Annotated in this window: 51 protein-coding genes (1 of these 51 running past the window's edge); 31 read left to right on the forward strand and 20 right to left on the reverse strand. The window is 57.4% G+C overall.

Going from position 1 to position 57,671, the window contains the following annotated elements; genetic code table 11:
- Positions 1-97: 97 nt before the first annotated feature.
- The gene (gene cpdB / locus ABLV07_RS18480) at positions 98-2,041 is read right to left on the reverse strand and encodes a 2',3'-cyclic-nucleotide 2'-phosphodiesterase (protein WP_045364929.1); all 1,944 of its coding nucleotides are present in this window, start codon (positions 2,039-2,041) and stop codon (positions 98-100) included.
- A gap of 191 nt (positions 2,042-2,232) precedes the next feature.
- Here cpdB and cysQ point away from each other — a divergent pair, with 191 nt between their 5' ends.
- Positions 2,233-2,976, forward strand: coding sequence for a 3'(2'),5'-bisphosphate nucleotidase CysQ (cysQ, locus tag ABLV07_RS18485; RefSeq protein ID WP_015704189.1), 744 nt, complete (start codon positions 2,233-2,235; stop codon positions 2,974-2,976).
- Here cysQ and ABLV07_RS18490 read toward each other — a convergent pair.
- Entirely contained in the window at positions 2,966-3,523 is a 558-nt protein-coding gene (locus ABLV07_RS18490) for a YtfJ family protein (RefSeq protein WP_032709693.1), read from the reverse strand. The genes cysQ and ABLV07_RS18490 overlap by 11 nt on opposite strands.
- 319 nt (positions 3,524-3,842) lie before the next feature.
- Here ABLV07_RS18490 and ABLV07_RS18495 point away from each other — a divergent pair, with 319 nt between their 5' ends.
- Complete coding sequence (locus ABLV07_RS18495) at positions 3,843-4,049, forward strand: DUF1107 domain-containing protein (protein WP_015368594.1); 207 nt, start codon at positions 3,843-3,845, stop codon at positions 4,047-4,049.
- A gap of 63 nt (positions 4,050-4,112) precedes the next feature.
- Here the strand turns inward: ABLV07_RS18495 and ABLV07_RS18500 are convergent, their stop codons facing one another.
- Positions 4,113-5,465, reverse strand: coding sequence for a hemolysin family protein (locus ABLV07_RS18500; RefSeq protein ID WP_015368593.1), 1,353 nt, complete (start codon positions 5,463-5,465; stop codon positions 4,113-4,115).
- Positions 5,466-5,646: 181 nt separating this feature from the next.
- Positions 5,647-6,285, reverse strand: a complete 639-nt coding sequence (msrA, locus tag ABLV07_RS18505; protein ID WP_015368592.1) for a peptide-methionine (S)-S-oxide reductase MsrA — start codon at positions 6,283-6,285, stop codon at positions 5,647-5,649.
- A 202-nt stretch (positions 6,286-6,487) separates the two neighbouring features.
- Here msrA and tamA point away from each other — a divergent pair, with 202 nt between their 5' ends.
- Genes tamA through ABLV07_RS18520 form a run of 3 tightly spaced genes read left to right on the forward strand, consistent with a single transcriptional unit; the run spans position 6,488 to position 12,338 of the window.
- On the forward strand, positions 6,488-8,221 hold the full coding sequence (tamA, locus tag ABLV07_RS18510; protein ID WP_032706723.1) for an autotransporter assembly complex protein TamA: 1,734 nt from the start codon (positions 6,488-6,490) through the stop codon (positions 8,219-8,221).
- On the forward strand, positions 8,218-11,994 hold the full coding sequence (gene tamB / locus ABLV07_RS18515) for an autotransporter assembly complex protein TamB (RefSeq protein ID WP_047076916.1): 3,777 nt from the start codon (positions 8,218-8,220) through the stop codon (positions 11,992-11,994). The genes tamA and tamB overlap by 4 nt, the downstream gene beginning before the upstream one ends.
- 2 nt (positions 11,995-11,996) lie before the next feature.
- On the forward strand, positions 11,997-12,338 hold the full coding sequence (locus tag ABLV07_RS18520; RefSeq protein WP_015704194.1) for a gamma-glutamylcyclotransferase: 342 nt from the start codon (positions 11,997-11,999) through the stop codon (positions 12,336-12,338).
- Positions 12,339-12,453: 115 nt separating this feature from the next.
- Here ABLV07_RS18520 and ppa read toward each other — a convergent pair whose 3' ends face one another.
- Positions 12,454-12,984 (reverse strand): inorganic diphosphatase, encoded by a 531-nt coding sequence (ppa, locus tag ABLV07_RS18525; protein WP_015368588.1) that lies wholly within the window; start codon positions 12,982-12,984, stop codon positions 12,454-12,456.
- 404 nt (positions 12,985-13,388) lie between these two features.
- Here ppa and ytfQ point away from each other — a divergent pair, with 404 nt between their 5' ends.
- The 4 genes from ytfQ (at position 13,389) to yjfF (ending at position 17,972) form a co-directional block, all read left to right on the forward strand.
- Positions 13,389-14,345, forward strand: a complete 957-nt coding sequence (gene ytfQ, locus ABLV07_RS18530) for a galactofuranose ABC transporter, galactofuranose-binding protein YtfQ (protein ID WP_020079801.1) — start codon at positions 13,389-13,391, stop codon at positions 14,343-14,345.
- 103 nt (positions 14,346-14,448) lie between these two features.
- Positions 14,449-15,951 (forward strand): galactofuranose ABC transporter, ATP-binding protein YtfR, encoded by a 1,503-nt coding sequence (ytfR, locus tag ABLV07_RS18535; RefSeq protein WP_348853700.1) that lies wholly within the window; start codon positions 14,449-14,451, stop codon positions 15,949-15,951.
- A 10-nt stretch (positions 15,952-15,961) separates the two neighbouring features.
- The gene (ytfT, locus tag ABLV07_RS18540; protein WP_063443413.1) at positions 15,962-16,987 is read left to right on the forward strand and encodes a galactofuranose ABC transporter, ATP-binding protein YtfT; all 1,026 of its coding nucleotides are present in this window, start codon (positions 15,962-15,964) and stop codon (positions 16,985-16,987) included.
- On the forward strand, positions 16,974-17,972 hold the full coding sequence (yjfF, locus tag ABLV07_RS18545) for a galactofuranose ABC transporter, permease protein YjfF (protein WP_015704198.1): 999 nt from the start codon (positions 16,974-16,976) through the stop codon (positions 17,970-17,972). Before ytfT ends, yjfF begins: the two co-directional genes overlap by 14 nt.
- A gap of 42 nt (positions 17,973-18,014) precedes the next feature.
- On the opposite strand, the gene fbp is transcribed toward yjfF, so the two are convergent.
- Positions 18,015-19,013, reverse strand: a complete 999-nt coding sequence (gene fbp, locus ABLV07_RS18550) for a class 1 fructose-bisphosphatase (protein WP_015368583.1) — start codon at positions 19,011-19,013, stop codon at positions 18,015-18,017.
- 174 nt (positions 19,014-19,187) lie between these two features.
- On the opposite strand from fbp, the gene mpl reads away from it, so the two are divergent.
- The gene (mpl, locus tag ABLV07_RS18555) at positions 19,188-20,561 is read left to right on the forward strand and encodes a UDP-N-acetylmuramate:L-alanyl-gamma-D-glutamyl-meso-diaminopimelate ligase (protein ID WP_032709697.1); all 1,374 of its coding nucleotides are present in this window, start codon (positions 19,188-19,190) and stop codon (positions 20,559-20,561) included.
- A 68-nt stretch (positions 20,562-20,629) separates the two neighbouring features.
- Positions 20,630-21,151 carry a GNAT family N-acetyltransferase gene (locus ABLV07_RS18560; RefSeq protein ID WP_015368581.1) on the forward strand — a complete coding sequence of 174 codons (522 nt, stop codon included), beginning with the start codon at positions 20,630-20,632 and terminating at the stop codon, positions 21,149-21,151.
- A 53-nt stretch (positions 21,152-21,204) separates the two neighbouring features.
- Here ABLV07_RS18560 and yjgA read toward each other — a convergent pair whose 3' ends face one another.
- Positions 21,205-21,756 carry a ribosome biogenesis factor YjgA gene (yjgA, locus tag ABLV07_RS18565; protein WP_015368580.1) on the reverse strand — a complete coding sequence of 184 codons (552 nt, stop codon included), beginning with the start codon at positions 21,754-21,756 and terminating at the stop codon, positions 21,205-21,207.
- Between the two features lie 94 nt (positions 21,757-21,850).
- Here yjgA and pmbA point away from each other — a divergent pair, with 94 nt between their 5' ends.
- The 12 genes from pmbA (at position 21,851) to ABLV07_RS18625 (ending at position 32,648) form a co-directional block, all read left to right on the forward strand.
- A complete protein-coding gene (pmbA, locus tag ABLV07_RS18570; RefSeq protein ID WP_045360325.1) occupies positions 21,851-23,203 on the forward strand; it encodes a metalloprotease PmbA in 1,353 nt (450 codons plus the stop codon).
- Between the two features lie 64 nt (positions 23,204-23,267).
- Positions 23,268-23,654 carry a cytochrome b562 gene (gene cybC, locus ABLV07_RS18575; protein WP_045411086.1) on the forward strand — a complete coding sequence of 129 codons (387 nt, stop codon included), beginning with the start codon at positions 23,268-23,270 and terminating at the stop codon, positions 23,652-23,654.
- A gap of 289 nt (positions 23,655-23,943) precedes the next feature.
- Entirely contained in the window at positions 23,944-24,282 is a 339-nt protein-coding gene (locus tag ABLV07_RS18580) for a PRD domain-containing protein (RefSeq protein ID WP_015368577.1), read from the forward strand.
- Positions 24,283-24,292: 10 nt separating this feature from the next.
- Positions 24,293-24,655, forward strand: a complete 363-nt coding sequence (locus ABLV07_RS18585) for an SFCGS family glycine-rich protein (protein WP_020079798.1) — start codon at positions 24,293-24,295, stop codon at positions 24,653-24,655.
- Positions 24,656-24,657: 2 nt separating this feature from the next.
- Positions 24,658-24,957, forward strand: a complete 300-nt coding sequence (locus ABLV07_RS18590) for a DUF4312 family protein (RefSeq protein ID WP_015368575.1) — start codon at positions 24,658-24,660, stop codon at positions 24,955-24,957.
- A gap of 21 nt (positions 24,958-24,978) precedes the next feature.
- On the forward strand, positions 24,979-25,755 hold the full coding sequence (locus ABLV07_RS18595) for a DUF4311 domain-containing protein (protein ID WP_015368574.1): 777 nt from the start codon (positions 24,979-24,981) through the stop codon (positions 25,753-25,755).
- 13 nt (positions 25,756-25,768) lie between these two features.
- Complete coding sequence (locus tag ABLV07_RS18600) at positions 25,769-26,413, forward strand: DUF4310 family protein (protein WP_015368573.1); 645 nt, start codon at positions 25,769-25,771, stop codon at positions 26,411-26,413.
- Between the two features lie 112 nt (positions 26,414-26,525).
- A complete protein-coding gene (locus tag ABLV07_RS18605; RefSeq protein WP_157195100.1) occupies positions 26,526-27,659 on the forward strand; it encodes an amidohydrolase/deacetylase family metallohydrolase in 1,134 nt (377 codons plus the stop codon).
- A complete protein-coding gene (locus ABLV07_RS18610; protein ID WP_015704202.1) occupies positions 27,643-28,761 on the forward strand; it encodes a DgaE family pyridoxal phosphate-dependent ammonia lyase in 1,119 nt (372 codons plus the stop codon). Before ABLV07_RS18605 ends, ABLV07_RS18610 begins: the two co-directional genes overlap by 17 nt.
- On the forward strand, positions 28,758-29,498 hold the full coding sequence (locus tag ABLV07_RS18615; RefSeq protein ID WP_020079796.1) for a KDGP aldolase family protein: 741 nt from the start codon (positions 28,758-28,760) through the stop codon (positions 29,496-29,498). The genes ABLV07_RS18610 and ABLV07_RS18615 overlap by 4 nt, the downstream gene beginning before the upstream one ends.
- A gap of 65 nt (positions 29,499-29,563) precedes the next feature.
- Complete coding sequence (locus ABLV07_RS18620; protein ID WP_015368569.1) at positions 29,564-30,715, forward strand: lactonase family protein; 1,152 nt, start codon at positions 29,564-29,566, stop codon at positions 30,713-30,715.
- 22 nt (positions 30,716-30,737) lie between these two features.
- Complete coding sequence (locus ABLV07_RS18625) at positions 30,738-32,648, forward strand: PRD domain-containing protein (RefSeq protein ID WP_045360318.1); 1,911 nt, start codon at positions 30,738-30,740, stop codon at positions 32,646-32,648.
- Between the two features lie 19 nt (positions 32,649-32,667).
- On the opposite strand, the gene nrdG is transcribed toward ABLV07_RS18625, so the two are convergent.
- From nrdG to ABLV07_RS18640, 3 genes are all read right to left on the reverse strand, one after another.
- A complete protein-coding gene (nrdG, locus tag ABLV07_RS18630; protein ID WP_015704204.1) occupies positions 32,668-33,132 on the reverse strand; it encodes an anaerobic ribonucleoside-triphosphate reductase-activating protein in 465 nt (154 codons plus the stop codon).
- Between the two features lie 242 nt (positions 33,133-33,374).
- Positions 33,375-35,513 carry an anaerobic ribonucleoside-triphosphate reductase gene (gene nrdD, locus ABLV07_RS18635; RefSeq protein ID WP_015368566.1) on the reverse strand — a complete coding sequence of 713 codons (2,139 nt, stop codon included), beginning with the start codon at positions 35,511-35,513 and terminating at the stop codon, positions 33,375-33,377.
- Positions 35,514-35,870: 357 nt separating this feature from the next.
- Positions 35,871-36,614 (reverse strand): MurR/RpiR family transcriptional regulator, encoded by a 744-nt coding sequence (locus tag ABLV07_RS18640; protein ID WP_015704205.1) that lies wholly within the window; start codon positions 36,612-36,614, stop codon positions 35,871-35,873.
- Between the two features lie 261 nt (positions 36,615-36,875).
- Here ABLV07_RS18640 and ABLV07_RS18645 point away from each other — a divergent pair, with 261 nt between their 5' ends.
- The 3 genes from ABLV07_RS18645 (at position 36,876) to celB (ending at position 39,959) form a co-directional block, all read left to right on the forward strand.
- The gene (locus ABLV07_RS18645; RefSeq protein ID WP_020079792.1) at positions 36,876-37,184 is read left to right on the forward strand and encodes a PTS sugar transporter subunit IIB; all 309 of its coding nucleotides are present in this window, start codon (positions 36,876-36,878) and stop codon (positions 37,182-37,184) included.
- Between the two features lie 89 nt (positions 37,185-37,273).
- The gene (locus tag ABLV07_RS18650; protein ID WP_157195099.1) at positions 37,274-38,581 is read left to right on the forward strand and encodes a 6-phospho-beta-glucosidase; all 1,308 of its coding nucleotides are present in this window, start codon (positions 37,274-37,276) and stop codon (positions 38,579-38,581) included.
- Positions 38,582-38,606: 25 nt separating this feature from the next.
- Positions 38,607-39,959, forward strand: coding sequence for a PTS cellobiose transporter subunit IIC (gene celB / locus ABLV07_RS18655; RefSeq protein WP_015704207.1), 1,353 nt, complete (start codon positions 38,607-38,609; stop codon positions 39,957-39,959).
- A gap of 56 nt (positions 39,960-40,015) precedes the next feature.
- Here celB and treC read toward each other — a convergent pair whose 3' ends face one another.
- The 3 genes from treC to treR form a co-directional block, all read right to left on the reverse strand.
- The gene (gene treC / locus ABLV07_RS18660; protein WP_032713555.1) at positions 40,016-41,671 is read right to left on the reverse strand and encodes an alpha,alpha-phosphotrehalase; all 1,656 of its coding nucleotides are present in this window, start codon (positions 41,669-41,671) and stop codon (positions 40,016-40,018) included.
- Between the two features lie 51 nt (positions 41,672-41,722).
- Positions 41,723-43,141: a PTS trehalose transporter subunit IIBC gene (gene treB, locus ABLV07_RS18665; protein ID WP_015368560.1), complete on the reverse strand. Its 1,419-nt coding sequence runs from the start codon at positions 43,139-43,141 to the stop codon at positions 41,723-41,725.
- A 131-nt stretch (positions 43,142-43,272) separates the two neighbouring features.
- Entirely contained in the window at positions 43,273-44,220 is a 948-nt protein-coding gene (gene treR, locus ABLV07_RS18670; protein WP_015368559.1) for a trehalose operon repressor TreR, read from the reverse strand.
- Between the two features lie 381 nt (positions 44,221-44,601).
- On the opposite strand from treR, the gene mgtA reads away from it, so the two are divergent.
- Together mgtA and ABLV07_RS18680 are read left to right on the forward strand one after the other, a co-directional pair.
- A complete protein-coding gene (gene mgtA / locus ABLV07_RS18675) occupies positions 44,602-47,310 on the forward strand; it encodes a magnesium-translocating P-type ATPase (protein WP_047041061.1) in 2,709 nt (902 codons plus the stop codon).
- A gap of 158 nt (positions 47,311-47,468) precedes the next feature.
- Positions 47,469-49,862 (forward strand): beta-N-acetylhexosaminidase, encoded by a 2,394-nt coding sequence (locus ABLV07_RS18680; protein WP_348853698.1) that lies wholly within the window; start codon positions 47,469-47,471, stop codon positions 49,860-49,862.
- Positions 49,863-49,919: 57 nt separating this feature from the next.
- Here the strand turns inward: ABLV07_RS18680 and ridA are convergent, their stop codons facing one another.
- The 4 genes from ridA to ABLV07_RS18700 all read right to left on the reverse strand — a co-directional run bounded on the left by ridA (position 49,920) and on the right by ABLV07_RS18700 (position 51,934).
- The gene (gene ridA / locus ABLV07_RS18685; RefSeq protein ID WP_020079786.1) at positions 49,920-50,306 is read right to left on the reverse strand and encodes a 2-iminobutanoate/2-iminopropanoate deaminase; all 387 of its coding nucleotides are present in this window, start codon (positions 50,304-50,306) and stop codon (positions 49,920-49,922) included.
- A 73-nt stretch (positions 50,307-50,379) separates the two neighbouring features.
- Positions 50,380-50,841, reverse strand: a complete 462-nt coding sequence (gene pyrI, locus ABLV07_RS18690; RefSeq protein WP_015368555.1) for an aspartate carbamoyltransferase regulatory subunit — start codon at positions 50,839-50,841, stop codon at positions 50,380-50,382.
- Positions 50,842-50,854: 13 nt separating this feature from the next.
- On the reverse strand, positions 50,855-51,790 hold the full coding sequence (pyrB, locus tag ABLV07_RS18695) for an aspartate carbamoyltransferase (RefSeq protein ID WP_015704213.1): 936 nt from the start codon (positions 51,788-51,790) through the stop codon (positions 50,855-50,857).
- A 36-nt stretch (positions 51,791-51,826) separates the two neighbouring features.
- On the reverse strand, positions 51,827-51,934 hold the full coding sequence (locus tag ABLV07_RS18700; protein WP_020079785.1) for a pyrBI operon leader peptide: 108 nt from the start codon (positions 51,932-51,934) through the stop codon (positions 51,827-51,829).
- 191 nt (positions 51,935-52,125) lie between these two features.
- On the opposite strand from ABLV07_RS18700, the gene ABLV07_RS18705 reads away from it, so the two are divergent.
- Positions 52,126-52,578, forward strand: a complete 453-nt coding sequence (locus tag ABLV07_RS18705) for a YhcH/YjgK/YiaL family protein (RefSeq protein WP_015368552.1) — start codon at positions 52,126-52,128, stop codon at positions 52,576-52,578.
- A gap of 56 nt (positions 52,579-52,634) precedes the next feature.
- Here ABLV07_RS18705 and argF read toward each other — a convergent pair whose 3' ends face one another.
- Positions 52,635-53,639 carry an ornithine carbamoyltransferase gene (argF, locus tag ABLV07_RS18710; RefSeq protein WP_015368551.1) on the reverse strand — a complete coding sequence of 335 codons (1,005 nt, stop codon included), beginning with the start codon at positions 53,637-53,639 and terminating at the stop codon, positions 52,635-52,637.
- 163 nt (positions 53,640-53,802) lie between these two features.
- Between argF and rraB the strand changes: the two genes are divergently transcribed.
- Positions 53,803-54,228, forward strand: a complete 426-nt coding sequence (gene rraB, locus ABLV07_RS18715; protein ID WP_015368550.1) for a ribonuclease E inhibitor RraB — start codon at positions 53,803-53,805, stop codon at positions 54,226-54,228.
- 71 nt (positions 54,229-54,299) lie between these two features.
- On the forward strand, positions 54,300-55,064 hold the full coding sequence (gene miaE / locus ABLV07_RS18720; RefSeq protein ID WP_032713561.1) for a tRNA isopentenyl-2-thiomethyl-A-37 hydroxylase MiaE: 765 nt from the start codon (positions 54,300-54,302) through the stop codon (positions 55,062-55,064).
- A gap of 69 nt (positions 55,065-55,133) precedes the next feature.
- On the opposite strand, the gene ABLV07_RS18725 is transcribed toward miaE, so the two are convergent.
- Together ABLV07_RS18725 and ABLV07_RS18730 are read right to left on the reverse strand one after the other, a co-directional pair.
- Positions 55,134-55,637 (reverse strand): GNAT family N-acetyltransferase, encoded by a 504-nt coding sequence (locus ABLV07_RS18725; protein ID WP_015368548.1) that lies wholly within the window; start codon positions 55,635-55,637, stop codon positions 55,134-55,136.
- A 123-nt stretch (positions 55,638-55,760) separates the two neighbouring features.
- Positions 55,761-57,671 carry the 3' portion of a valine--tRNA ligase gene (locus ABLV07_RS18730; protein ID WP_047063866.1) on the reverse strand. The gene runs 945 nt beyond the window's last position, so the window shows 1,911 of its 2,856 coding nt (coding positions 946-2,856); its start codon lies off the right edge, out of view; the stop codon is at positions 55,761-55,763.

Below are 57,671 nucleotides of genomic sequence, written 5' to 3' on the forward strand. Positions count from 1 at the left end.
GGGAGATGTACCCGGATAGCGGCTGGCGCCTTATCCGGGCTACAGGCCAGCTTCGTTTTGTAGCCCCGGTAAGCGCAGCGCCACCGGGGAACAGGCATTACTGACTCAAATCCAGCTGATAAATAGCGAAACCGATATCATCAGTCGCCACCTGCCGCATCGGATACTGTGCTTTCTCTTTGATAAACGCCGCGGCTTTGTCGCCAGGCGAGGTCTCAAAGCGAATATCCAACGGCGTTTTGCTGTGGATCGGCGCCAGTCGCCAGTTGTTATCCGCCGCCGGATGGATCGCGCCATCTTTCTTCGACTGTGCGCCAATCCACGCCGCCAGCACCGAACGGTTTTCGTCCGGGGAGGCAAAAGCGATATGGCTGTCGCCGGTACCGGCGAATTTGCCGCCGTAGGCGCGATAGTTATTGGTGGCGACGAGGAAGGTGGCCTGCGGATCGATAGGCTTACCGTTAAAGGTCAGGTCTTTGATGCGTTCTGACTGCGGGTGAATCATCTGGCACTCGCCGTCGTAGCGCGCCGGTTGTCTGACGTCGATCTGGTAATTGACGCCGTCAATCACGTCGAAGTTATAGGTGCGGAACCCGTCCCAGTTAATCAGCGACTGTGGTTTGCTGCTGGCGGGGTCAATCTGGTTAAACTGCCCGGCGGAGCATTCGAGCCACTCCTTGACCTCTTTACCGCTTACCTTCATCACCACCAGCGTGTTCGGGTAGAGATAGAGGTCGGCGGCGTTACGGAAGGTGAGCTGGCCTTTTTCCACTTCGACAAAGCTTGCCGGATCGTTTTTACGCCCACCGACTTTAAACGGCGCGGCGGCGGAAAGCACCGGCAACTTCGCCAGATCCGGATCGCCCTGAATGTAGTGTTCGACATAGGCCTTTTGCGCCATGTTGACCACCTGCACCGTCGGGTCGTCCTGCACCAGCGCCAGGTAGCTGTACATGTTGTCGGCGGACTTGCCGATAGGCTTGCTGACGAATTCGCGAGTGGCGTCGTGATCGGCTTTCAGCACCGCCACCATTTTACTATCTTCCGCCGCCAGCGATTTTTTCGCTACCGCGTCGTAAATAGGTCGCGCTTCGGCTTTAGCCTGCGTCACTTGCCATTTACCGCTGTCGTTATTCAGCACCAAATCGACCACCCCGAGATGATCGCCCCACATTCCCGGCATTACCGCCGGAATACCATTCAGCGTACCTTTGGCGATATCCGCGCCTTTAATACTGGCGAAGTCTTTACCGGGGAACACCGCGTGGGCGTGGCCGAACATAATGGCGTCAACGCCCGGCACCTGGCTTAAGTAGTAGACCGAGTTTTCCGCCATTGCCTGATAGGGGTCGGCGGAGAGGCCGGAATGCGCAACCACGACTACCACATCAGCGCCTTTCGCGCGCATCTCCGGTACATACTTACGCGCGGTTTCAGTGATGTCGTTGACCTTCACCTTGCCGCTGAGGTTAGCTTTATCCCAGGTCATGATCTGCGGCGGCACAAAACCGATATAGCCGATGCGCAGGGTATGGGGTTGACCATCGCTATCCTGAACCTCGGTATCCTGAATCAGGTAGGGCGTAAACATCGGTTTGCCGGTTTTGAGATCGATAATGTTGGCGTTAACGTAGGGGAATTTCGCCCCGGCCAGCGCCTTGTGCAGGAAGTCGAGACCGTAGTTGAATTCATGGTTTCCCAGATTGCCGACGGCGTAATTCAGGGTGTTCATCGCCTTATAAACCGGATGCACATCCCCCTCTTTAAGTCCTTTTGCCGCCATATAGTCGCCCAGTGGGCTACCCTGAATAACATCGCCGTTATCCACCAGCACGCTGTTTTTCGCTTCCGCGCGGGCTTTTTCAATCAGGCTGGCGGTTCTGACCAGGCCGAATTTTTCCGTCGCGGCATCTTTGTAGTAATCGAAATCCATCATATTGCTGTGCAGATCGGTGGTTTCCATGATCCGCAGGTCGACCGTCGCCGCGTTGACGCTGGCCGCCACCAGCGTGGCCAGCAGCGTTGCGCTAAACTTAATCATCAGAGGCGTCCTTTTTTATGAGCAATGGCACAAAAGAAAATGTATTTACATTCTGTTGCTTACAGAATTGTGAATTCTGCCAGAAAAGCGTGAATGGAAACCGCTAGTGTTATCACAGATAGCGGAACTGGTGATGATGCGATATAAATAAAACAACGAGTTAACGCCACTGTAACCAGAAGAGGTGGAGAATGTTAGAACAAGTATGTCAGCTTGCACGGACCGCGGGCGATGCCATCATGGATGTCTACGATGGGAACCAGCCGATGGATGTGAGCAGCAAAAAGGATGATTCTCCGGTTACCGCGGCGGATATCGCCGCGCATAAAGTCATTGTCAGCGGCCTGCAGGCGCTGGATGCAGCAATCCCGATCCTCTCCGAAGAGGATCCGCCGGCGTGGGAAGTGCGGCAGCACTGGCAGCGCTACTGGCTGGTCGATCCGCTGGACGGCACCAAAGAGTTTATCAAGCGCAACGGCGAATTCACCGTTAATATCGCGCTGATTGAAAACGGCAAACCGACGCTGGGCGTGGTGTACGCGCCGGTGATGAAAGTGATGTACAGCGCGCAAAATGGCAAGGCGTGGAAAGAAGAGTGCGGCGTGCGCAAGCAGATTCAGGTTCGCGATGCTCGCCCGCCGCTGGTGGTGATTAGCCGCTCCCATGGTAACGATCCGGAGCTGCAGGAGTATCTGGAGCAACTGGGCGAGCACCAGACCACCTCAATCGGTTCGTCGCTGAAATTCTGCCTGGTGGCGGAAGGCCAGGCGCAGCTCTATCCGCGCTTCGGGCCGACCAGCACCTGGGACACTGCCGCCGGTCATGCGGTCGCGGTAGCCGCCGGGGCGCACGTTCACGACTGGCAGGGTAAAACCCTCGACTACACGCCGCGTGAATCCTTCCTCAACCCCGGCTTCCGCGTCTCTATTTATTAAGCAGCTTATGCAGCAGGCCGACAACCTGCTGTACCTCTTGCTGGGTCAGCGCGCCGTCTTTTGCCCACTGAACGCGTCCGTCTTTGTCTAACACCACAATCGCCGAACTGCCTTCATCGAGCTGCCAGGCTTTGCGTGCGAGACCGTTGCTGTCGACGATAAACTGCGACCACGGATAGAGCTGTTTATTGCTCTCAATGCTGCTGCGCACGAACATCCCGGAACCGGGGATCGCGTCATCGGTATTGACGATGGTGGTGGTCTGGTAGCGGTCGTGCGGCAGGCCAGCCGCCTTAATCGCCTCAATCAGATTGGCATTTTTCTCTTTTGCCGAGGTGCGCCCGGCAATATGCTGGATGACGCGCACTTTTCCCGCCAGCTGCGAGCTATTCCAGTTTTTGTAGCTAAACTTATCGTTACTCAGTACCAGTTCTCCGCGGTCGGCGATGCCTACCGGCGCGACGCGTTGACCGTCGACAAAATTATGTGCCGAAGCCATTAACGGCAACAGGAGGGCGGAAACCGCCAGCAACTTACGTAGGGTCATGAGATATCCTTTTTTATATGCAGGTGATCCGACCACTTGGTCTTGTTTAATGATAAGTGCGAATTGTCGCCATTACCCGCAAGCGTGATGCCAGTTTGCGTGCCAACGCACACATTCAATAAAAAACGGAAACTTATACTAACAACTACGTATGCCTGAAACGAAAATTCTGAATTATTGTCATCAAAGGGTAAAAAAACTTCTACAGACTGGGTGACTTCGGAAATCTGGACTATAGTTTTAGGGCATTAAAATTTGCGCTCCCGATACGCGGGCTAACTGTGGCACCGCAGGAGCGTAACCCTGGCAGGAGACAACAATGAAAATTTTCCAACGCTACAATCCGCTGCAAGTGGCGAAGTACGTGAAGATCCTGTTTCGTGGACGGTTGTACATCAAGGACGTTGGCGCTTTTGAATTTGATAAGGGCAAAATCCTTATCCCGAAGGTTAAGGACAAGCTGCACTTCTCAGTGATGTCCGAGGTCAATCGTCAGGTTATGCGTCTGCAAACAGAGACCGCATAACGTGGTATGACGGCACGAAAAAAAACGGCTCCCGATGGGAGCCGTTGATGTTTTCAGGGCCGCTTACGCCGCACCTTTCTCTTTTTTCGCCGCTTCTTCGATATCAGGCAGTTTCGGTACCAGCACCGTTGGTTTGTTATCGATACGGGTGACCAGCAGCTGGTCGATACGGTAGTTATCGATATCCACCACTTCAAACTTGTAACCGGAGAACTTCACCGCATCGGTGCGTTTCGGGATCTTACGCAGCATGAACATCATAAAGCCGCCGATGGTCTCGTAATTATCGGACTGCGGGAATTCATCGATATCCAGCACGCGCATCACGTCGTCGATCGGCGTCCCGCCGTCAATCAGCCAGGAGTTCTCATCGCGGGCGACGATTTGTTCTTCCAGCCCCTGGCCGACCAGGTCGCCCATCAGGGTAGTCATGACGTCGTTGAGGGTGATAATCCCCACCACCAGCGCGTATTCGTTCATGATCACCGCGAAGTCTTCGCCGGCGGTTTTAAAGCTTTCCAGCGCTTCAGAGAGGGTCAGGGTATCCGGCACGATCAGCGTATTGCGGATCTGCACGCCGCCGGTTAACACCAGACTCTGGTTTGCCAGTACGCGGTTCAGCAGGTCTTTGGAATCGACGTAGCCGATGATGTGATCGATATCCTCGTTACATACCAGGAACTTGGAGTGCGGATGTTCCGCCACTTTATTCTTCAGGCTCTGCTCGTCTTCGTGCAGATCGAACCAAATCACGTTTTCACGCGGAGTCATCGAAGAGGGGACGGTACGGGACTCCAGCTCAAAGACGTTTTCAATTAATTCGTGTTCCTGTTTACGCAGTACCCCGGCCAGCGCACCGGCTTCCACCACCGCGTAAATATCATCAGAGGTGATGTCGTCTTTACGCACCATTGGGATTTTAAACAGGCGGAAGATGTTGTTCGCCATGCCGTTAAACAGCCACACCAGCGGGCGGAAGACCAGTAAACAGAAGCGCATCGGGTTGATGATGCGCAAAGCCACGGCTTCTGGCGCAATCATACCGATGCGTTTCGGCGTCAGGTCAGCAAACAGGATGAACAGGCTGGTGACCAGGGTGAAGGAGAAAATAAAGCTCAGCTGCTCGGAAAGCTCCGGCGACATGTAGCGGCTCAGTACGCTGTGGAAAGCAGGCGAAAAGGCGGCATCGCCGACGATACCACCGAGAATGGCCACGGCGTTAAGGCCGATCTGCACGACGGTGAAGAAGGTGCCAGGATTTTCCTGCATTTTGAGAACGCGCTGCGCGTTCACATTGCCTTCATCAGCCAGCAATTTGAGTTTGATTTTACGTGATGCGGCCAGTGAGATTTCAGAGATCGAAAAAAATGCACTGACGGCAATAAGGAAAAGTATTACTAAAATACTGTTTAACATATCTTTTCTGACCGTTGAGGCCAGATCCTCGGAAGGGAAGTGGATAACTCTTTTAATGTGGAATACATAAAAAACCGGTCCGAAGGCGCTGGACCGGCTATGACACAGCGTAGTATAGCGTAAATGTCTGTAAAGCCACCAGAGCGATAATTATTCTCGCCAGCGGCCTTACTCTTCAGGATTACGCCTGCGGGGGGAGGCAAACGCCAATCCCGCCGATACCGCAGTAGCCGTACGGATTTTTGTGCAGATACTGCTGATGATCGTCCTCGGCATAGTAGAACGGTTTCGCCGTGGCGATTTCGGTGGTGATCTCGCGGGTGTCGTTGGCGTCGCGCATCGCTGCCTGGTAACGCAGCATGCTGGCCTGCGCCGCTTCAAGCTGCTCTGGCGTCAGCGGGTAGATAGCCGAACGGTACTGCGTGCCGTGGTCGTTACCCTGCTGCATCCCTTGCGCCGGATCGTGGTTCTCCCAGAAAACCTGCAGCAGTTGTTCATAGCTGATGACCTGCGGGTCATACACCACACGCACCGCTTCCGCGTGCCCGGTGTCGCCGCTGCAGACTTCGCGATAGGTTGGATTTGGCGTGTAGCCGCCGGTATAGCCCGCCGCGGTGCTGTAGACCCCCGGCAATTGCCAGAACAGACGCTCGACGCCCCAGAAGCAGCCCATCGCGAACAGCGCGACCTCCATTCCTTCAGGAACATTGGTCATTGAGTGGCCGTTAACGGCGTGGAGCGTTGCTACCGGCATCGGCGTGTTGCGCCCCGGTAGTGCATCCGCCTGGGCGACAAGATGCGTTTTATCAAATAGACTCACGGTTGGCCTCGCAATTTGTGGTTAAGGTTGTAACGTCGCGTATCTTTTTAGACAATAAACACGCTCAATACGTCTAAATTTAAACATAAGAATTATTTGGGTTACCGTCACTTTTTCAACCCTTAGTTGTTAGGGTTTTGTTAAGCCGTGGAGCGGCACTTGCGTTTCCTTCGGGGGGAAACAAGGATATTCAGGAGAACACGTGCAACAAATCCGCCAGATATGCGTTACCAGCCTTTTGCTGGTCAGCGGGGTCGCCAGCGCAGCGAATGTGCGTTTGCAGGTTGAGGGGTTATCCGGGGAACTGGAAAAAAACGTCCGCGCCCAACTATCCACGATCCAGAGCGATGAAGTCACGCCGGACCGTCGTTTTCGCGCGCGCGTCGATGACGCCATCCGCGAGGGGCTGAAAGCGCTGGGTTACTATGAACCCACCATCGATTTCGATCTACGTCCGCCGCCCAAAAAAGGGCGCCAGGTACTGATTGCCAAAGTAACTCCCGGCGAGCCGGTGCGCATTGGCGGTACCGAGGTGATCCTGCGCGGCGGCGCGCGCACCGACCACGATTATCTGGACCTGCTGAAAACGCGTCCGGCAATTGGCACGGTACTTAATCACAGCGATTATGACGGCTTCAAAAGCTCGCTCACCAAGGTGGCGCTGCGTAAAGGCTATTTCGATAGCGAGTTCAATAAAAGCCAGCTCGGCGTGTCGCTCGACCGCCATCAGGCTTTCTGGGATATCGATTACAACAGCGGCGAGCGCTACCGCTTTGGTCCGGTAAGTTTTACCGGTTCGCAGATCCGCGAAGAGTACCTGCAAAGTCTGGTGCCCTTTAAACAGGGGGATTATTACACCTCGCAGGATTTGGCGGAGCTGAACCGCCGCCTGGCGGCGACCGGCTGGTTTAACTCGGTGGTCGTCGCGCCGCAGTTTGATAAATCACGCAAAACCAAGGTGCTGCCTCTGCAGGGCGTCGTTTCGCCACGCAAAGAGAACACCGTGGAAACCGGGGTCGGCTATTCGACAGACGTCGGGCCGCGCGTGAAAGCGACGTGGAAAAAGCCGTGGATGAACTCCTACGGCCACAGCCTGAGCTCCAGCATCAGCCTCTCCGCGCCGGAGCAGCAGTTCGATTTCAGCTACAAAGTCCCGCTGTTAAAAAGCCCGCTTGAGCAGTATTACCTGATGCAGGGCGGTTTTAAGCGTACCGACCTTAACGATACCAAGGCCGACTCCACCACCCTGGCGCTGTCGCGCTATTGGGAGATGTCGAGTGGCTGGCAGCGCGCGATTAATCTGCGCTGGAGTCTGGACCACTTTACCCAGGCTAACGTCACCAATACCACCATGCTGCTTTATCCCGGCGTCTCGGTGAACCGGACCCGCTCCCGCGGCGGCCTGATGCCAACCTGGGGCGATTCCCAGCGCTATTCGGTGGACTACTCCAACACCATGTGGGGCTCGGACATTAACTTTATCGTCATGCAGGCGCAGGACGTGTGGATCCGCACCCTCTATGACCGCCACCGCTTCGTGGTGCGCGGCAACCTCGGCTGGATTGAAGCCGATGACTTCAGCAAAGTTCCGCCGGATCTGCGTTTCTTCGCCGGTGGCGACCGCAGCATTCGTGGTTATAAATACAAGTCGATCTCGCCGAAAGACGACGACGGCAAGCTGATCGGTGCGTCAAAGCTGGCGACAGGCTCGCTGGAGTATCAATACAACGTCACCGGAAAATGGTGGGGGGCGATGTTTATTGACAGCGGCGAAGCGGTGAGCGACATCCGTAAAAGCGATTTTAAAACCGGCGCGGGCGTCGGCGTGCGCTGGCAATCGCCGGTCGGGCCGATCAAGCTGGATATCGCCAGACCTATCGGCGACAAAGAAGAACACGGTTTACAGTTTTATATCGGTCTGGGGCCTGAATTATGAGTTTATGGAAGAAGATAAGCCTCGGCGTATTACTCTTTTTAGTGTTGCTGATTGGTGCGGTTGGCTTTTTAGTCGGCACTACTACCGGTTTGCATCTGGTACTGAAAGCGGCGGACCGCTGGGTGCCGGGGCTGGAGATCGGCAAGGTTACCGGCGGCTGGCGTGACCTGACCTTACAGAACGTGCGCTTCGAACAGCCGGGCGTAGCGGTGACGGCCGGCCAGTTCCATCTCGGCGTCAAGCTGCGCTGCCTGTGGGATAGCAGCCTGTGCGTTAACGATATCTCGCTGCGTGATATCTACGTCGCTATCGATACCAAAAAGATGCCTCCTTCGACGCCGGTAGAGGAAGAAGATTCCGGCCCGCTGAACCTGTCGACGCCATACCCCATTACCCTCAGCCGCGTGGCGCTGCATAACGTCAATGTCAAAATCGACGACACCGCCGTTTCGCTGCGCGATTTCTCCACCGGCCTGAACTGGCAGGAGAAAAACCTGACCCTGACGCCGACTTCGCTCCAGGGCTTGCTCATCGCCCTGCCGAAGGTAGCAAAAGTGGCGCAGGAGCAGGTGGTGGAGCCGAAAATTGACCATCCGAAACCGGAAGAGAAGCCGCTTGGCGAGACGATGAAAGATCTGTTCTCGCAGCCGGTGCTACCGGAGATGGTCGATGTGCATCTGCCGCTGAACCTTAATATTCAGGAGTTCCGCGGCGAACAGCTGCGCCTGACCGGCGACACCGATATGACCGTCTACAACCTGCTGCTGAAGGTGAGCAGCATCGACGGGCAGATGAAACTTGATGCGCTGGACGTCGATTCCGACCAGGGCAAGGTTACCGCTTCCGGCACCGCGCAACTGCAGGATAACTGGCCGGTCGACATCACCCTCGACAGTACGCTGAACATCGACCCGCTGAAAGGCGAGAAGGTAAAGCTGAAAGTTGGCGGCGAACTGCGTAAAAAACTGCAGGTCGGCGTTGATTTAGCCGGCTCGGTGGCCATGACCCTGCGCGCCGAAGCGCAGCTGGCGGAAGCCGGTCTGCCGCTGAATATGGAAGTGAAAAGTAAGCAGCTGTACTGGCCGTTTACCGGCGAGAAACAGTTCCAGGCGGATGATCTGCATCTGAAATTCAGCGGCAAAATGACCGACTACACCATGGCGTTTAGTACCGCGGTGAAAGGGCAGTCGCTGCCGCCGGCTAAAATTACCCTTAATGCTAAAGGCAATGAACAGCAGGTGAACCTGGATAAGCTGACCGTAGCGGCGCTGGAGGGGAAAACCGAACTGAAAGCGTTGCTCGACTGGCAGCAGGCGATCAGCTGGCGCGGCGAATTGACCCTCGATGGCATTAATACCGCCAAAGAGGTGCCGGACTGGCCGTCGAAGCTGAACGGGATTATCAAAACCCAGGGTAGCCTGTATGGCAGCAGTTGGCAGATGGCGGTTCCTGAGCTGAAAATTACCGGCAACGTGAAACAGAATAAAGTGGATGTCCACGGTTCGCTGCAGGGTAACAGCTATATGCAGTGGAAAGTGCCGGGACTGCATCTGGCGCTTGGCCCAAACAGCGCCGATGTGAAAGGCGAGCTGGGGGTGAAAGACCTCAATCTCGACGCCACCATCGATGCGCCGCATCTCGACAATGCGTTGCCGGGGCTGGGGGGTACGGCGAAAGGTCTGCTGAAGGTGCGCGGCACCATCGATGCGCCGCAGCTGCTGGCGGATATCACCGCTCGCGCTTTACGCTGGCAGGAACTGACGGTAGCCCAGGTCAACGTCAAAGGCGACGTCAAATCCAGCGACCAGATTGGCGGCAATCTTGACGTACGCGTCGATCGTATCAGCCAGCCGGGCGTTAACATCAGCCTGGTGCAGCTGAATGCCAAAGGTACCGAGAAGCAGCACGATTTACAGCTGCGCGTACAGGGCGAGCCGGTGTCGGGCCAGTTGACGCTGGCGGGCAGCTTCGATCGTAAAGAGGAGCGCTGGAAGGGCACCCTGAGCAATACCCGTTTCCAGACGCCGGTAGGGCCGGTGGCGCTGACGCGCAACATTGCGCTGGATTACCGTAATCAAGAACAGAAAATCAGCATCGGGCCGCACTGCTGGAGCAACCCGAATGCCGAGCTGTGCGTACCGCAGACCATCGATGCCGGCGCCAGCGGGCGCGCGGTGGTCAATCTCAACCGTTTCGATCTGGCGATGCTGAAGCCGTTTATGCCGGAGGCGACCCAGGCAAGCGGCGTGTTTAGCGGTAACGCCGATGTGAGCTGGGACACCACCAAAGAGGGGCTGCCGCAGGGCAAAGTCACCCTCAGCGGGCGCAACGTCAAAGTCACCCAGACGGTCAACGACGCACCGCTGCCGGTGGCTTTCGATACGCTTAACCTCAGCGCCGACCTGCATAACAACCGGGCGCAGTTGGGCTGGCTGATACGCCTGACCAACAACGGCCAGCTTGATGGCCAGGTGGAGGTGACCGACCCGCAGGGGCGGCGTAACCTGGGCGGCAACGTCAACATCAGCAACTTCTCGCTGGCGATGATTAACCCGATCTTCGCTCGCGGCGAGAAAGCGGAAGGCAAGCTTAATGCTCGTTTGCGTCTGGGCGGCAACTTACAGAGCCCGCAGCTGTTTGGTCAGATGCAGCTCAGCGGCGTTGATATCGACGGCAACTTTATGCCGTTTGATATGCAACCGAGCCAACTGGCGATGAACTTTAACGGAACGCGTTCGACCCTACAGGGGACGGTGAATACCAAACAGGGGCAGATTGCGCTGAGCGGTAACGCCGACTGGACGCAAATCGACAACTGGCGCGCGCAGATTGCGGCGAAGGGCAGCCGGGTGCGCATTACCGTGCCGCCGATGGTCCGCCTGGATGTTTCTCCGGACGTGGTGTTTACCGCCACGCCAAGCCTGTTTAACCTCGATGGCCGCGTTGACGTACCTTGGGCGCGTATTGTGGTGAACGAGGTGCCGGAGAGCGCGGTGGGCGTCTCTTCCGATGAGGTGATGCTGGATAAAGATCTGAAGCCGATTAAGCCGCAGAGCGCCGGTATTCCGATCAACAGCAACCTGACGATTCACGTCGGCAACAACGTGCGTCTGGACGCTTTCGGCCTGAAAGCGCGTCTGACCGGCGATCTGAAAGTGGCGCAGGATAAGCAGGGGCTGGGGCTCAATGGCCAGATCAATATTCCGGAAGGTCGTTTCCACGCTTATGGTCAGGATCTGATCGTGCGTAAAGGCGAGCTGCTGTTCTCCGGGCCGCCGGATCAGCCGCTGCTCAATATCGAAGCGATTCGTAACCCGGAAGCCACCGAAGACGACGTGATCGCCGGCGTTCGCGTCACCGGTTCTGCCGATCAGCCGAAGGCCGAGATCTTCTCCGACCCGGCAATGTCGCAGCAGGAAGCGCTTTCTTATCTGTTACGCGGTCAGGGTTTAGGCAGCGAACAGAGCGATAGTGCGGCAATGACCTCAATGCTTATTGGAATGGGGGTTGCACAAAGTGGTCAGGTTGTGGGTAAAATCGGCGAGACGTTTGGCGTAAGCAATTTGGCGCTGGATACCCAGGGGGTAGGCGACTCCTCCCAGGTGGTAGTCAGCGGCTATGTGCTGCCAGGTCTTCAGGTAAAATACGGCGTCGGCATCTTCGACTCTTTGGCGACGCTTACCCTGCGTTATCGCCTGATGCCTAAGCTATATATGGAAGCGGTGTCTGGCGTAGACCAGGCTCTCGATTTGCTCTATCAGTTTGAGTTTTAGCAATGCGAATATTTGTTTACGGCAGTTTACGACGCAAACAAGGCAACAGCCACTGGATGACCAACGCCCAGTTGCTGGGCGCTCATAGTGTCGACGATTATCAGCTGTACAGCCTGGGCCACTATCCAGGCGCGGTGCCGGGCGAGGGCACAGTACATGGTGAAGTGTATCGTATCGACGCATCGACGCTGGCCGAGCTGGATGCGCTGCGCACCAAGGGCGGTGAATACGCGCGCCATCTGATCCAAACGCCTTACGGCAGCGCGTGGATGTATGTCTACCAGCGCTCCGTCGAGGGGTTTGCGCAGATTGAGAGCGGAAACTGGTTGGACAGAGACCAGTAATTGAAAACGGCAACGCCACCTTCGGGTGGCGTTGTTTTTTGGCCGTCTGAAACCAGAACAGGCCCATACAAAAACACCGCCCGGAGGCGGTGTTTTTTATGCTGGATAAACAGAATTACTTCTGTTTAGCGCGCTCGAAGGAAGCAACGATTTCAGCTTTAGCCGCTTCAGCGTTGTCCCAACCGTCGACTTTAACCCACTTGCCTTTTTCCAGATCTTTGTAGTGCTCGAAGAAGTGAGTGATCTGGGCTTTCAGCAGTTCCGGCAGGTCGTTCACATCTTTGATGTGATCGTATTCTTTGCTCAGCTTGGTGTGCGGTACCGCAACCAGCTTGGCATCTTCACCGGATTCGTCGGTCATTTTCAGTACGCCAACCGGACGGCAGCGGATAACTGAGCCTGGTTGCAGCGGGTACGGAGTCGGGACCAGCACGTCAACCGGGTCGCCGTCCAGGGACAGGGTGTGGTTGATGTAGCCGTAGTTGCACGGATAGAACATCGCAGTGGACATGAAACGGTCAACGAACAGTGCGCCGCTCTCTTTGTCAACTTCGTATTTGATTGGGTCTGCGTTAGCTGGGATTTCGATAACGACGTAGATGTCTTCCGGCAGCTCTTTGCCCGCAGGTACGTTGAGTAAGCTCATGTCTGTTTCCTTTAAAAATGTTTGGCAAACAAGTGCCCGGTATTATAGCCAACTCACATCGAATGTCTTCGCTTCTTTTTGCCTGGCTATGGGGGGAAGCGTCTGAATTTCTCCTCATCAGATAACCCTAAAATCCATAAAGATAGCTACATTCTGAATAATTTTGTGTAACCGTTTTCAATGTTGCGAGCGGCGGTTATCCAGAAGGCAAATTTTCGTCATTAGCGCAGGGCATGCCGTTGGGCGGGAAGCCTTATCGCCGCTCAGCTCAGACAAATCGCACTAATTAACATTTTATTTACTTTTTCGAAGTGTGATGTAACGCATTCAGTTACATAACGGATTGTCTATAGTTTGTTCGCAGGTGAGCATTTAACCAACAATAACCCTACGAGGAACATCTTATGTGGAAGCGCTTACTTCTCGTCACCGCGGTTTCGGCAGCTATGTCGTCTATGGCGATGGCCGCCAACCTGACCGTAGGATTTTCGCAGGTCGGCTCTGAATCGGGCTGGCGCGCGGCCGAAACGAATGTTGCTAAGGAAGAAGCGGCGAAGCGTGGCATCACCCTGAAGATTGCCGATGGTCAGCAAAAACAGGAAAACCAGATTAAAGCCGTGCGCTCATTCATTGCCCAGGGCGTGGACGCGATCTTTATCGCGCCGGTGGTGGCGACCGGCTGGGAGCCGGTGCTAAAAGAAGCGAAAGAGGCCAATATCCCGGTGTTCCTCCTCGACCGTTCGATCGACGTTAAAGATAAGTCGCTGTATATGACCACCGTCACCGCCAACAACGTGCTGGAAGGCCAACTGATTGGCGACTGGTTGGTGAAAACCGTTGATGGCAAGCCGTGTAACGTCGTGGAGCTCCAGGGCACCGTGGGCGCCAGCGTCGCTATCGATCGTAAGAAAGGCTTCGCCGAGGCGATTGCCAAAGCGTCCAACATCAAGATTATCCGCTCGCAGTCCGGCGACTTCACCCGCAGTAAGGGGAAAGAGGTGATGGAGAGCTTTATCAAAGCGGAGAATAACGGCAAGAACATCTGCATGGTCTACGCCCATAACGATGACATGGTCATCGGCGCGATTCAGGCCATCAAAGAGGCCGGGCTGAAGCCGGGCAAAGATATCCTCACCGGTTCTATCGACGGCGTGCCGGATATTTATAAAGCGATGATTGCCGGCGAGGCGAATGCCAGCGTCGAGCTGACGCCGAATATGGCCGGTCCGGCGTTTGATGCGCTGGAAAAATACAAAAAAGACGGCACCCTGCCTGAGAAGCTGACCATCACCAAATCGACCCTCTACCTGCCGGATACGGCAAAAGAAGAGTTAGAGAAGAAGAAAAATATGGGCTACTAAGCCTTCATGAAAATGCCGGGGGCTTTACGCTTGCCCGGCCTACATTGCGCTCTTTTGTAGGCCGGATAAGCGTAGCGCCATCCGGCGTGATGCAGGGGGAATCATGACCACCGACCAACATCAGGAAATCCTCCGCACCGAAGGATTAAGCAAATTCTTTCCCGGCGTCAAAGCGCTGGATAACGTTAATTTCAGCCTACGGCGCGGCGAAATCATGGCCCTGTTGGGCGAAAACGGCGCGGGAAAATCGACGCTGATTAAAGCGCTCACCGGCGTGTACCATGCCGAACGCGGGGCGATTTGGCTGGAAGGGCAGCAAATATCGCCGAAAAACACCGCCCACGCTCAGCAGTTGGGTATCGGCACCGTTTACCAGGAAGTTAACCTGCTGCCGAATATGTCGGTGGCGGATAACCTGTTTATTGGCCGCGAGCCGAAGCGCTTTGGTCTGCTGCGGCGCAAAGAGATGGAAAAACGCGCTACCGCGCTGATGGCCTCTTACGGCTTCTCGCTCGACGTGCGCGAACCGCTGAACCGTTTTTCGGTGGCGATGCAGCAAATCGTCGCCATCTGCCGGGCCATCGACCTGTCGGCGAAAGTATTAATCCTCGATGAACCGACCGCCAGCCTGGACACTCAGGAAGTGGAGATGCTGTTCACCCTGATGCGTCAGCTGCGCGATAACGGCGTCAGCCTGATTTTCGTGACCCACTTTCTCGACCAGGTCTATGCCGTCAGCGACCGTATTACCGTGCTGCGCAATGGCAGTTTCGTCGGCTGTCGGGAGACCCGCGAGCTGCCGCAAATCGACCTGGTCAAAATGATGCTGGGGCGCGAGCTGGACCATCAGGCGCTGCAGCGCGCCGGGCGCACGCTGCTTAGCGATAAGCCGGTGGCGGCGTTTGAAGATTTTGGCAAGAAGGGCACGATTGCGCCGTTTACTCTGCAGGTGCGGCCGGGCGAGATCGTCGGACTGGCCGGGCTGTTGGGATCCGGGCGCACCGAAACGGCGGAGGTCATTTTTGGCATCAAGCCCGCCGACAACGGTAAAGCGTGGATCAAGGGCAAGCCGCAAACGCTGCGCTCGCCGCATCAGGCTTCCTGCCTCGGCATTGGCTTCTGTCCGGAAGATCGTAAAACCGACGGCATCATCGCCGCCGCCTCGGTACGGGAAAATATTGTGCTGGCGCTACAGGCGCAGCGCGGCTGGCTGCGGCCGATCCCGCGCCGTGAACAGCATGAGATCGCCGAACGCTTTATTCGCCAGCTAGGCATTCGCACTCCCAGCGCTGAACAACCGATCGAATTTCTCTCCGGCGGCAACCAACAGAAGGTATTGCTGTCGCGCTGGCTGCTGACCAAACCCCAGTTCCTGATCCTCGATGAGCCGACGCGCGGTATCGACGTCGGCGCCCACGCCGAGATTATTCGCCTGATAGAAACCCTCTGCGCCGATGGCCTGGCGCTGCTGGTTATCTCCTCCGAACTGGAAGAGCTGGTGGGCTACGCCGACCGGGTGATCATCATGCGCGATCGCCAGCAGGTGGCGGAAATCCCGCTTGCCGAGCTATCGGTCCCGGCGATCATGAACGCGATTGCGGCATAAGGAGCCTAGCATGATGCCCAGAACCGTATCACAAAGCGGACAGCCAAAACGGCGCTTTAGCTGGCCGAAAGGGATGCCGCAAATTATCGCTCTCCTGCTGGTATTAGCGGTGGATAGCCTGGTGGCGCCGCATTTCTTCCAGGTGCTGCTGCAGGATGGGCGGCTGTTTGGCAGCCCGATTGACATTCTCAACCGCGCGGCGCCGGTGGCGCTGCTGGCGATTGGCATGACGCTGGTCATCGCCACCGGCGGCATCGATCTGTCGGTCGGTGCGGTAATGGCTATCGCCGGAGCGACCGCCGCCTCAATGACCGTCGCCGGGCACAGCCTGCCGGTGGTGCTGCTCGCCGCATTGGGCGCAGGCGCGCTGGCCGGCCTGTGGAACGGCATTCTGGTGGCCGTGCTGAAGATCCAGCCTTTTGTGGCCACGCTTATCCTGATGGTCGCCGGGCGCGGCGTCGCGCAGCTGATTACCTCCGGGCAGATAGTCACCTTTGATTCACCGGCGCTTTCCTGGCTCGGCAGCGGCTCCCTGTTGCTGCTGCCGACGCCGGTGATTATTGCCGTCGCAACGCTACTGTTGTTCTGGCTGTTTACCCGCCGGACCGCGCTCGGCATGTTTATTGAGGCGGTGGGGATCAATATCCGTGCGGCAAAGAATGCCGGGGTGAATACCCGCATCGTGGTGATGCTGGCCTATGTACTAAGCGGTATTTGCGCGGCGATTGCCGGCATTATCGTGGCGGCGGATATCCGCGGCGCCGACGCCAACAACGCCGGATTGTGGCTGGAACTGGACGCCATCCTGGCGGTGGTGATCGGCGGCGGTTCGCTGATGGGCGGGCGCTTCAATCTGCTGCTGTCGGTGGTGGGGGCGTTGATTATCCAGGGAATGAACACCGGGATTTTACTCTCCGGTTTCCCGCCGGAGCTCAACCAGGTGGTGAAAGCGGTGGTGGTGCTGTGCGTACTGATCGTTCAGTCGCCGCGCTTTATCGGTCTACTGAAAGGGGTACGCGGCCGTGATAAAACGTAATTTACCTTTGATGATCACCCTCGCGGTATTCGTGCTGGGCTATCTCTACTGCCTGACCCAGTTTCCGGGTTTTGCTTCGACGCGGGTGATTTGCAATATCCTGACCGATAACGCTTTCCTTGGGATCATCGCCGTCGGCATGACCTTCGTGATCCTCAGCGGCGGTATCGATCTGTCGGTCGGGTCGGTGATTGCCTTCACCGGCGTGTTTCTTGCCAAAGCGATCGGCTTTTGGGGGATCTCGCCGCTGCTGGCCTTTCCGCTGGTACTGGCCATGGGCTGCGCCTTCGGCGCGTTTATGGGATTGCTGATCGATGCGCTGAAAATTCCGGCATTTATCATCACCCTCGCCGGTATGTTTTTCCTGCGCGGCGTGAGCTATCTGGTCTCGGAAGAGTCGATTCCTATTAACCATCCGCTGTATGACACTCTGTCCGGGCTGGCGTGGACCATCCCCGGCGGCGGCCGCCTGAGCGCGATGGGGCTGCTGATGCTGCTGGTGGTGGTGCTGGGAATTTTCCTCGCCCATCGTACCCGCTTTGGCAACCAGGTTTATGCTATCGGCGGCAACGCCACGTCGGCCAATTTGATGGGCATTTCGACGCGTAGCACCACCATTCGCATCTATATGTTGTCGACCGGGCTGGCGACGCTTGCCGGCATCGTCTTCTCTATCTATACCCAGGCGGGCTACGCGCTGGCGGGCGTCGGCGTGGAACTGGATGCTATCGCTTCGGTGGTGATAGGCGGCACGCTGCTTAGCGGTGGCGTGGGAACGGTTCTGGGGACGCTGTTCGGCGTGGCGATTCAGGGGCTTATTCAGACCTACATCAACTTTGACGGTACGCTCAGTTCATGGTGGACGAAGATTGCCATCGGCATCCTGCTGTTTATCTTCATTGCGCTGCAGCGCGGGCTGACGGTGCTGTGGGAAAATCGCCAGAATGCGGCGGTGACTCGCGTGGGCGGGGCGATGAATCGCTAACAGGGAACTCCCTTCCCGCAGGGCGGGAAGGGAAGGTAGAAATTAAGCGTCCGGGAACTCTTTAATGAAGTTCTCGACGTCTTCTACCATGTGGTCGTTGCCGACGAAGAACGAACGGCGCTGGTGCAGGCTTTCCGGGATGATATCGAGAATACGCTCTTTACCATCGCTGGCTTTGCCGCCAGCCTGTTCCGCCAGCATCGCCATCGGGTTGCATTCGTACAGCAAACGCAGTTTCCCTTGCGGGTGGCTGGCGGTGCTCGGATACAGGTAGATGCCGCCTTTCAGCAGGTTACGGTGGAAGTCGGCCACCAGAGAACCGATATAGCGCGAGGTGTACGGGCGCTGGGTCTCTTTATCTTCTTCCTGACAGTACTTGATGTATTTCTTCACGCCCATCGGGAACTTGATGTAGTTACCTTCGTTGATGGAGTAGGTTTTGCCTTTCTCCGGGAAGCGCATCCGCTCCTGGCTCAGGCAGAAGACGCCGAGTGACGGGTCGTAGGTAAAGGCGTGCACGCCGCAGCCGGTGGTGTAGACCAGCATGGTGGAGGAGCCGTAAACCACATAACCCGCGGCAACCTGTTTGTTACCCGGCTGCAGGAAGTCTTCTTCGGTGACCGGCGTACCGACCGGCGTGACGCGGCGGTAGATAGAGAAGATAGTCCCCACGGAGACGTTAACGTCAATGTTGGAGGAGCCATCCAGCGGATCCATCAGCACAACGTATTTGGCGTGTTCGCACCCTTCGAAGACCACGATTTCATCTTCTTCTTCCGAGGCGATACCGGCGACGATATCACGTGCGCGCAGTGCAGCTTTTAATTTTTCATTCGCGAACAGGTCCAGCTTCTGCTGAACTTCACCCTGAACGTTTTCCGCACCGCTGGCACCCAGGATATCGACCAGACCGGCCTTATTGATATCGCGGTGGATGATCTTGGCGCCCAATTTTATTGCCGACAACAAAGCAGTCAGCTCACCGGTAGCGTGGGAGAACTCGTGCTGCTTTTCGACAATAAATTCACCTAACGTTTTCATAACTCGTTCCCTGCATTTTTATGTTGAGTAAAACGAACGCAACAATCTTAACAAATAATAAAAAAACTGCGCACAGGTGAATCGCGCCAGCAAATGCAGATTTGCCTGAAATGCATTTCTCAGGGGGCCTACATATGGGTAAAATGCGGGTCAGATTAATGAGGGAAGTAACGAATGCGCATTCATATTTTAGGAATCTGTGGCACGTTTATGGGGGGGCTGGCAATGCTGGCACGTTCCCTCGGGCATCAAGTAACCGGCTCGGATGCTAACGTTTATCCGCCAATGAGCACCCTGCTGGAAAACCAGGGCATCGATCTGATTCAGGGCTATGACGCCAGCCAACTGGACCCGCAGCCGGACCTGGTGATTATCGGCAACGCTATGACCCGCGGTAATCCGTGCGTCGAAGCGGTACTGGAAAACAACATTCCGTACATGTCCGGCCCGCAGTGGCTGCACGACTTCGTTCTGCGCGACCGCTGGGTGCTGGCCGTCGCCGGTACTCACGGTAAAACCACCACCGCCGGCATGGCGACGTGGATCCTCGAAGCCTGCGGCTATAAGCCGGGCTTCGTTATCGGCGGCGTACCGGGGAACTTCGATGTTTCCGCACGCCTGGGCGACAGCCCGTTCTTCGTGATTGAAGCCGACGAATATGACTGCGCCTTCTTCGACAAGCGTTCCAAGTTCGTTCACTACTGCCCGCGCACGCTGATCCTCAATAACCTTGAGTTTGACCATGCGGATATCTTTGACGACCTGAAAGCGATTCAGAAACAGTTCCACCACCTGGTGCGCATCGTGCCGGGCAAAGGCAAAATTATTCTGCCGGAGAGCGACATCAACCTGAAGCAGGTGATGGCGATGGGCTGCTGGAGCGAACAGGAGCTGGTGGGCGAACAGGGGCACTGGCAGGCGAAGAAACTCAACGCCGATGCCTCGCAGTGGGAAGTCCTGCTCGACGGCGAAAAAGTCGGCGAAGTGAACTGGGCGCTGGTCGGCGAACATAATATGCACAACGGCCTGATGGCGATTGCCGCGGCGCGTCATGTCGGCGTGGTGCCGGCGGATGCCGCTAACGCGCTGGGCAGCTTTATCAACGCCCGCCGCCGCCTTGAGCTACGCGGCGAAGCCAACGGCGTGACCGTCTACGACGATTTTGCCCACCATCCGACGGCCATTCTCGCGACGCTGCAGGCGCTGCGCGGCAAAGTCGGCGGCACCGCGCGTATTCTGGCGGTGCTGGAGCCGCGTTCCAACACCATGAAAATGGGCGTCTGCAAAGACGATCTGGCGCCGTCTCTCGGCCGCGCCGATGAAGTCTTCCTGCTACAGCCGCAGCATATCCCGTGGCAGGTGGCGGAAGTGGCGGAAGCCTGCGTACAGCCGGCGCACTGGAGCGCCGACGTCGATACGCTGGTGGACATGATCGTGAAAACCGCGCATCCGGGTGACCATATTCTGGTGATGAGCAACGGCGGCTTCGGCGGTATTCATCAGAAGCTGCTGGATAAACTGGCGCAAAAAGCGGCCGCGGCAGAATAAGCGCGAACGCTTCCGGTTACTGCCCTCCGCGTGAGGGCAGTTTTGTTTTTGCCATCAGGGATTGTGTGATGCTGACCTGTGAAAGAGTACTTTCTACCGACTCGCCCCATTTCGCCACGCTTGACGCGCTGTACGCCCGCGCCTTTCCGTGGCACGAACAGCGCGAAAGCGACGCCAAACTTCAGGCGCTGAGCAACCCGCACTATGCGTTGGAAGCGTGGTTTGATGACGGGGGATTTATTGGCCTGAGCGGCTGCTGGCAGTTTGCCGGTTATAGCTATATCGAACATCTGGCGATTGACGACACCCTGCGTTCGCGCGGTTATGGCAAACAGTTGCTGGCGCAGATCCTGACGCGCGCGCCGCTGACCATTCTGGAAATCGATCCGCTCACCAGCGAAATCGCCCATAAACGGCTGCGCTTTTATCAGTCGATGGGATTCCATGCCAATGCCTGGGCGCACCGCCATCCGACTTATCATCAAGGAATCGACGATCATGAACTGCTGGTGCTGAGCTATCCGCAGCCGATCGATGCGGCGCAGTATCAGCAGTTTGCCCGCGATTTAGGGCGCGAGGTGATGGGGTAGCCCGGATAAGGCGCAACGCGCCGCCATCCGGGAGATGGCGGTTAGCGTGGGGACTAGCCTTCGTTTTCGGCCAGTTCGCGCAGATACTGGAAGATCAGGCGCGCGGATTTCGGCGGCTTGTTGCCTTCTTTCTCTTTTTTGGCATTACGGATCAGTGAGCGCAGCTGCTGACGGTCAGCGTCTGGCCACAGGTTCAATACCTCTACGACCGCATCATCGCCATTATCAATCAGGCGATCGCGGATTTGTTCCAGCTTATGGAACAGCGCAACCTGCTGGTTGTGACGGTTCTTCAGCTTATCCAGCGCCTGGCGAATCGGATCGACGTCGCGGTTACGCAGCATTTTACCAATCAGCTGCAGCTGGCGGCGGCGGCCTTCTTTCTTGATACGCTGGGCGAGTTCAATGGCGTCGCGCAGGTCGGTATCGAGCGGCAGCTTATCCAGCGCGTTCTTACCAAGGTCTACCATTTCCGCGCCAAGACGCTTCAGTTCTTCCGCATCGCGCTTAATTTCACTCTTGCTGACCCAGATAATTTCATCATCTTCATCTTCAACGTCATCACCGGGCACGTCGTCGAGCCAGTCTTCGGGCTGCTTTGTCATCTCAGGCTCCTTAAAAAAGAGGCTAATGTTACCAGTTAAGGCGCGCACTGAAAAACGGTTCTCTGTTAGACTTCAGTTAACTCCTTCTTACATTATGGCATTAGCAATGAAAGTCATCTCTCAAGTTGCACAGCAGCGTAAGACGCTGGAAGAAGCCGTTAGTACGGCACTGGAACTGGCGGCAGGCAAATCCGACGGTGCGGAAGTCTCCGTCAGCAAGACCACCGGCATCGGCGTCAGCACCCGCTACGGTGAGGTGGAGAATGTTGAATTCAATAGCGACGGCGCGCTGGGCATCACCGTTTATCATCAAAACCGTAAAGGCAGCGCCTCGTCGACCGACCTGAGCCCGGACGCTATCGCCCGTACCGTGCAGGCGGCGCTGGATATCGCGCGTTACACCTCGCCGGACCCGTTTGCCGGCGTGGCGGATAAAGAACTGCTGGCCTTTGACGCCCCGGATCTGGACCTGTTCCATCCGGCAGAGGTCTCTCCGGATGAAGCCATCGAGCTGGCCGCCCGCGCCGAGCAGGCCGCCTTGCAGGCCGACAAACGTATTACCAATACCGAAGGCGGCAGCTTCAACAGCCACTATGGGATTAAAGTTTTTGGTAATAGCTACGGCATGCTCCAGAGCTACTGCTCTACCCGCCATTCGCTCTCCAGCTGCGTGATTGCCGAAGAAAACGGCGATATGGAACGCGACTATGCCTACACCATTGGCCGCGCTCTTGGCGACTTACAGACCCCGGAGTGGGTCGGCAACGAATGCGCCCGTCGCACTTTGTCGCGCCTGGCGCCGCGTAAGCTGTCGACGATGAAAGCGCCGGTTATCTTCGCCAACGAAGTGGCCACCGGGCTGTTTGGCCACCTGGTCGGGGCGATTGCCGGCGGCGCGGTCTACCGTAAATCGACCTTCCTGCTCGACTCCCTCGGCAAACAGATCCTGCCGGAGTGGCTGACCATCGAAGAACACCCGCATCTGCTGAAGGGGCTGGCCTCCACGCCGTTCGACAGCGAAGGCGTGCGCACCGAACGTCGCGACATCATCAAAGACGGCGTGCTGACCCAGTGGCTGCTGACTAACTACTCCGCGCGCAAGCTGGGTATGAAAAGCACCGGCCACGCCGGCGGTATCCATAACTGGCGCATCAACGGCCGCGGCCTGAGTTTTGCAAAGATGCTTAAAGAGATGGGCACCGGGCTTGTGGTCACCGAATTGATGGGGCAGGGTGTCAGTGGCGTGACCGGCGACTACTCGCGCGGCGCATCCGGTTTCTGGGTAGAAAACGGCGAAATTCAGTATCCGGTCAGTGAGATCACCATCGCCGGAAATCTGAAAGAAATGTGGCGTAATATTGTCACCGTCGGCGACGATATCGAAACGCGCAGCAATATTCAGTGTGGTTCCGTGCTGCTGCCGGAGATGAAAATCGCCGGTCAATGACCTGTGTGCCGGGCGCGTCCTGCCGCGCCCGCTTGATATCTTCATAATAAAAAGGAAGTGAGCAATGCGTAAAAAAATGTTAGCGATGCTGGCTGTCTCTGCTTTTGCGCTCGGTTCGGCATCGGCGTTCGCCGATCTTGGCGAAGACATGGACACCCTTGCGGAAAACCTGCAGGTGGTACAAAAAACCTCTGACATTGGCGAGCTGAAAGCGGCGCTGAATAAGATGCGCACCGCTGCGGTTGACGCGCAGAAAGAGACGCCGCCAAAACTGGAAGGCAAAGCGGCCGATAGCCCGGAGATGAAAGATTTCCGCCACGGTCTGGAAACGCTGGTCGGCCAGATCGACGGCGCGCTGAAGTTAGCTGACGCTGGTAAGCTTAAAGAGGCGCAGGCTGCCGCGGAGGACTTCAAAACTACCCGCAATACTTACCATAAGAAGTATCGCTAATCGCCATTTTCGGGAGGCGTCAGCCGATGTCTCCCGCCTAAAAGCCTACCTGTATCACATTTTTCCCTTTTCTTTTTCCGGTCTTTCTGCGGTCGTTTTCCGCTAAACCTCGCTCATTGTTGTGATGTGCATCACGTCATATCGCCTGTTTTTACATTTATCCGGCGAATATGTGGAGTCGATCACCTAAGCCTTCTCCCTTTCCACTTCGAAGTGGAAAACAACTCGCTACAAACTCCTGACCCCCGGCGCTACTTTGGATTCCAGAGACATCAGCGGGGTAACACAAGTGAATAACGGAGCGGTAATAAACGACGTAGGGGAGCAGGCGGCGCAGACCGAACGCCTGGCTGACAAGATGTTACAGCAGGTATTCGCCCTGTTAAGCCGTCACGACATCGTCCCTAACGACGTTCAGGAGCAAATGCTGACTTCCCACGTGCGGGCCATGGCCCACCGGTCAATCAGCGGCGAACCGCTACCGGAAGTGGATGCCAGTCTGTTCGAAGAAATTTCTGAAGATTCAATGATGCTGGCCCGCGAAGTGGTCGCACAGTTCGGCAACCTGCCTGATGAAGAGGCCTGGTTGTTGTCCGTCCACTTCGAAGTCGCAAAAGAAAACCTGTAAGGAGCAAAACATGGAACAAATCACCGTAGTTATTGGCGACCGTCTGGGTAAAGGACAAAAAGTCGCGGCAGGCGCAGAAAAAGCCGGCGCACATGCAGTGGTCGTCCCTGGCGTTGCTGCAGATATGAAACTTGGCGACATGATGAAAGCGGAAAACGCCTCTTTCGGCATCTCCTTCTGCGGTAGCGGCGGCGCAGGCGCCATCACCGCGCAGACCAAGTACGGTTACAAAGCAAAATACGGCATGCGTTCTATTGAAGAGGGCGTCACCGCCATCAACGAAGGCTGCAACGTGCTGGGCTTCGGCTTCATGGATAAAGAAGAGCTGGGCGAGCGCCTGGTTGAAGCCTGGAAAAAGAAATACGGCGCATAAGTATGAAAGAGCAATTCACCACCACGGTGAGGGTTGCAGGCAAAGGCGAAAGCAAATCACGGGCCTTCGCCGATGCCCTGAACCATGTGCAGGCTGCGGTGATGAAATCATCATCGCGCATCCTACTGCGTATTGAGCCACAGGACGTGACGGTTGTTCATGCGCGTGAAGCGGTACGAAAAGAGGCGTTTCTGTTCATCTTTTTGCGCCGTGAACGACGGACCTACAGCGTGGAGCTGGACGTCACCGTCAACGTGACCGCCATCGATCTCGATAAAGTGGATTTCGTCACGCAAACCTGATTGTTACCAAAGGGTCAGACTATGTTCCTGATAATTTTAATAAAATCGCTCATCATCGGCGGCCTGGTCGGCGTCGGCGTGGGCGCCGGAGCGGCACGCATGTTTCACGCGCCCACCACGCAAGGGATGGGGGCGTTTCGTACCTTGGGCGAGCTGAATTCCTGCGAAGGCGATCCGGCTTCTCACTTCTCTTTTGGTCTCGGCTTCTTCTTTAACGCCTGGGCCTCTTCCGTTGCAGCAGGCTCCTTCACTCAGGACGTTGACCACCGCATTATCCCGAACTGGGGCGCGGCGGCGTTGATGGTGAAAAATCGTAACGTTGGCGAAACGCTACACGATCCGAAAAAAATGGCCATTGCCTGCGGCATCATCGGCATGATCGTCGTCGCCTTCCTTAACCTGACCGCCTCTTCCGTACCGGAAGCGCTGCAGGTCACCGCCGTTAAGGTATTGGTTCCGGCGGCAAACCTGCTGGTGAACACCGTGATGCCGGTGATTTTCTGGCTGGCGGCTATCGATGCCGGTAAGAAATCAGGCTTCTGGGCGACGATTTTCGGCGGCGCGGCACAGCTGATTATGGGGAACGCCGTACCGGGTCTGGTACTGGGGATCCTGATCGGTAAAGGCGTAGAAGAGAGCGGCTGGAACCGGGTAACCAAAGTGATGATGATCGCCATTGTCGCGTTGTTCGTCCTCAGCGGCTTCTTCCGCGGCTTCGACATGAAGATGCTCGAATCCTTCCATCTGACCGTGCCGAACTGGCTGGACATGATCCACAACTCACTCAGCGGCAAGTAACGGGAGCCTGATAATGGAACAGAATAAAGGTTTTTGGTATGCCGACTGGTCGTTCCCGATCTTTGTTGGCCTGCTCTCCTCCGGCGTCTTCGCCGGGACGCACATGTACTATCTGTACGGCATCGGCGCCTTTAACGAAGTGGCCTTCGTGGCGATGTTGAAGGCAGGGATTGATACCGGCGCGTACGGCGCGGTGGCGGCATTCGGCGCAAGCTTCCTGTTCGCCCGCATCATCGAAGGTTCGCTGGTGGGGATTCTGGATATCGGCGGCGCCATTCAGACCGGTATCGGCCTCGGCGTACCGGCGCTGCTGCTCGGCGCGGGCTTTGTCTTCCCGGTGGCGAACTTCGCCGCGTCGCTGGCAACCGGCCTGATCCTCGGCCTGGCAGTCGGCTACATCATCATTCTGGCGCGTAAGTTCACCATCAACCAGAGCGACTCCACCTACGGCGCCGACGTGATGATGGGGGCCGGTAACGCCTCCGGCCGCTTCCTCGGCCCCTTGATCATCCTCAGTGCGATGACGGCGTCTATTCCTATCGGAATTGGTTCTTTGGTTGGCGCACTGCTGTTCTACATCTGGCAGAAACCGATCACCGGCGGCGCCATCCTCGGCGCGATGATCCTCGGTTCCATCTTCCCGATTGCGATTAGCTAATCGCCCGATGGCGCCGCGCTTATCGGGCCTGCAAGTCAGCGCGATTTGTAGGCCGGATAAGGCGGTACGCCGCCATCCGGCAACAGATTCACTCTTTCATCAGGAGATAGCTATGTTTGATTTACTCCTGCGCCGTGCGCGCCTCGTCGACGATACCCTGACTGATATCGCCATCCAGGACGGGAAAATCGCGGCGCTGGGCGAGATTAGCGCGCCCTCCCGTAAAACCATCGAGCTGAACGGCAAGGTTTACGTCAGCGCTGGCTGGATTGACTCTCACGTTCACTGCTACCCGAATTCACCAATTTATCACGATGAGCCGGATAGCGTCGGCATCGCCACCGGCGTCACCACCGTGATTGATGCCGGCAGCACTGGCGCCGACGACGTCGATGACTTCTATCAACTGACCCGTAAAGCGGCGACGGAAGTTTATGCGTTGCTCAACATCTCCCGCGTCGGGCTGATTGCGCAGAATGAGCTGGCGAATATGGCTAATATCGACGCCGCCGCGGTGAAGCAGGCGGTGCAACGTCATCCTGATTTTATCGTCGGCCTGAAGGCGCGGATGAGCAGCAGCGTCGTCGGCGAAAGCGGCATTACGCCGCTGGCGCGCGCCAAAGCCATTCAGCAGGAAAACGGCGATCTGCCGTTGATGGTGCACATTGGCAATAACCCGCCGAACCTCGATGAAATCGCCGATCTGCTGAGCAGTGGCGACATCATTACCCACTGCTATAACGGCAAGCCGAACCGTATTCTTAATCCTGCCGGCGAGCTGCGCAGCTCCATTACTCGCGCTCTGCAGCGCGGCGTGCGCCTCGATGTCGGCCACGGTACCGCCAGTTTCAGCTTTGAAGTGGCGCGGCGGGCGATTGCGATGGGCATTCTGCCGCACACCATTAGCTCCGATATTTACTGCCGTAACCGTATCGACGGCCCGGTGCGCTCGCTGGCGCTGGTGATGTCGAAATTCCTCGCCATCGGCATGACCCTGCCGCAGGTCATTGACTGCGTGACCGTCAGCGCCGCCGAGGGGCTGCGCCTGACGCGTAAAGGGCGCCTGGAAGTGGGCTTCGATGCCGATTTAACGCTATTTAACCTGCAGCATCAGCCCACGTTGCTGGTGGATGCCGAAAAAGAGAGCCTGCAGGCTGACAACATTCTGGTGCCGCTGGCCGCGATTCGCGCGGGCAAGGGCTATCTGACCGAACAAGGGAGCGCGGAACATGCCTTCGATTTTTGAGAAATACCATTTAAAACAAGTTATTAACACTTCTGGCCGAATGACGGCGCTGGGCGTTTCCACGCCGCGCCCGGAAGTGGTTGAAGCCGCGATGGCCGGTATGAACCAGTACTTTGAAATGAAAGACCTGGTGAATAAAACCGGCGAGTACATCGCCAAACTGCTGGATGTGGAAGGGGCGACCGTTGTCTCCTGCGCGTCGGCGGGGATTGCCCAGTCGGTCGCGGCGGTGCTGGTGAAAGACAGCGACTGGCTGCTGGAGAACCTGCACGTAACGCCAGTTGAGAATAACGAAATCGTGCTGCCGAAGGGCCACAACGTCAACTTCGGCGCGCCGGTTGGCACCATGGTGGCGCTGGGCGGCGGTAAGCTGGTGGAAGCGGGCTACGCCAACGAATGTTCTGCCCAACAGCTGGCGGCGGCGATCACTCCGCGCACCGCGGCGATTCTGTACATCAAATCCCACCACTGTGTGCAAAAAAGCATGCTTAACGTCGCGCAGGCCGCGGAAGTGGCGCGCCAGCATAACTTGCCGCTGATCGTCGATGCGGCGGCGGAAGAAGATTTGCAGTGCTACTACCGCATGGGCGCCGACCTGGTTATCTACAGCGGCGCGAAAGCGATTGAAGGGCCGACCAGCGGGCTGGTCATCGGCAAAACGCAGTACGTTGAGTGGGTTAAGCGCCAGTCGATGGGGATTGGCCGGGCGATGAAAGTGGGCAAAGAGGGCATTCTCGGCCTGACCTGCGCCATTGAACACTACCTGACGGCGACCAAAGAGAGCGGCCAGCAGATGGTGGACAAGATGACGCCGTTTATCGAACAGCTCAACACTCTCAACGGCGTGACCGCGCGGGTGGTGTGGGATAGCGCGGGCCGTGATATCGCCCGCGCCGAAATTAAATTTGATGAAGCGACCACCGGCGTGAATACCGGCGATCTGGTTAACGCCCTGAAGCAGGGCGAATACGCCATTTACTTCCGCGGCTATAAAGCGAATGAAGGCATTATCGAAGCCGATGTCCGCAGCGTGAACGCGCAGCAGCTGGAGGTGGTCGCTCGCCGCATCGCAGAAGTTCTGAATAAGGAGAAAAAAGCATGAAACTGACCCCAAACTTTTACCGTGACCGCGTGTGCCTGAACGTACTGGCGGGTAGCAAAGACAACGCCCGTGAAATTTACGACGCGGCGGAAGGTCACGTACTGGTCGGCGTGCTTTCCAAAAACTATCCGGACGTCGCCAGCGCGGTGGCCGATATGCGTGAATACGCGAAGCTGATTGATAACGCGCTCTCCGTCGGGCTGGGCGCAGGCGATCCAAACCAGTCGGCGATGGTGAGCGAGATTTCTCGCCAGGTGCAGCCGCAGCACGTCAACCAGGTCTTCACCGGCGTGGCTACCAGCCGCGCGCTGCTCGGGCAGAATGAGACCGTGGTGAATGGCCTGGTCTCGCCGACCGGCACGCCGGGAATGGTGAAGATCTCAACCGGCCCGCTGAGCAGCGGCGCGGCGGATGGGATTGTTCCGCTGGAAACCGCCATCGCGCTGTTAAAAGATATGGGCGGCAGCTCAATCAAATACTTCCCGATGGGCGGCCTGAAGCACCGCGCCGAGTTTGAAGCCGTAGCCAAAGCCTGCGCCGCGCACGATTTCTGGCTGGAACCGACCGGCGGTATCGATCTGGAAAACTACAGCGAGATCCTGAAAATCGCGCTGGATGCCGGCGTGAGTAAAATCATCCCGCATATTTACAGCTCGATTATCGATAAAGCCAGCGGCAACACCCGCCCGGCCGATGTGCGCCAGTTGCTGGAGATGACCAAACAGTTAGTGAAGTAGTGCCTTGCCCCTCACCCTCAAAGGGTGAGGGGCAACTTATCCCACCGAACCATCAAGGAGTTACCATGCCAACCGCTCGTCACCTGCTTGTTGCTTCACTGTCTTTGCTTGCCGCCGGCGCCGCCGCGCAAACCCACTACGCCTGGATTGGTACCTATAATCCTAATGGCGAAGGTCTGTATCGCTTTACCGTCGATGCCAAAACCGGCGCTCTGCGCGATAAGGCGCTGGTGAGCTCGTTGCCGAACGTCGCGCAGTTAACCGTATCGCGCGATGGCAAAACGCTGTATGCCGCCAGTGAAGTCGAAAAAGGCGTGGTGCAGGCGTGGCGAATTGACAAGAACGGCGAGCTGACGGAACTCAACCAGGTTGCCTCCGGCGGCGCCGGGCCGGTGTATCTCTCCCTGACGCCGGATGGTAAATATCTGTTGGTGGCCAACTATGTTAGCGGCAGCACCGCCGTGCTACCGGTGAAAGAAGATGGTAGCCTGGGCGAGGCGGTGGATGTGCATCAGGATGAAGGTCCGGCCGGCGCCGAACGTCCGGCGGCGGCCGTCGAGGGCAGCTTTGCCATTAGCGATCACAATGGCCCTCACGCCCATATGATCGCCGCGGATCCAAGTGGGAAGTTTGTTTACTCCACCGATCTCGGGCTGGATCGGATCTATCAGTACCGGCTGGATAGCGCCAGCGGTAAGCTGACGCCGAACGATCCGCCGTTTATCGCCGCCTCATCGCCGGGAGCCGGCCCGCGCCACTTCGTCTTTACGCCAAAGGGCGACGGTCTGTGGCTGATTAACGAAGAAGCGTCGACGCTGACCTTCTATCATCTTGATAAGCAAAGCGGCCTGCTGCGCGAAGGCAAAACCGTCTCCGCGCTGCCGAAAGAGTATAAGGGCACCAGCTTTGCCGCGGGCCTGGTGTTGAGCAACGATGGCAAACAGCTATATGTCGCCAACCGCCTGCATAACAGCATTGCCCACTTTAGCGTGCTGGCTGACGGCAGCCTGAGCCACCAGGAGGATATCTGGACGCGTGGGGATTACCCCCGTACGCTGACGCTGGATAATCAGGGGCAGTGGCTGTACGTCATGAACCAGCGTAGCGATAATATTACCCGTTTTAGCGTGGCGCCGAAGGATGGCAAATTAACCTTTGCCCCAGACTACACGCCGGTCGGTAGCCCATCGCAGATGGTGATATCCGCCCAACCCTGAGCCGTAACAACAAGGAACTGACATGCGATTTCCCAACCAACGCTTAGCGCAACTCTTCACCCTGCTGCGAAATGAAACGCTGCCGCAGGATGAACTGGCGCAGCGGCTGTCGGTTTCTACCCGTACCGTGCGCGCCGATATTACCGCGCTGAATGCGCTGTTGGCGCAGTATGGCGCGCAGTTTACGCTCAACCGCGGTAGCGGTTATCAGCTGAAGATTGACGACCGATCGCGTTTTCAGGCGCTGGAGGAGACGGCGCCGAAGACGCAGCACGTGCCGCGTACCGCCCAGGAGCGCATCCACTTTTTGCTGGTGCGTTTCCTGACCTCGGCGTTCTCCATCAAGCTGGAAGATCTGGCCGATGAGTGGTTCGTCAGCCGCGCCACGCTGCAAAATGATATGGTCGAGGTGCGCGAGCGCTTCCAGCGTTATCAGTTGACTCTTGAAACCCGCCCGCGCCACGGCATGAAGCTGTTCGGCAGCGAGGTATCGATTCGCGCCTGCCTGACCGATTTACTGTGGGAGCTGACGCTGCAGGGCGGCATGAATCCGCTGATTAGCGCCGAGGCGCTGGAAGCGGATGTTCCTGCGCAACTGGAACCGGTGCTGCAGGAGACGCTCACGCGGCATCATATTCGCCTCACCGATGTCGGCGAGCGCTTTATCTGCCTGTACGGCGCGGTCGTGGTACGCCGCGTTAGTGAAGGCTATCCGCTGGCCGATTTTAGCGCCGAAGATGTGGCGCAAAACGTCCGCGACGCGGCGCGCGATCTGGCGGGAGAGCTACAGCGGTTGGCCGGAAAACCCTTCTCGCCCGCCGAGGAAGAGTGGCTGTGCGTGCATATCGCCGCCCGTCAGGTACAGGATGTCGATCCGGAAACCATCAGCGCCGACGATGACGAAGCGCTGGTCAATTACATTCTGCGTTACATCAACAGCCAGTATAACTACAACCTGCTGGACGACGCCCAGTTGCACGCCGATCTGCTGACCCACATTAAAACCATGATCACCCGTGTGCGCTATCAGATAATGATCCCCAATCCGCTGCTCGATAACATCAAACAGCACTATCCGATGGCATGGGATATGACACTCGCCGCGGTATCGAGCTGGGGCAAATACACGCCTTATACCATCAGCGAAAACGAAATCGGCTTTCTGGTGCTGCATATTGGCGTCGGGCTGGAACGCCACTACAACATCGGCTACCAGCGCCAGCCGCACGTACTGCTGGTGTGCGATACCAGTAATGCGATGGTGCGGATGATCGAAGCGATCCTGCAGCGTAAATATCCGCAGTTGGCGATCGCCGCTACCATTTCCCAGCGTGAATATGAACAGCGGGAGGCGATCGATGAGGATTTTGTTATCTCAACGGTACGGATCGGCGAAAAAGACAAACCGGTGGTGACCATCGCGCCGTTCCCCACCGATTACCAGTTAGATCAGATTGGCAAGCTGGTGCTGGTGGATCGCACCCGTCCGTGGATGTTGAATAAATACTTCGATGCCGCCCATTTCCGGGTGATCGATAAGCCGATAGATCAGCAAACGCTGTTCGCCGAGCTGTGTCAGCAGCTGCAGCAGGAAGGCTTCGTCGATGCAGAATTTCATGATTCGGTGGTCGAGCGTGAAGCGATTGTCAGCACCATGCTGGGCGACGGTATTGCGCTGCCGCACGCCCTCGGCCTGTTAGCGAAAAAGACGGTGGTCTATACCGTGATCGCCCCGCAGGGTATCGCCTGGGGCGACGAAACCGCCCATATCATCTTCCTGCTCGCTATCAGCAAGAGCGAGTATGAAGAGGCGATGGCGATCTACGATATTTTCGTGACTTTCCTGCGCGAGCGCGCCATGAGCCGCCTTGCCGCGACCCGTAGCTTCGATGAGTTTAAAACGGTAGCCATGGAGTGCGTCAGCCGGTTTTGAGAGGCTGACGGAGAGGGGATTAACGCAAATGATGCACGACCTGGTTGCTGCTGCCGCGCCAGATAAGCGCCGGGTCTTTTAAATCCTGCACAAACTTACCGTCGACCAGCACGTTAATCAGGTTCACGACTTCCATCTGCCCGGCGTTCAGTTCGTCAATCTTATAGCCCGTCCAGACCCAGATATCTTTACCGGGGCATTCGGCGCGTACGCGCTGAACCAGATTGAGGATCTCCGCGACGTTTTGCGGATGCAGCGGATCGCCGCCGGAGAGTGAAAGCCCCTGGCGTTTAATGCGGGTATCGTTGAGGTCGGCAATGATGCGGTCGGCCATCCCGGTTGTGAACGGCATACCGGAATTTACCCGCCAGGTGCTTTTGTTGTAGCAGCCGGGGCATTCGTGGACGCAGCCGGAGACAAACAGGGTGCAGCGGGTGCCGGGGCCGTTGACGATGTCGACGGGGTAATACTGGTGATAATTCATTGTTTCCTCTTCTCATTTGCCGCTGCAGCGGCGTTGGCTGCGCTCGCTCGCCCGGGTCACTTACTCCAGTAAGCTCCCCGGGACTTACTCGTTTGCCGCCTTGCTCTGACGTTAATTGCTTTGCGAAAACGAAGGAGTGCGGCCATTTCCCGGCGTCGCTGAGCTCGGCCGGGCTACGACAGTGGCAGTGGTAGCCCGGATAAGGCGCTGCGCGCCGCTATCCGGGAAAAGCGCATTGGTCTTTAACCAATCTGCCCATTGCCCAGGTGCTTCACGCGGCGCTTCACTTCTTCCTGCTTGCCGGCGTTGAACGGACGCGCGTCCGGGCTGCCGAGATAACCGCATACCCGGCGGGTCACCGATACGCGGGCGGCGTCGTGATTGCCGCATTTCGGGCAGGTAAAGCCCTTGCTGGTGCACTCGAACTCGCCGGTATATCCGCACTCGTAGCATTCATCGATCGGCGTATTGGTGCCGTAGTACGGTACGTGCTGATAGCTGTAATCCCACACGTCTTCCAGCGCCTTGAGGTTATGCTGGATATTCGGATATTCGCCGTAGCAAATGAAGCCGCCGTTGGCCAGCGGCGGATACGGCGCTTCAAAATCGATCTTGTCGTACGGGTTAACCTTCTTCTCGACGTCGAGATGGAAGCTATTGGTGTAGTAGCCTTTTTCGGTCACGCCCGGTACCACGCCGAATTCGGCGGTATCGAGGCGGCAGAAGCGATCGCACAGGTTTTCGCTCGGCGTGCTGTACAGGCTGAAGCCGTAGCCGGTCTCTTCCTTCCATTGTTCAACGGCGTCGCGCAGACGCTGAACGATGGCGATGCCTTTTTCACGCAGCGCTTCGCTATCGTACATATGCTGATTGTTGTACAGCGCGTTGATGGTCTCGTGAATCCCGATGTAGCCCAGGGAAATGGACGCGCGGCCATTCTTGAAAATTTCCGCGACGTCATCGTCGGCTTTCAGACGCACGCCGCAGGCGCCTTCCATATACAGAATTGGCGCGACGCGGGCTTTCACCCCTTCCAGACGGGCGATACGGGTCATCAGCGCTTTGCGCGCCAGCAGCAGGCGCTCGTCCAGCAGCGCCCAGAAAGCGGCTTCGTCGCCTTTCGCTTCCAGCGCGATACGCGGCAGGTTCAGGCTGATAACGCCGAGGTTGTTGCGCCCATCGTGTACCTGTTCGCCGTTCTCGTTTTCCCATACACCGAGGAAACTGCGGCAGCCCATCGGCGTTTTAAACGACCCGGTGACTTTCACTACCTGATCGTAGTTGAGAATATCCGGGTACATGCGTTTGCTGGCGCACTCTAAGGCCAGCTGTTTGATGTCATAGTTCGCATCGCCGAACTTATGGTTCAGGCCGTCGCGAATGGCGAAGACCAGTTTCGGGAATACCGCCGTTTTGCGGTTTTTCCCGAGGCCGGCGATGCGGTTGCGCAGAATCGACTGCTGGATCAGGCGCGACTCCCAGCTGGTGCCGAGGCCAAAACCAAAGGTGACGAACGGCGTCTGGCCATTGGCGGTATGCAGCGTGTTGACCTCATACTCCAGCGACTGGAACGCGTCGTAGCACTCTTTCTCGGTACGCGTACGGGCATACCCTTCGGCATCCGGGATCTGCCACTCTTCGGCAATTTTACGATGCTTTTTGAAGCTCTCGGTGACGAACGGCGCCAGCACTTCATCGATACGGTTAATGGTGGTGCCGCCGTAAATATGGCTGGCGACCTGGGCGATAATCTGCGCCGTGACCGCGGTGGCGGTAGAGATAGACTTCGGCGGCTCAATTTCGGCATTGCCCATTTTAAAGCCGTGCGTCAGCATGCCTTTCAGGTCGATCAGCATGCAGTTGAACATCGGGAAGAACGGCGAATAGTCGAGATCGTGGTAGTGGATCTCGCCGCGCTCGTGCGCCTGCACCACATCGCGAGGTAGCAGGTGCTGACGGGCATAGTGTTTGGCCACGATACCGGCCAGCAGATCGCGCTGGGTCGGGATCACTTTACTGTCTTTGTTGGCGTTCTCGTTGAGCAGCGATGAGTTGGTTTGCTCGACCAGACCACGAATTTCCTGGTTCAGACGGCCGCGCTTTTCACGCTCGATATCGCGATCGTGGCGATATTCGATATAGGCGCGCGCCAGCTGTTTCCACGGGCCGGACATCAACTGGTTTTCCACGGCGGTCTGGATGTCGTTGATATCGACCTGCGCGCGGCCCTGCATTTGCTGGCTAACGACTTCTGCGACGGTGGCGCAATAGTCTGCGTCATCGACTCCCGCTGCTTTAGCTGCACGCAGAATTGCTTCTTTAATGCGCTCTGACTTGAACGGCACTTTACAGCCATCACGTTTCATCACATGCGGTGTCATGATCACTCCATATATAGAACAGGTTATCCACAGAGGCGGAAGGTCTCCCAAAAGCGCGCCACGCTACGAGTAGCGGCGTTTGCCTTCGGATCCGGCCCTTTTTATCCACATCTCATCACCGCCCAACAACGACAAGATATGGTGACATAATAGACGATTAATACAATATGTAGGGCCGAGGCGCATTTTAAGTTCTATATGTAGTGATTTGCATCAAAGATGTTTGCGATTTTATTGACCCAGAACAAGGTAAAAAGGTGAGAGTACGGATGATGGGCGCTAGCGTGAAATGTAAATTTAGGCGCTTAAAATATAAGCAAAAATGGGGCCCGATCGCGAAGGGAACGGGCAGAATATTCAGGCAATCAATGTATCGTTAAGCAGATCGACAAGCAGCAGCAGGGCGTAGCGGGCATGCTGCGGGTTGACGGGCAGGGGAAGCACGGCGCTGGCCATATCCGCCAGCGCGTGCTGTTCCGGGGTCAGAGCGATAATCGTCACCCCTTGCGTACGCGCCTGCAGCGTCGCGCTTTGTAATACGGCATTGGCATCGGCGGTGGCCAGCACCAGCAGCAGGTGATCGTCATTAAGGGTACTGGCAGTCATTCGCATCAGCGCCGAATCCTGGCAGAGATTAATCGCGATACCGGATGGCAGCAACTGGTGCTGAAGCAGCGCCGCCAGCGCCACGTCCTGGGCGCCGAGGGCGAAGCAATGCACCGCGCGGGCGCTCAGCAGGCGCGATTTGCACTTCTCCACCGCCGCTTCGGCGGTGTGGCCGAGCTGACGGGTTAGCGTATCGCCGAGGCTGCTAAGTTTGTCGCGCCAGGCGACGGGCAGGGCGGCGCTATCCGGCGTGAGCCAGCTGGCGCGCCGTTCGCTGGCCTGAGCCAGCTGTTTGCGTAAATCACGAATATCATCACAACCTACCGAACGGGCGAAGCGGGTGATGGTGGCCGGGCTGACCCCCGCGCTGGCGGCCAGTTCGTCAATCGAGGCGCTGGCGGTAAAGCTAAGATTTTCCAGAATAAAGGCGGCGACGCGCGACTCCTGAGCGCTAAAGCGGACCAATCCGTCCTGTAGTTGACCTACGATATCCATCCTGATGTTCCCTTTGGCAGTACCCGGAATTGAAAATATTTTTCACTTAGTGAATAGCCGTTTTTATAGCACCTGCGCAGAATATTTCCTATGTCTGGCGTCGATGTTTCGCAATGGCATGAGGAAATGATGCGCAAAAATTGAGCCTCGATCACATCGGTGAAAATTATTTTCATATAGCCTTCACTATCACACAATATTAACAATATAGTCGCATAGGTCGTGAAGGCTGAAGCGATAAACACGCAAAGGGGAAGCGCAATGCCACGAATCGTACTCTGTTGTGCCGCAGGCATGTCGACCAGCATGCTGGTGAACAAAATGAAAGCGGAAGCCCAGCAGCGCGCGCTGGCGCTGGAAATCTATGCCGTAGCGGTGGCGGAATTTGAACGCGAACTGCCGAACGCCGACGTCATCCTGCTCGGGCCGCAGGTCAAATACGAAGCCGGCCGCCTGACCGCGCTGGCGGCGCCGCAGGGTAAAGCGGTGGCGGTGATTGATATGGCCGACTACGGCATGATGCGCGGCGCCGCGGTGCTGGATAAAGCGCTGGCCCTGCTCGAACGCTAATTTTCTAATCCCATTTTTATCACCCTCACGTGCGGTCCTGGCGATCGCGCGCGGCGATCTGCATGCCGAAAATGCGAATAGAGGTCACTATGCAAGCACTGAAAATCGCCGTTATCGGCGGCGGCAGCAGCTACACGCCGGAGCTTATTGAAGGGATTATCGTTCGTTATGAACAGCTTCCGGTCACCGAACTGGCGCTGGTGGATGTCGAATCCGGCAGGGAAAAGGTTGAGATCATTGCCGCGCTGGCCCGGCGGATGTTGAAACATAAAGGGCTGGAGCAGGTGGCGGTCAGCGTCCACTTTACGCTCGATGAGGCGATCCGCGGCGCCAGCTTTGTGCTGACGCAGCTACGCGTCGGGCAACTGGCGGCGCGCGCCGCGGATGAACGGCTGGGTCTCAAATATCATCTATTGGGCCAGGAGACCACCGGCGTCGGCGGGTTCGCCAAGGCGCTACGGACGATCCCGGTGATCCTCGAAGTTGCGCGCAAAGTGGAACAGCTGGCGCCGGAAGCGTTCATTCTTAACTTTACCAACCCGGCGGGGATCGTCACCGAGGCGGTCAGCCGCTACAGCACGGCGAAGATCATCGGCCTGTGCAACGTGCCGATCAACATGCAGCACATGATCGTCGGGATGTTAGGCGCGCAGGAGTCCGAAGTGAAATTGCGCTTTGCCGGGCTCAACCATATGGTCTGGGTGCATAAGGTGCTACAGGGGCGCGAGGATGTCACCGGCAAAGTGATCGATATGCTCTGCGACGGTAAGGCACTGTCGATGAACAACATTAAAGAACTGCCGTGGCCGGCGGAATTCCTCCGCGCGCTAAAGGCGATTCCGTGCCCTTATCATCGTTATTTCTGGCTGACGCCGGCGATGCTGGCGGAAGAGATCGCCGCAGCGCAAACCAAAGGCACCCGCGCCGAGCAGGTGATGAAGGTCGAGCAGGAGCTGTTTGCGCTGTACGCCGACCCGCAGCTGGAAGAAAAACCAGAGCAGCTGAGCTTTCGCGGCGGCGCTTACTACTCGGAAGTGGCCGTTGAGCTTATCAATGCGATTCACAACAACCTGGGCGCGGAGATGGTGGTAAACACCCGCAACAACGGCGCGATTCACGGCCTGGATGATGATGCGGTGGTGGAAACCAACAGCATTATCGATGCGCAAGGGGCGCGGCCGCTGGCGTTCGGCCCGCTGCCGCCGGCGATGAACGGCCTGACGCAGCAGGTGAAGGCCTTTGAACGGCTGACGATTGAAGCCGCGGTACACGGCTGTCGCGAGAGCGCGCTGCTGGCGCTGGTGGCTAACCCGCTGGTCGGTAACGTCACCGATGCCCAGGCGCTGCTGGATGAAGTGTTAACAATAAACCGTCAATGGCTGACGCAATTTAACTGACCGCTATTTCCCTCGGGAGCACACCATGTCGAATACAAGCTGGATTGAACGTTACGTCATGCCGGCGGCGCTGAAAATCGCCGGGCAAAAGCACGTCCTGTCGGTACGCGATGGCATCATTCTGAATATGCCGTTTATGCTGATTGGCTCGTTTTTCCTGATTTTCGCCTACCTGCCGATCCCCGGCTATGCCGACATGATGAGCGGCCTGTTTGGCGAGGTCTGGCGCGATAAAATGCTGTACCCGGTGAAAGCGACCTACGACATTATGGCGCTGATTTCCAGCTTCGGCATCGCCTATCGGCTGGCGGAGAAGTACCGCACCATCGACCCGCTGAGCGCCGGGGCGATGTCGCTGGTGGCCTTTGTGATGACTATCCCGCAGAACACCCTCTTTACCCCGGTACACGGCGCGGCGGAGGTGATTAAAGGGGTGATCCCGGTGAGCATGGTCGGCAGCCAGGGGCTGTTTGTCGCTATTGTCATTTCGCTGCTGTCGACGGAGATTTATCGTTTGGTCGCCAGCCGCAATCTCGTTATCCGCATGCCGGACGGCGTGCCGCCGGCAGTGGCGAAATCTTTCCTCGCCCTGATCCCCGGCTTCTGTGTTCTGGCGGTGGTGCTGGCGCTGCGCCTGGCGGTTGAGGCCTCGCCGTTCGGCGACATCAACAGCATGATCGCCACTTTGATCGGTATTCCGATGCATCACGTCGGCGGTACGCTGCCGGGGATGATTATTTCGGTGATAGTGATCGGTATTTTGTGGACGCTGGGCCTGCACGGCGACGCGATTGTGCTGGTATTTATTCAGCCGGTGTGGCTGTCGAATATGTCAGAGAACCTGACGGCCTTTCAGAACGGCCAGCCGATCCCGCATATCATTACCCAGCAATTTTACGATCTGTGGATTGCGCCCGGCGGCACCGGCGCGCTGCTGGGGCTGGTGATATTTATGTTGCTGCGCAGCCGTAGTCAGCAGATGAAACAGCTGGGGAAAATTGCCGCGCCGGGAGCGTTGTTTAACATCAGCGAGCCGATGGTATTCGGCATCCCGCTGGTGATGAACCCGTACTTCTTCCTGCCGTTTATTTTAACGCCGGTGCTGCTGGTGATCGTGTCCTATACCGCAATGGCGACCGGGCTGGTTGCGCCGCCGGCCGGAATCGCGCTGCCGTTCACTACGCCGATCTTCATCAGCGGCTATCTGGCGACCGGCGGCCATATTTCCGGCACCATACTGCAGGTCGTGAATTTAACTATTTCGCTGGTGGTTTACTATCCGTTCTTCCGCGCCTGGGATCGGCTGAAGGCCAAAGAGGAGCACGCCTCAGCGCAGCCGCAGGAGAGCGTTATCCTTCCTGACGCTGACCGCGCGTAATCTCCAGCCCCACGAACCGGTAGCCCCGGTGAGCGTAGCGCCACCGGGGAAAAGCTTTACGCCTGCAACCACCATACCGCTTCGAACGGCCGCAGCGTCATTGCCGCCGGGCGGTTGGACGTCTCCGCATAGTTGCCAATCAGCGCCCGCCAGTCGCCAGACATCTCCGGCGGCTGCCACGGCTGGAACTCACGGCTCAGGTTGGCGGCCACCACCAGCGTCTGCCCCTGCCACTGGCGGCGATAACACCACAGCGACGGATGGTCCGGCAGCAGATCCTGATAATCCCCCCAGGTCAGCACCGGCGTGGTTTTTCGCAGCGCGATCAGCTGCTGATAGGTGTAAAACACCGATTCCGGATCCGCCAGCGCCGCCTCGACGTTAATCTCGCGATAGTTATTACCCAACGCGATCCAGGGTTCTCCATCGCTGAAGCCGCCGTTCTCGCCGTCGTGCCACGGCATCGGCGTGCGGCTATTATCGCGCGATTTGCTGGCCAGAATCGCCAGTAGTTCATCCGGGCTTTGTCCCTGTGCCGCGCGCTCGATAAACATGTTATGGCTTTCCACGTCGCGATAATCGCTGATGTTGCTGAAATGCGGGTTGGTCATGCCAATCTCTTCACCCTGATAGATATAGGGCGTGCCCTGCATGCCGTGCAGTACCATTGCCAGCATCTTCGCCGCCGGCACCCGGTACTCGCCCTCGTCGCCGAAGCGCGACACGATGCGCGGCTGATCGTGGTTACACCAGAACAGCGCATTCCACGCCCGGTTATGCATCCCTTGCTGCCAGTGGCGGAATAGCGCTTTCAGCGCCACGTAGTCCGGACGGGCGAGGGTCCATTTTTCACCGCCGGGATAATCGACTTTTAAGTGATGAAAATTAAACGTCATCGACAGTTCGCGGCCGTCCAGCGCGGCGTATTGCTGACAGTGCTCAAGCGAAGTGGAAGACATTTCGCCGACGGTCATCAGGCCACGAGGGGTAAAGACATCGCGGCTCATTTCCTGCAGGAACTCGTGAACCCGCGGGCCATCGGTGTAGAAGCGGCGTCCATCGCCAACGGTATCGGAGGGGAAGTCCTGCTCCTTGGAGATAAGATTGATGACATCGAGGCGCAGGCCATCAACGCCGCGATCGGCCCAGAACTCGCAGACTTTTTTCAGCTCGGCGCGTACCGCCGGGTTTTCCCAGTTGAGATCCGCCTGCTCGGTGGCGAAAAGATGCAAATAATACTGTTCGCTTTCCGCATGCCATTGCCAGGCGTTACCGCCGAATTTCGAACGCCAGTTATTCGGCAATGCTCCCGGCTCGCCGTCGCGCCAGATATAGAACTGGCGGTACGGGCTCGCCTTATTTAACGACTGGCGGAACCATTCGTGTTCCGTCGAGGTATGGTTAAACACCATATCCAGCACGATGCGGATACCGCGCGCTTTCGCTCCGGCGACCAGTTGGTCGAAATCCTCCAGCGTGCCGTATGAGGGATCGATAGCGGTATAGTTCGCCACGTCATAGCCGTTGTCCACCTGTGGCGAGACGTAGAACGGCGTCAGCCAGATAGCATCGACGCCGAGCTTTTGCAGGTAGTCGAGACGGGCGGTGACGCCGCGTAAATCGCCGGTACCGCTGCCGGTGGTGTCCTGAAAACTCTTCGGGTAGATTTGATAAATAACGCCGTTTTGCCACCAGCGGGGAAGGGTATTCATATTACGTTCCTGCGAATAAAGGGGGCGCAAGCGGCGCCCCGAAAGAAGACGTTAGATAATCTGCAAGGTGCCCTGACGGTACTTGCGTTGATAAACTACGGTGGTGAGGATAATCGGCACTACCACAGCGATGGCCATCGCCGTGGCGTAGACCTGCCAGTAGCTTGGCTGAATCGACAGGATGCCCGGCAGGCCGCCGACGCCGATGCCATTCGCCAGCACGCCGTTCAGGCCGCACAGCAGGCCCGCGAGGCCGGATCCGACCATCGCGCACAGCATCGGGAAGCGGTACTTCAGGTTGATGCCGTACATCGCCGGTTCGGTGACCCCGAGATAGGCGGAGATCGCCGCGGGTACCGAGATTTCGCGTTCATTCTGTTTACGGCTGGCAATAATAATGCCGACCACCGCCGACGCCTGAGCAATATTCGACAGCGCAATCAGCGGCCATACCGGCGTGCCGCCCATGCTTTGAATCATCTGCATATCGATAGCGAGGGTGGTCTGATGTACGCCGGTTATTACCAGCGGCGCATAGAGGAAGCCGAACAGCGCGGCGCCGATCGGCGCGAAGCTGCCGGTTAACAAGTGGCGCACCGCGAAGGCCACGCCGTCGCCAATCAGACGACCAAACGGGCCGATAAAAGCGTGAGCGAGGAACACCGCCAGAATCAACGAGCACACCGGCACCACCACCAGATAGAGGTAGTCAGGCACGATGCGCTTGAGACGTGTTTCGATAAAGCCCAGCGCCAGCCCCGCCAGCAGAGCCGGGATCACCTGCGCCTGATAGCCGACTTTCGCAATGGTAAACAGGCCGAAGTTCCACACTTCCGGCACCTGCTGGCCGAGCAGGTAGGCGTTCATCAACTGTGGAGAGACCAGCGTGACGCCAAGCACGATCCCGAGGATCGGCGTGCCGCCCATTTTCTTCACCGCTGACCAGCAGATCCCCACCGGCAGATAGAAGAAGATAGCCTCGCCAATCAGCCACAAGAAGTCATAAATCGTTTTCAACGACGGGTGCATTTGCGCCAGCGTCTGGCCGTTGCTCATTGGCAGATCGCCGATGACGTTACGGAAACCGAGGATCAGACCGCCGCTGATCAGCGCCGGCAGAAGCGGGAAAAAGATCTCGGCAAAGTGCGAGATCAACCGTTCATGCCACTTCATATTTTGCCGCGCGGCCTGTTTGGCCTGCTCTTTGTCGGCGGACGCCTGACCGGTGGTGGCCAGCAGCGCCTTATAATAATCGCCGACTTCGGTGCCGATGACCACCTGGAACTGCCCGGCGTTAGTGAAGCATCCCTTCACCATGCGCAACTGCTCAATCTCTTTCGGTTTGGCGATGGCCGGATCGTTTAGCACAAAGCGCAAACGGGTAATACAGTGGCTGACGGTGGCAATGTTGCCGCGCCCGCCCACCAGTTCGATCAGTTTATCGATGTCCTGCTGGTTTACTTTGCTCATGATGAAGCCTCAAAAACAGAGGGGAGAGATGCCGTTTTTTACCTTGCATGCATCCTAACCGTTCCGTTGGCAATGCAAAATGGGAACGTTCCCGAAACTCGGCGAAGATCACATAAATCGCCCGAACGAGATTAATTCAGGGCAGCGGGAATGACGATTTGGCGGGGTTCGGCGTGGCCGGCGATCTGGTCGATCAACTGCTGTGCCGCCTGGCGTCCGGCTTCGGCGTAGCCGGGATCGACGGTGAGGATCTCCGGATGCAGAAATTTCATCAGCGGCGTGCTGCCGACGCTGGCGAGTTGTAGAGTGTCGATACGCTGTTCCTGTAGATATTTACTGGCGCCGAGAGCGAGAGTATCGGTGGCGCAGACCAGCGCGCGGGTCTCGGGCGTCAGCACGCTGGCGACGCTTTCATAACCCTGCTTCATCGCCAGCCCCGGCAGGGCAGCGGTTGGCGTGAGCTTCTTTTGCGCGCAGAAATCGAGATACGCCTGATGGCGGCGTTCCCCGGTGGTGACGTCGCTGTGCGGCACGCCGAGGAAGCTTATATGCCGGTGTCCGCGCTCATAGAGACGCTGCATCAGTAACTCGATCGCGCCATGATCGTCATAGCACACCGAAGCGAAGCCGGGGGCATCGCGCGCCAGCAGCACCAGCGTTTCGCGCCACGGCGCAAGCATCTCCTCGCTAATACCGGTAAAGCCGAACAGCACCACGCCGTCGATATTGCGCCGGGCGAGCATGCCCAGATGTTCTTCCACCAGCGCCGGAGAAAACTGGCTCTCCATCATGATCGGATCGTAGCCCTGCTGATAAAAGGCGGGCAGCATGGTCTGCACCGCTAAATTTTCCGACAGCGAATCCAGACGGGTGACGATAATCGCCACCACCTTATCGCTCTGACCACGCATGGCGCGGGCGGAGCGGGAAGGGGAGAAACCGTGCTGCTGCATCACCGCTTCCACCCGTTCGCGGGTGCGCTCGCTGACGCCGCTTTCGTTATTCAGCACGCGCGACACCGTCGATTTTCCGACGCCGCTTAAGCGGGCGATATCTTTGATTGTTAGCCGGTTTTGCATACGAGGTTCTCGCCGTCGTCCGATTTGAGTGAGTCTAATGCTACTCAACGAATCCTCAATGAGCAAAGACTGGTTGATGTCTGGTTTAGTTGCCGGGCGGTATGATAGCCATAATAGCCACAAATAGTTTCCTGGCCGCGGTATACTCCGCGCCGTCTTGAGTCACTTACCGGAGAATTTTATGGACCCCGATCCCACTCCTCATCCTCGATGGAGCAACCTTTCTTTCCGGTAAGCCTGTTTAGCACTGCTTTACCGGAAAGCGTAAAGCAGTGACGTCCACGATGTCCCTGCCCTATAAAAATAATGCCTGACAGGTAAGGCTTTGCCGCGCCTGTTGGTAACGCTGCGTTCGCTCGCGCGAGCGCGGAGGGACTGTTTATGCTGAAAAATTTTACCCGGCAGCTGTTCGCGCAGCTTAGCCGCCATTTACCACATCGTTTGATCCAGCGCGATCCGCTGCCCGATGCCCGCAATCTGGCCAGCGCGCCGATCCCGGATTCACTCGGCAAGCGCTGCCTGGACGTGGCGGCCATGGATGAGCAGGAGATCTGGCGCGCGTTCGATAGCCACCCTGAAGGGCTGAACGACGCCGAAGTGGCGGCGAAAATCGCCCTGCACGGCGATAACCAAATCCCGGCGCAGAAGCCGTCGCCGTGGTGGGTTCATCTGTGGATCTGCTATCGCAACCCGTTCAACCTGCTGTTGACGGTGCTCGGCATCGTCTCCTATTCCACTGAAGATTTGTTCGCCGCGGGCGTTATCGCGCTGATGGTCGGCATCTCGACGCTGCTTAACTTCATCCAGGAAGCGCGCTCGACCAAAGCGGCGGATGCGCTGAAGGCGATGGTCAGCAATACCGCCACGGTGCTGCGGGTTATCAACGAGCAGGGCGAGAGCCGCTGGCTCGAACTACCCATCGACCAACTGGTGCCGGGCGATATTGTCAGGCTATCGGCGGGAGATATGATCCCGGCAGACCTGCGCATCATTGTGGCGCGCGATTTGTTTGTCGCTCAGGCCTCGCTGACCGGCGAATCGCTGCCGGTTGAAAAAGTCGCGCGCACCCGCGATCCGCTACAAACCAATCCGCTGGAATGCGACACCCTGTGCTTTATGGGGACCAACGTGGTGAGCGGCTCGGCGCAGGCTATCGTCTACGCCACCGGCGGCAACACCTGGTTCGGCCAGCTTGCCGGGCGCGTCAGCGAGCAGGAAAGCGAGCCGAACGCCTTTCAGAAAGGCATCAGCCGGGTCAGCATGCTGCTGATCCGCTTTATGCTGGTGATGGCGCCGGTGGTGCTGCTGATCAACGGCTACACCAAAGGCGACTGGTGGGAAGCGGCGCTGTTCGCGCTGTCGGTGGCGGTCGGCCTGACGCCGGAGATGTTGCCGATGATCGTCACCTCGACGCTGGCGCGCGGGGCGGTGAAGCTGTCAAAACAAAAAGTGATCGTCAAACACCTCGACGCCATTCAAAACTTTGGCGCGATGGATATCCTCTGCACCGATAAAACCGGCACCCTGACCCAGGATAAAATCGTGCTGGAGAACCACACTGATGTTTCCGGTAAATCCAGCGAGAGAGTCCTGCATACCGCCTGGCTCAATAGCCATTACCAGACCGGGCTGAAAAACCTGCTCGACACCGCGGTGCTGGAAGGCGTGGAGCTGGATGCCGCTCGCGGTCTCGCGGAGCGCTGGCAGAAGGTGGATGAGATCCCGTTCGACTTCGAACGCCGCCGCATGTCGGTGGTGGTAAAAGAGCAGGACGACGCGCATCAGCTGATCTGTAAAGGGGCGCTGCAGGAGATCCTCAACGTCTCGACTCAGGTGCGCTACAACGGTGAAATCGTACCGCTGGACGACACCATGCTGCGCCGTATCCGCCGGGTGACCGATACCCTGAACCGTCAGGGGCTGCGGGTGGTGGCGGTGGCGACCAAATACCTGCCGGCGCGGGAAGGCGACTATCAGCGTGCGGATGAATCCGACCTGATCCTCGAAGGCTACATCGCCTTCCTCGATCCGCCGAAAGAGACCACCGCCCCGGCGCTGAAAGCGCTGAAGGCCAGCGGCATTACGGTAAAAATCCTCACCGGCGACAGCGAACTGGTGGCGGCGAAAGTGTGTCATGAAGTGGGGCTGGATGCGGGCGAAGTGGTGATTGGCAGCCAGATTGAAGCCATGAGCGACGACGAACTGGCAGCGCTGGCGAAATGCACCACGCTGTTCGCGCGCCTGGCGCCGCTGCATAAAGAGCGCATCGTGACGTTGCTGAAACGCGAAGGCCACGTGGTGGGCTTTATGGGCGACGGTATTAACGACGCCCCGGCGTTACGCGCGGCGGATATTGGCATTTCCGTTGACGGGGCGGTGGATATCGCCCGCGAGGCGGCGGATATCATTCTGCTGGAAAAAAGCCTGATGGTACTGGAGGAGGGGGTTATCGAAGGCCGCCGCACCTTCGCCAACATGCTCAAGTACATCAAAATGACCGCCAGCTCCAACTTCGGCAACGTCTTCAGCGTGCTGGTGGCCAGCGCCTTCCTGCCGTTCCTGCCGATGTTGCCGCTGCACCTGTTGATTCAGAACCTGCTGTACGATGTCTCCCAGGTGGCGATTCCGTTTGATAACGTCGACGATGAGCAGATCCGTAAGCCGCAGCGCTGGAACCCGGCCGATCTCGGGCGTTTTATGGTCTTCTTCGGGCCGATCAGCTCGATTTTCGATATCCTCACCTTTGGCCTGATGTGGTGGGTGTTCCACGCCAACAGCGTCGAGATGCAGACCCTGTTCCAGTCCGGCTGGTTTATTGAAGGGCTGCTGTCGCAGACGCTAATTGTGCATATGATCCGTACCCGCCGCATTCCGTTCGTCCAGAGCCGCGCCGCGTGGCCGCTGTTCGCGATGACGCTGTTGGTGATGGCGGTGGGGATCGCGCTGCCGTTCTCGCCGCTGGCGGGCTACCTGCAGCTGCAGGCGCTGCCGCTCAGCTATTTCCCATGGCTGGTGGCGATTCTGGCGGGTTACATGGTGTTGACCCAGACCGTTAAAGGCTTCTACAGCCGCCGCTACGGCTGGCAGTAGCGGTTTCGCCCCTTTGCCGTTCGGCAGAGGGGCTTACCGGTATTTCTCTTAAATCTCATCAAGTTGTGAAGCCCGTCATCGCCATGTATTGACGCAATTTTGTGCGCATGTTAACCCAATGTTTTGCTTTTTTTGGCCCGTCATAAAAAGGAACATTGATGATTAACACCGTGCGTTACAGTCTGCTGACCAGCGGAATATTACTGAGCAGCATGGCGCTTGCCGCCCCGGCGGGCGATCTGCCGCTGATGCCGTGGCCCGCCCATGTAGAGCGCCCGCAGGCGCAGGGGGTGTTGGCGCTAAATAATCAGCTGACGATCAACGTCAGCGGCGACGATCTGGGCGAGGCGGCCAACCGCTGGCGTGAACGTGTTGCGCGGCAAACCGGCTGGACGCTACAGCCGCAGACGGCGCCGGCAAAAAGCCCAACTATTAAGGTGATCGTCAGTAAGAAAGTGCCTTTCCTGCCGCAGCCTGATAGCGACGAAAGCTATCAGCTAACCGTTAACGCCGAAGGCGCGACCCTGAAAGCCAATACGCGTTTTGGCGCGCTGCGCGGCATGGAAACGCTGCTACAGCTGGTACAAAACGGCCCTGACGGCACCACCATTCCTTATGTCGCCATTGACGATGCGCCGCGCTTCCCGTGGCGTGGACTGCTGCTGGATTCCGCCCGTCACTTTATGCCGCTGTCAGCGATCAAGCGGCAGATTGACGGTATGGCGGCGGCGAAGCTTAACGTACTGCACTGGCATCTGACCGACGATCAGGGCTGGCGCTTCGCCTCCAGCCGCTATCCGAAGCTGCAGCAGCAGGCCAGCGACGGCCTGTTTTATACCCAGGCGCAGATGAAAGACATTGTGCGCTATGCCGCCGAACGCGGTATTCGCGTGGTGCCGGAAATCGATATGCCGGGCCACGCCTCGGCGATCGCCGTAGCTTATCCGGAGCTGATGAGCGCGCCGGGGCCTTACGCGATGGAGCGCCACTGGGGCGTGCTGAAACCGGTTCTCGACCCAACAAAAGAGGCCACCTACGCGTTTGCCGAGGCGATGGTCAGCGAACTGGCGGCTATCTTCCCCGATCCGTATCTGCATATCGGCGGTGATGAAGTCGATGACAGCCAGTGGCGCGCCAATCCGGCTATTCAGAAATTCCTCAAAGAGAAGGGGCTGGCGGACAGCCACGCGCTACAGGCGTACTTCAACCGGCGGCTGGAGAAACTGCTCGAGAAACATCACCGGCAGATGGTCGGCTGGGATGAGATCTACCACCCTGATTTACCGAAGAGCATTCTGATCCAGTCCTGGCAGGGGCAGGACGCATTAGGCGACGTCGCCAAACACGGCTATCGCGGCATTCTCTCCACCGGTTTTTACCTCGACCAGCCGCAGTACACCGCCTATCACTATCGTAATGAGATTATCCCGCAGGGGCTTAACGGCGTGGATAAGATTACCGATAACGACAGCGCCCAGAGCTGGCAGTTTTCGATGCCGCGCCTGAAGGGCAGCGCGGTTGAGGGCAGCTTTACGCTGGTAAAAGGCGATAGCGGCTGGCGTGGATTTATTGATTTTAAAGGGAAATCACGGCGTGCCGTGCAGGAGATTGAATGGCTCGGCGACAATCAGGTCACGTTCCGCGTCGATACCTGGATGGGCGAGACCCGCCCGGTGCTAACCATTAACGACGACAAGCTCGCAGGCTACTTCCTGCTTGGCAACACCCGTTATCCCATTGACGGCAAGCGGCTGGATGCCGTACCGCAGGGCATTCAGCCGACGCTGCCCGACGCGCAGCAACAGAAGAATCTGCTGGGCGGCGAGGCGGCGCTGTGGGCGGAAAACGTCGCCGCGCCGGTCATCGATATCAAGCTGTGGCCGCGGGCTTTTGCGGTGGCGGAGCGGCTGTGGTCGGCCGAGGACGTCAAAGACAGCGACAATATGTATCAGCGCCTGCAGGCGATGGACAGCTGGTCAACGGTCTCCGTCGGCCTGCAGCAGCATACTCAGCAGCTGGAGCAGTTCACCCGGCTGGCGAACAGCAGCCATACGCTGGCGTTGCAGATCCTCGCCGAGGCGCTGGAGCCGGCGCATTACTACACCCGTCAGCATCTCAAGTTCCAGGCGAACAATTACCATCAATTTGAACCGCTTAACCGGTTGGCCGATGCGTTACCGGCTGAGAGTGACACCGTACGCAGCCTGAACCAGTGGGCGGAGCGGCTGATCAGCGATGCCGAGGATACTGAGAGCGCCGATGCGCTGCGCCACGTCTTTACCCGCTGGCAGAACAACAGCGGCGATGCGCTGGCGCTGACCGACAATAACTATCAGCTGGCGGCGATTAAACCGGTGGTGCAGCAGGTTGATAAGCTGGCGAGCCTCGGGCTGCGCTTGACCGATCTGGTGGCGCGGCAGGGAACGCTGGACGATAAAGAGTACGCCTCAATCCAGGCGCAGCTGGATACGGCGGCGAAAACCCAGGATGAGCTGGTGATTGCGGCGGTCTATCCGCTGGAGAAACTGCTGCGGGCAACGAAGATAAAATAGGGCATTTCCCTCACCCCGCGGATGGCGCAAGCGCCTGGGGTGAGGGCAGAGAAGCGCTTAGCGACGGATCGCGATAGCTTCAATCTCAATCTTCACGTCTTTCGGCAGACGCGCGACTTCTACGCAGGAACGCGCCGGGAAAGTGGCGTTATGCTCGGTGAAGAACGCTTCATACGCGGCATTCACGGTGGCGAAATCGTTCAGATCTTTCACGAAAACGGTGGTTTTCACGATATCGCCCACTTTCAGGCCAGCGGCTTCAACGATAGCTTTTACGTTGTCCAGGGACTGACGCGCCTGCGCGGCGACATCTTCCGGCACGCTGCCGGTTTTCGGGTCTACTGGGATCTGGCCGGAAGTGATGATCATGCTACCCAGATCAACACCTTGTACATATGGGCCGATAGCTGCTGGTGCCTTTTCCGTCGCAATAGTTTTGCTCATAATATCTCCAGATGAACTGCAGTAATTAGGTCGTAGCCATTATAGGGAGGGCCGGTATTAATACCAACCGCAATTAGTTGGCCAGCACCACATAATGGGAAAACTCTTTTTCACAGTATTTGCATTTGAGTGCGATGTCATCGGCGCGTTTTTTCACTGCGAAACTCGACGAAACCGGCTCAGCGTGACTGATGCAGTTGCTGTTCGGGCAGACCAGCACGCTATTGATGCGCTCCGGCAGGCTCGGGCGGGATTTGCCCACCACTTCGTAATCATCAATACGGTTAACCGTTGCGTCCGGCGCATACAGCGCCAGCTGATTGACCTGCTCATCGGTCAGGAAGGTGTTCTCGATTTTAATCAAATCTTTACGGCCCATCTCGCCGGACGGCAGGTTCAGGCCGATGGTGATGCGCTGGTCGGTTTCGGTCAGCTTGAACAGGGTCAACAACTTGAAGCCGACCTGGGCCGGGATATGGTCGATCACGGTGCCGCGTTTAATGGCTTCTACTTGCAGTTTATTGTCGTGTGTCATCTCTCATTCCCCCTTATTGTGCCAGCTCGCTATTCAATACCAGTGCCAGTAACGCCTGGCGGGCGAAGATGCCGTTACCGGCCTGCTGGAAGTACCAGGCGTGCGGCGTTTTATCGACGTCGGTGGTGATTTCATCAACGCGCGGCAGCGGGTGCAGCACCTTCATGTTGACGCGGGCGCCTTCGAGATCCGCGGCGCGCAGCACGAACTGCGCCTTCACGTTGGCGTATTCCGATGGGTCCAGGCGCTCTTTCTGCACGCGAGTCATATACAGAATATCGACCTCTGCCATCACTTCGTCGATGGCGCTATGCAGGCTCCAGGCGATGCCTTTTTCATCCAGCATATCGAGAATGTACTGCGGCATCGCCAGCGCGTCCGGGGCGATGAAGTAAAAGCGGTTGCCGTTGAATTTGGCCAGCGCCTGGGTCAGCGAGTGTACGGTACGGCCATATTTCAGGTCGCCGACCATCGCGACATTGAGGTTCTCAAGGCGGCCCTGAGTTTCCTGAATGGTGAACAGGTCGAGCAGGGTTTGCGTTGGATGCTGATTGGCGCCGTCGCCGGCGTTGAGAATCGGTACGTTGCCGGAGAATTCGGTTGCCAGACGCGCGGCGCCCTCTTGCGGATGGCGCATCACGATAGCGTCGACGTAGGTGCTGATAACCGAAATGGTGTCGGCCAGGGTTTCGCCTTTCTTGCCGAGCGAGGTGTTGCTGCTGTCGGAGAAGCCAACCACGCTGGCGCCGAGGCGATGCATGGAGGTTTCAAAAGAGAGGCGAGTACGGGTGGAGGCTTCAAAGAAACAGCTGGCGATAACCTTATGCTTCAGCAGCTCGGGTTGCGGATTGGCTTTCAGCTTTGCGGCTGTCGCCAGCACCAGTTCGAGGTCTTCGCGGCTGAGATCGTTTATGGAAATGATATGTTTTTGATATAGCGGGTTAGCCATGCTTATCTCCTGACGCCTGAGCAAAAAAAAAGCCCCTTAAATAAGGGGCTTCGAGAATTCATTGAGCAACGGAAAGAAAAACGCCAGGCCAGCGCCTGCTTTCAGACGCGGTAAGACACAGCAATGTCGTACGCAATTGACCATATTTCCTCCCGGCAAAACGGCTGGCATTATACGCAGCTTTGATGAGCAATCAAGCGATTAATCCACAATTAGGGAAACGTTTGCCTGCGAAGGCTGCGCCAGCGCAAAAAACCGCGATAAAAATGTGGTCTGGTAGTGGTAAGCAGCGTATAAAACAAAAATGAAAAGCTGTTTTATATTTGAGGGCTACTATGATTATCGGCAATATTCATCATCTGCAATCCTGGCTGCCGGACGCGCTGCGTCAGGCGATTGAGCATGTTAAAGCCCACGTTAGCGAGTCGACGCCGCTCGGCAAGCACGACATCGACGGCAATAATCTGTTCTATCTGATTTCTGAAGACAGCACCGAAGCGCAGGCCGAGCGTCGCGCCGAGTATCACGCCCGCTATCTGGATATCCAGATTGTACTTCGCGGTCAGGAAGGGATGACTTTCAGCACCTTACCGGCAGGCGAGCCGCAGACTGACTGGCTGGCGGACAAAGACATCGCCTTCCTCGCCGAGGGAGCGCAGGAGAAAACCGTTATCCTTAACGAGGGCGATTTTGTGGTGTTTTATCCAGGCGAAGTGCATAAACCGCTCTGTGCGGTCGGGGCGCCGGCGAAGGTGCGCAAAGCGGTGGTGAAGGTGTTGATGGCTTAAAACGGGTAGCCCGGATACGCGTAGCGCGCTATCCGGGAACCTACCGTGATTAATGGTTATTTTCCAAGCGTCGCCACCATCACCGCTTTGATGGTGTGCATACGGTTTTCCGCCTGATCGAAGACGATGCTCGCTGGGGATTCAAAGACTTCATCGGTCACTTCCATACCGCCGTGCAGTCCATACTCCGCCGCCATCTGTTTGCCGAGAATGGTCTGGTCATCGTGGAACGCGGGCAGACAATGCAGGAATTTCACCTGCGGGTTGCCGGTTAATTGCAGCATGGCTTTATTCACCTGATAGCCGCGCAGCAGGGCGATACGCTCCGCCCATTTCTCTTTCGCCTCGCCCATCGATACCCACACGTCGGTATAAATGAAATCGGCGCCTTTTACGCCCGCGGCGATATCTTCCGTCAGGGTAATATTGCCGCCGTGCTTTTTCGCCAGCGCAGTGCATTCCGCCACTAAACCCTCTTCCGGCCAGCAGGCTTTCGGCGCCACCAGGCGCAGGTCCAGCCCGGTCAGCGCGGCGGCTTCCAGCATGGAGTTACCCATGTTGTTACGCGCGTCGCCGGCGTAGACCAGCGTCATTTCATTAAATGCCTTACCCGGCAGGTGCTCTTGCATGGTCAGCAGGTCGGCCAGGAGCTGCGTCGGGTGGAATTCATCGGTCAGGCCGTTCCACACCGGCACGCCGGCATACTCCGCCAGGGTTTCCACCAGCTCCTGGCCGTAGCCGCGGTACTGAATACCGTCATACATGCGGCCCAGCACGCGGGCGGTATCTTTCATGGATTCTTTGTGGCCGATTTGGCTTCCGCTGGAACCGAGATAGGTCACGCGGGCGCCCTGGTCGTAAGCGGCAACTTCGAAAGAGCATCGTGTGCGGGTTGAGTCTTTTTCGAAGATGAGCGCGATGTTTTTGCCCTTCAGTTTCTGGGCCTCGATACCGTTTTTCTTATCGGCTTTTAATTGCGCGGCCAGGTCGACAAGGCCGGTAATTTCTGCAGCAGTAAAATCCAGTAATCTCAAGAAATGCTTCTGATATAACGCGGACATAATTCCCTCACCTGGCAAACGCCACTATTGAATTAAAATTCACTTTATATGTATGAATATTCATTTGCAACCCCGAGTTAGAAATCTTTTACACAGAAGGTGGAGGCAATCACGGCGGTATGTGACAATAGGAGTATCTGCCGCACATTATGAGGAACGAGCCATGGCAAACCCGGAACTACTGGAAGAACAGCGTGAGGAAACGCGTCTGATTATCGAAGAGCTGCTGGAAGATGGCAGCGATCCGGACGCGCTGTATACCATTGAGCATCATCTCTCTGCCGACGATTTCGAAACGTTGGAAAAAGTGGCGGTAGAGGCCTTCAAGATGGGTTATGAAGTCACCGAGCCGGAAGAGCTGGAAGTCGAAGAAGGCGAAGTGGTGATCTGCTGCGATATCCTGAGCGAAAGCGCGCTCAACGCCGATCTGATCGATGCCCAGGTTGAACAGCTGATGAACCTGGCGGAAAAATTCAACGTCGAGTACGACGGTTGGGGTACCTACTACGAAGACCCGAACGGCGAAGACGATGACGGCGAAGATGACGAAGATTTAATTGACGAAGACGATAACGGCGTACGCCACTAAGTCGTCAACGGATACGGCGGCGTCTGCCGCCGTATATACCCGTCCTGATTAGGGTATAGCCTGGAGCTTCAATGGATTACCCGCAAATACTCTCCCCGATTTTAGCATTCCTGCACTGCCCAACGCCGCAGGCGTGGATTGACGAAGCCCGTAAACCGGAAAACCTGCCGCTGCTGTTGACCGACCATATGGTATGCGAGCTGAAAGCGGCGCAAAACGCCATGCTGCTGGTACGCCGCTACGTCGCCGATAAAGATGGCGCCGACGAGCTACTGGAATGCCTGAAACCGTACGAAGACTTTACCTATCGCCGTGGGCCGGAGCCGGATTTTGTCGCTCTGCATAAACGGATCAACAAAAGCGCCATGCCGCGAACCAACGACCCGTGGGGCAGCCAGTTGCTCGACAGCATGATTCTGCTTATCAAAGAGGAGCTGCACCACTTCTGGCAGGTGCGTGAGATCATGCTGGCGCGGGATATCCCTTACGTCAAAATCACCGCCAGCAACTATGCCCGCGGTATGCGCCGGGAGGTGCGATCCCATGAGCCGGTGATGCTAATCGATAAGCTGATTTGCGGCGCTTATATCGAAGCGCGCTCCTGCGAGCGATTTGCCGCGCTGGCACCGTGGCTGGATGATGATCTACAGAAGTTTTATCTGTCGTTGCTGCGCTCCGAGGCCCGGCATTATCAGGACTACCTGGATCTGGCGCAGATGATAGCGGGGGGAGATATCAGCGAGCGCGTACGCCAGCTTGGCGAGGCGGAAGCGGCATTGATCCTCCGCCCGGAGCCCGAGTTCCGCTTCCACAGCGGCGTGCCGACGGCGTTGTAGCCCGCGGTATTCGGCCCCTGTAGCCCCGGTAAGCGCAGCGCTACCGGGGAGGCCCACGGTAGCGAGGCGTTACAGCGTTTTCAACATCCGTACTTCACAATCGACGTGGCCGGTGCAGCCCAGCGGCTCGTCAATATGCTCAAACCCGAGATGCTCATACAAGCCAATCGCTTCTTTCAAAAAAGCGGTGGTTTCCAGATAGCAGCGTTTAAAACCCTGCTCGCGGGCGTAATCCATCGCCATCAGCGCCAGCTTTTTCGCCAGCCCTTTGCCGCGCGCCGAGGACATAAAGTACATTTTCTGCAGCTCACAGATATCGGACTCGCTACACGAGAGCGGCGCCACGCCGCCGCCGCCGACCACTTCGCCATTTTGCTCAACCACCCAATAAGCGGAGCCAGGTTGGCTATAGAGCTCATAGAGTTCATCCAGATTCGGGTCAGCGACCGTATAGCCTTTATCGGCGGTCAGACCGTATTCCGCGGAGACCTGGCGGATAACATTGGCAATCGCCGGATTATCAGTGGCCGTGATGCGGCGCAGGGATAGCGTTAGGGTTGCGCTCGTATTCATTTGAAGACTCATTACATAATAATGACGGATGATGTTGTTAATAACACTGCGGGCGGGGAGAGTGCAAGCGAGGATCTTTCATAAAATAACGCCCCTTACCGGATGGGATAAGGGGCGGGAGGATTACAGCGCGGCGATCACTGCCTGCTGTTCAATCAGTTTCGCTTTCGCTTCCGCGTAGCCTTCCAGCTTCTCACGCTCTTTGGCGATAACCGCTTCCGGCGCGCGGGCCACAAAGCCTTCGTTGGACAGCTTGCTTTCGATACGGCCGATTTCCGCTTCGACTTTCGCCACTTCTTTTGCCAGACGCGCCAGCTCGGCTTCTTTGTCGATAAGACCCGCCATCGGGATCAGCAGCTCGGCGCCGTCGATAATCTTGGTCACGGAAACCGGACCTTTATCATCGGCAGGCAGCACGGTGATGCTTTCCAGACGCGCCAGGTTCAGCAGGAAGCTGCGGTTGTCGTTAACACGACGCTCGGCATCTTTGCTACAGCCGCGCAGCAGCAGTTCCAGCGGTTTACCCGGAGCGATGTTCATCTCCGCACGGATGTTACGTACGGCGACGATCGCCTGCTTCAGCCATTCGGTGTCGGCTAGCGCCGCTTCATCAACCTGAGAAGCCTCGTACTGCGGGAACGGTTGCAGCATGATGGTATCGGCGGTGATACCGCAGATTACTTTCACGCGCTGCCAGATGGTCTCGGTGATGAAAGGAATAATCGGGTGCGCCAGGCGCAGCAGACCTTCCAGCACGGTCACCAGAGTATGACGAGTCCCGCGCAGCTCCACTTCGCTGCCACCGTTCATGACCGGCTTGGTCAGTTCGAGGTACCAGTCGCAGAACTGGTTCCAGGTAAACTCATACAGGATGCCCGCGGCGATATCGAAGCGGAAGTTATCCAGCGCTTCGCGGTACGCTTTCACGGTCTGGTTGAATTCAGCCAGGATCCAGCGGTCGGCCAGGGACAGCACCATCTCGCCGCCGTTGAAACCGCAATCTTGATCTTCGGTATTCATCAGTACGAAGCGGCTGGCGTTCCACAGCTTGTTGCAGAAGTTACGGTAACCTTCCAGACGCTTCATATCCCAGTTGATGTCGCGGCCGGTAGAGGCCAGCGCCGCCAGGGTGAAACGCAGGGCGTCGGTGCCGTGCGGCTCGATGCCGTTCGGGAACTGTTTCTCGGTGCGCTTACGGATTTTTTCCGCCAGCTGCGGCTGCATCATGTTGCCGGTACGTTTCTCCAGCAGCTCCGGCAGGGTGATGCCGTCAACCATATCCAGCGGGTCAATGACGTTACCCTTGGATTTGGACATCTTCTGGCCTTCGTCGTCGCGGATAAGGCCGGTCATGTAGACGGTCTTAAACGGAACCTGCGGCTTGCCATTTTCATCTTTGATGAAGTGCATGGTCATCATGATCATGCGGGCGATCCAGAAGAAGATAATGTCGAAGCCGGACACCATCACGCTGGTCGGGTGGAACTGACGCAGCGCGTCGGTGTTTTCCGGCCAGCCGAGGGTGGAGAAGGTCCACAGCGCGGAAGAGAACCAGGTATCCAGAACGTCTTCATCCTGACGCAGCGCGACGTCGGCGCCGAGATTATTTTCCTGGCGTACTTCGTCTTCGGTGCGGCCAACGTAGACGTTGCCCTGATCGTCGTACCATGCCGGGATGCGGTGACCCCACCACAGCTGACGGGAAATACACCAGTCCTGAATATCGCGCATCCAGGAGAAGTACATGTTTTCGTACTGCTTCGGCACGAACTGAATGTCGCCATTCTCAACGGCTTCAACTGCCGGCTTGGCCAGCACGTCGGCACGCACGTACCACTGGTCGGTCAGCATCGGTTCGATAACCACACCGCCGCGGTCGCCGTAAGGCACGGTCAGGTCGTGCGGTTTGATCTCTTCCAGCAGGCCCAACGCGTCGACAGCGGCAACCATCGCTTTACGCGCGGCAAAACGTTCCATCTTCTGGAATTCAGCCGGGATCTCGTTGGAATAGACGTCGGATTCATTGCCTTTGGT

The sequence above is a fragment of the Klebsiella sp. CN_Kp097 genome, from assembly GCF_040064495.1.
GTDB classification, from domain to species: domain Bacteria; phylum Pseudomonadota; class Gammaproteobacteria; order Enterobacterales; family Enterobacteriaceae; genus Klebsiella; species Klebsiella aerogenes.

Excerpts from the sequence above, each read along its gene's own strand:
- pyrI (WP_015368555.1), bottom strand. The coding sequence starts at position 50,841 with ATGACACACGACAATAAACTGCAAGTAGAAGCCATTAAACGCGGCACC.
- argF (WP_015368551.1), bottom strand. The coding sequence starts at position 53,639 with ATGTCCGCGTTATATCAGAAGCATTTCTTGAGATTACTGGATTTTACT.
- ABLV07_RS18520 (WP_015704194.1), top strand. The coding sequence starts at position 11,997 with ATGCGAATATTTGTTTACGGCAGTTTACGACGCAAACAAGGCAACAGC.
- ABLV07_RS18610 (WP_015704202.1), top strand. The coding sequence starts at position 27,643 with ATGCCTTCGATTTTTGAGAAATACCATTTAAAACAAGTTATTAACACT.
- ABLV07_RS18650 (WP_157195099.1), top strand. The coding sequence starts at position 37,274 with ATGCAAGCACTGAAAATCGCCGTTATCGGCGGCGGCAGCAGCTACACG.
- ABLV07_RS18640 (WP_015704205.1), bottom strand. The coding sequence starts at position 36,614 with ATGGATATCGTAGGTCAACTACAGGACGGATTGGTCCGCTTTAGCGCT.
- cybC (WP_045411086.1), top strand. The coding sequence starts at position 23,268 with ATGCGTAAAAAAATGTTAGCGATGCTGGCTGTCTCTGCTTTTGCGCTC.
- mpl (WP_032709697.1), top strand. The coding sequence starts at position 19,188 with ATGCGCATTCATATTTTAGGAATCTGTGGCACGTTTATGGGGGGGCTG.
- nrdD (WP_015368566.1), bottom strand. The coding sequence starts at position 35,513 with ATGACACCGCATGTGATGAAACGTGATGGCTGTAAAGTGCCGTTCAAG.
- ABLV07_RS18645 (WP_020079792.1), top strand. The coding sequence starts at position 36,876 with ATGCCACGAATCGTACTCTGTTGTGCCGCAGGCATGTCGACCAGCATG.
- fbp (WP_015368583.1), bottom strand. The coding sequence starts at position 19,013 with ATGAAAACGTTAGGTGAATTTATTGTCGAAAAGCAGCACGAGTTCTCC.
- ridA (WP_020079786.1), bottom strand. The coding sequence starts at position 50,306 with ATGAGCAAAACTATTGCGACGGAAAAGGCACCAGCAGCTATCGGCCCA.
- treB (WP_015368560.1), bottom strand. The coding sequence starts at position 43,141 with ATGAGCAAAGTAAACCAGCAGGACATCGATAAACTGATCGAACTGGTG.
- celB (WP_015704207.1), top strand. The coding sequence starts at position 38,607 with ATGTCGAATACAAGCTGGATTGAACGTTACGTCATGCCGGCGGCGCTG.
- ABLV07_RS18680 (WP_348853698.1), top strand. The coding sequence starts at position 47,469 with ATGATTAACACCGTGCGTTACAGTCTGCTGACCAGCGGAATATTACTG.
- ABLV07_RS18560 (WP_015368581.1), top strand. The coding sequence starts at position 20,630 with ATGCTGACCTGTGAAAGAGTACTTTCTACCGACTCGCCCCATTTCGCC.
- ABLV07_RS18490 (WP_032709693.1), bottom strand. The coding sequence starts at position 3,523 with ATGACCCTACGTAAGTTGCTGGCGGTTTCCGCCCTCCTGTTGCCGTTA.
- ABLV07_RS18600 (WP_015368573.1), top strand. The coding sequence starts at position 25,769 with ATGGAACAGAATAAAGGTTTTTGGTATGCCGACTGGTCGTTCCCGATC.
- ABLV07_RS18585 (WP_020079798.1), top strand. The coding sequence starts at position 24,293 with ATGGAACAAATCACCGTAGTTATTGGCGACCGTCTGGGTAAAGGACAA.
- ABLV07_RS18500 (WP_015368593.1), bottom strand. The coding sequence starts at position 5,465 with ATGTTAAACAGTATTTTAGTAATACTTTTCCTTATTGCCGTCAGTGCA.
- nrdG (WP_015704204.1), bottom strand. The coding sequence starts at position 33,132 with ATGAATTATCACCAGTATTACCCCGTCGACATCGTCAACGGCCCCGGC.
- ABLV07_RS18625 (WP_045360318.1), top strand. The coding sequence starts at position 30,738 with ATGCGATTTCCCAACCAACGCTTAGCGCAACTCTTCACCCTGCTGCGA.
- ABLV07_RS18605 (WP_157195100.1), top strand. The coding sequence starts at position 26,526 with ATGTTTGATTTACTCCTGCGCCGTGCGCGCCTCGTCGACGATACCCTG.
- ABLV07_RS18620 (WP_015368569.1), top strand. The coding sequence starts at position 29,564 with ATGCCAACCGCTCGTCACCTGCTTGTTGCTTCACTGTCTTTGCTTGCC.
- cpdB (WP_045364929.1), bottom strand. The coding sequence starts at position 2,041 with ATGATTAAGTTTAGCGCAACGCTGCTGGCCACGCTGGTGGCGGCCAGC.
- ppa (WP_015368588.1), bottom strand. The coding sequence starts at position 12,984 with ATGAGCTTACTCAACGTACCTGCGGGCAAAGAGCTGCCGGAAGACATC.
- ABLV07_RS18495 (WP_015368594.1), top strand. The coding sequence starts at position 3,843 with ATGAAAATTTTCCAACGCTACAATCCGCTGCAAGTGGCGAAGTACGTG.
- mgtA (WP_047041061.1), top strand. The coding sequence starts at position 44,602 with ATGCTGAAAAATTTTACCCGGCAGCTGTTCGCGCAGCTTAGCCGCCAT.
- pmbA (WP_045360325.1), top strand. The coding sequence starts at position 21,851 with ATGGCATTAGCAATGAAAGTCATCTCTCAAGTTGCACAGCAGCGTAAG.
- ytfQ (WP_020079801.1), top strand. The coding sequence starts at position 13,389 with ATGTGGAAGCGCTTACTTCTCGTCACCGCGGTTTCGGCAGCTATGTCG.
- rraB (WP_015368550.1), top strand. The coding sequence starts at position 53,803 with ATGGCAAACCCGGAACTACTGGAAGAACAGCGTGAGGAAACGCGTCTG.
- treC (WP_032713555.1), bottom strand. The coding sequence starts at position 41,671 with ATGAATACCCTTCCCCGCTGGTGGCAAAACGGCGTTATTTATCAAATC.
- miaE (WP_032713561.1), top strand. The coding sequence starts at position 54,300 with ATGGATTACCCGCAAATACTCTCCCCGATTTTAGCATTCCTGCACTGC.
- ABLV07_RS18595 (WP_015368574.1), top strand. The coding sequence starts at position 24,979 with ATGTTCCTGATAATTTTAATAAAATCGCTCATCATCGGCGGCCTGGTC.
- ABLV07_RS18590 (WP_015368575.1), top strand. The coding sequence starts at position 24,658 with ATGAAAGAGCAATTCACCACCACGGTGAGGGTTGCAGGCAAAGGCGAA.
- ABLV07_RS18615 (WP_020079796.1), top strand. The coding sequence starts at position 28,758 with ATGAAACTGACCCCAAACTTTTACCGTGACCGCGTGTGCCTGAACGTA.
- yjgA (WP_015368580.1), bottom strand. The coding sequence starts at position 21,756 with ATGACAAAGCAGCCCGAAGACTGGCTCGACGACGTGCCCGGTGATGAC.
- treR (WP_015368559.1), bottom strand. The coding sequence starts at position 44,220 with ATGCAAAACCGGCTAACAATCAAAGATATCGCCCGCTTAAGCGGCGTC.
- ABLV07_RS18725 (WP_015368548.1), bottom strand. The coding sequence starts at position 55,637 with ATGAATACGAGCGCAACCCTAACGCTATCCCTGCGCCGCATCACGGCC.
- pyrB (WP_015704213.1), bottom strand. The coding sequence starts at position 51,790 with ATGGCTAACCCGCTATATCAAAAACATATCATTTCCATAAACGATCTC.
- ytfR (WP_348853700.1), top strand. The coding sequence starts at position 14,449 with ATGACCACCGACCAACATCAGGAAATCCTCCGCACCGAAGGATTAAGC.
- ABLV07_RS18705 (WP_015368552.1), top strand. The coding sequence starts at position 52,126 with ATGATTATCGGCAATATTCATCATCTGCAATCCTGGCTGCCGGACGCG.
- ytfT (WP_063443413.1), top strand. The coding sequence starts at position 15,962 with ATGATGCCCAGAACCGTATCACAAAGCGGACAGCCAAAACGGCGCTTT.
- tamB (WP_047076916.1), top strand. The coding sequence starts at position 8,218 with ATGAGTTTATGGAAGAAGATAAGCCTCGGCGTATTACTCTTTTTAGTG.
- ABLV07_RS18700 (WP_020079785.1), bottom strand. The coding sequence starts at position 51,934 with ATGGTCAATTGCGTACGACATTGCTGTGTCTTACCGCGTCTGAAAGCA.
- cysQ (WP_015704189.1), top strand. The coding sequence starts at position 2,233 with ATGTTAGAACAAGTATGTCAGCTTGCACGGACCGCGGGCGATGCCATC.